At 42.9% G+C, this 52,032-nt stretch carries 46 protein-coding genes; 21 read left to right on the forward strand and 25 right to left on the reverse strand.

The window, feature by feature from the left end; translation table 11 throughout:
• Positions 1–191: 191 nt before the first annotated feature.
• Positions 192–1,424 (reverse strand): tyrosine--tRNA ligase, encoded by a 1,233-nt coding sequence (tyrS, locus tag ACNQO6_RS17605; RefSeq protein WP_009506246.1) that lies wholly within the window; start codon positions 1,422–1,424, stop codon positions 192–194.
• 61 nt (positions 1,425–1,485) lie between these two features.
• On the opposite strand from tyrS, the gene ACNQO6_RS17610 reads away from it, so the two are divergent.
• Entirely contained in the window at positions 1,486–2,619 is a 1,134-nt protein-coding gene (locus ACNQO6_RS17610; RefSeq protein ID WP_005228146.1) for an anhydro-N-acetylmuramic acid kinase, read from the forward strand.
• Between the two features lie 51 nt (positions 2,620–2,670).
• Here ACNQO6_RS17610 and erpA read toward each other — a convergent pair whose 3' ends face one another.
• From erpA to ACNQO6_RS17635, 5 genes are all read right to left on the reverse strand, one after another.
• On the reverse strand, positions 2,671–3,006 hold the full coding sequence (erpA, locus tag ACNQO6_RS17615) for an iron-sulfur cluster insertion protein ErpA (protein WP_005281616.1): 336 nt from the start codon (positions 3,004–3,006) through the stop codon (positions 2,671–2,673).
• A gap of 112 nt (positions 3,007–3,118) precedes the next feature.
• Positions 3,119–4,123: a putative solute-binding protein gene (locus tag ACNQO6_RS17620; RefSeq protein ID WP_440209803.1), complete on the reverse strand. Its 1,005-nt coding sequence runs from the start codon at positions 4,121–4,123 to the stop codon at positions 3,119–3,121.
• 284 nt (positions 4,124–4,407) lie between these two features.
• The gene (locus ACNQO6_RS17625; protein WP_440209804.1) at positions 4,408–5,415 is read right to left on the reverse strand and encodes a putative solute-binding protein; all 1,008 of its coding nucleotides are present in this window, start codon (positions 5,413–5,415) and stop codon (positions 4,408–4,410) included.
• A 216-nt stretch (positions 5,416–5,631) separates the two neighbouring features.
• On the reverse strand, positions 5,632–6,633 hold the full coding sequence (locus ACNQO6_RS17630) for a putative solute-binding protein (RefSeq protein ID WP_343581719.1): 1,002 nt from the start codon (positions 6,631–6,633) through the stop codon (positions 5,632–5,634).
• A 212-nt stretch (positions 6,634–6,845) separates the two neighbouring features.
• Positions 6,846–7,853 carry a putative solute-binding protein gene (locus ACNQO6_RS17635; protein ID WP_440209805.1) on the reverse strand — a complete coding sequence of 336 codons (1,008 nt, stop codon included), beginning with the start codon at positions 7,851–7,853 and terminating at the stop codon, positions 6,846–6,848.
• Between the two features lie 211 nt (positions 7,854–8,064).
• Here ACNQO6_RS17635 and ACNQO6_RS17640 point away from each other — a divergent pair, with 211 nt between their 5' ends.
• Together ACNQO6_RS17640 and ACNQO6_RS17645 are read left to right on the forward strand one after the other, a co-directional pair.
• A complete protein-coding gene (locus tag ACNQO6_RS17640) occupies positions 8,065–9,993 on the forward strand; it encodes an ATP-binding cassette domain-containing protein (protein WP_440209806.1) in 1,929 nt (642 codons plus the stop codon).
• A gap of 344 nt (positions 9,994–10,337) precedes the next feature.
• On the forward strand, positions 10,338–10,895 hold the full coding sequence (locus tag ACNQO6_RS17645; protein WP_343581740.1) for a VTT domain-containing protein: 558 nt from the start codon (positions 10,338–10,340) through the stop codon (positions 10,893–10,895).
• A gap of 379 nt (positions 10,896–11,274) precedes the next feature.
• Here ACNQO6_RS17645 and gyrB read toward each other — a convergent pair whose 3' ends face one another.
• From gyrB to dnaA, 4 genes are all read right to left on the reverse strand, one after another.
• Complete coding sequence (gene gyrB, locus ACNQO6_RS17650) at positions 11,275–13,743, reverse strand: DNA topoisomerase (ATP-hydrolyzing) subunit B (protein WP_440209807.1); 2,469 nt, start codon at positions 13,741–13,743, stop codon at positions 11,275–11,277.
• A gap of 49 nt (positions 13,744–13,792) precedes the next feature.
• Entirely contained in the window at positions 13,793–14,875 is a 1,083-nt protein-coding gene (gene recF, locus ACNQO6_RS17655) for a DNA replication/repair protein RecF (RefSeq protein WP_440209808.1), read from the reverse strand.
• A gap of 28 nt (positions 14,876–14,903) precedes the next feature.
• Positions 14,904–16,052: a DNA polymerase III subunit beta gene (dnaN, locus tag ACNQO6_RS17660; protein ID WP_005228168.1), complete on the reverse strand. Its 1,149-nt coding sequence runs from the start codon at positions 16,050–16,052 to the stop codon at positions 14,904–14,906.
• Positions 16,053–16,164: 112 nt separating this feature from the next.
• The gene (gene dnaA / locus ACNQO6_RS17665) at positions 16,165–17,568 is read right to left on the reverse strand and encodes a chromosomal replication initiator protein DnaA (RefSeq protein ID WP_032876611.1); all 1,404 of its coding nucleotides are present in this window, start codon (positions 17,566–17,568) and stop codon (positions 16,165–16,167) included.
• Between the two features lie 668 nt (positions 17,569–18,236).
• Between dnaA and rpmH the strand changes: the two genes are divergently transcribed.
• The 5 genes from rpmH (at position 18,237) to mnmE (ending at position 22,357) form a co-directional block, all read left to right on the forward strand.
• Positions 18,237–18,371, forward strand: coding sequence for a 50S ribosomal protein L34 (gene rpmH, locus ACNQO6_RS17670; protein WP_000831329.1), 135 nt, complete (start codon positions 18,237–18,239; stop codon positions 18,369–18,371).
• A 27-nt stretch (positions 18,372–18,398) separates the two neighbouring features.
• Positions 18,399–18,794: a ribonuclease P protein component gene (rnpA, locus tag ACNQO6_RS17675; protein ID WP_440209809.1), complete on the forward strand. Its 396-nt coding sequence runs from the start codon at positions 18,399–18,401 to the stop codon at positions 18,792–18,794.
• Between the two features lie 9 nt (positions 18,795–18,803).
• A complete protein-coding gene (gene yidD / locus ACNQO6_RS17680) occupies positions 18,804–19,124 on the forward strand; it encodes a membrane protein insertion efficiency factor YidD (protein WP_343581407.1) in 321 nt (106 codons plus the stop codon).
• Positions 19,125–19,129: 5 nt separating this feature from the next.
• Positions 19,130–20,887: a membrane protein insertase YidC gene (gene yidC / locus ACNQO6_RS17685; RefSeq protein ID WP_440209810.1), complete on the forward strand. Its 1,758-nt coding sequence runs from the start codon at positions 19,130–19,132 to the stop codon at positions 20,885–20,887.
• Between the two features lie 114 nt (positions 20,888–21,001).
• Entirely contained in the window at positions 21,002–22,357 is a 1,356-nt protein-coding gene (gene mnmE, locus ACNQO6_RS17690; RefSeq protein WP_440209811.1) for a tRNA uridine-5-carboxymethylaminomethyl(34) synthesis GTPase MnmE, read from the forward strand.
• Between the two features lie 50 nt (positions 22,358–22,407).
• On the opposite strand, the gene ACNQO6_RS17695 is transcribed toward mnmE, so the two are convergent.
• Positions 22,408–23,598 (reverse strand): PilT/PilU family type 4a pilus ATPase, encoded by a 1,191-nt coding sequence (locus tag ACNQO6_RS17695; protein ID WP_343581409.1) that lies wholly within the window; start codon positions 23,596–23,598, stop codon positions 22,408–22,410.
• A gap of 428 nt (positions 23,599–24,026) precedes the next feature.
• Here ACNQO6_RS17695 and ACNQO6_RS17700 point away from each other — a divergent pair, with 428 nt between their 5' ends.
• Positions 24,027–24,725 carry a DsbC family protein gene (locus ACNQO6_RS17700; protein WP_440209812.1) on the forward strand — a complete coding sequence of 233 codons (699 nt, stop codon included), beginning with the start codon at positions 24,027–24,029 and terminating at the stop codon, positions 24,723–24,725.
• A 56-nt stretch (positions 24,726–24,781) separates the two neighbouring features.
• On the opposite strand, the gene ACNQO6_RS17705 is transcribed toward ACNQO6_RS17700, so the two are convergent.
• The 5 genes from ACNQO6_RS17705 to ACNQO6_RS17725 all read right to left on the reverse strand — a co-directional run bounded on the left by ACNQO6_RS17705 (position 24,782) and on the right by ACNQO6_RS17725 (position 29,806).
• Complete coding sequence (locus ACNQO6_RS17705; protein ID WP_004660536.1) at positions 24,782–25,033, reverse strand: GlsB/YeaQ/YmgE family stress response membrane protein; 252 nt, start codon at positions 25,031–25,033, stop codon at positions 24,782–24,784.
• A 251-nt stretch (positions 25,034–25,284) separates the two neighbouring features.
• Positions 25,285–25,812: a hypoxanthine phosphoribosyltransferase gene (gene hpt, locus ACNQO6_RS17710; protein WP_004776485.1), complete on the reverse strand. Its 528-nt coding sequence runs from the start codon at positions 25,810–25,812 to the stop codon at positions 25,285–25,287.
• A 224-nt stretch (positions 25,813–26,036) separates the two neighbouring features.
• On the reverse strand, positions 26,037–27,353 hold the full coding sequence (gene guaD / locus ACNQO6_RS17715; protein WP_440209813.1) for a guanine deaminase: 1,317 nt from the start codon (positions 27,351–27,353) through the stop codon (positions 26,037–26,039).
• Positions 27,354–27,634: 281 nt separating this feature from the next.
• The gene (locus tag ACNQO6_RS17720; protein ID WP_440209814.1) at positions 27,635–28,594 is read right to left on the reverse strand and encodes a TerC family protein; all 960 of its coding nucleotides are present in this window, start codon (positions 28,592–28,594) and stop codon (positions 27,635–27,637) included.
• A 297-nt stretch (positions 28,595–28,891) separates the two neighbouring features.
• The gene (locus ACNQO6_RS17725; RefSeq protein ID WP_440209815.1) at positions 28,892–29,806 is read right to left on the reverse strand and encodes a LysR family transcriptional regulator; all 915 of its coding nucleotides are present in this window, start codon (positions 29,804–29,806) and stop codon (positions 28,892–28,894) included.
• 105 nt (positions 29,807–29,911) lie between these two features.
• On the opposite strand from ACNQO6_RS17725, the gene ACNQO6_RS17730 reads away from it, so the two are divergent.
• The 4 genes from ACNQO6_RS17730 to ACNQO6_RS17745 are packed head-to-tail and all read left to right on the forward strand — an operon-like array spanning position 29,912 to position 33,736.
• Positions 29,912–31,144, forward strand: coding sequence for an acyl-CoA dehydrogenase family protein (locus ACNQO6_RS17730; RefSeq protein WP_440209816.1), 1,233 nt, complete (start codon positions 29,912–29,914; stop codon positions 31,142–31,144).
• 12 nt (positions 31,145–31,156) lie between these two features.
• Positions 31,157–32,278, forward strand: coding sequence for a phosphotransferase family protein (locus ACNQO6_RS17735; protein WP_440209817.1), 1,122 nt, complete (start codon positions 31,157–31,159; stop codon positions 32,276–32,278).
• Complete coding sequence (locus ACNQO6_RS17740; RefSeq protein ID WP_440209818.1) at positions 32,275–32,973, forward strand: histidine phosphatase family protein; 699 nt, start codon at positions 32,275–32,277, stop codon at positions 32,971–32,973. Before ACNQO6_RS17735 ends, ACNQO6_RS17740 begins: the two co-directional genes overlap by 4 nt.
• A 19-nt stretch (positions 32,974–32,992) precedes the next feature.
• The gene (locus tag ACNQO6_RS17745) at positions 32,993–33,736 is read left to right on the forward strand and encodes an SDR family oxidoreductase (RefSeq protein ID WP_440209819.1); all 744 of its coding nucleotides are present in this window, start codon (positions 32,993–32,995) and stop codon (positions 33,734–33,736) included.
• 311 nt (positions 33,737–34,047) lie between these two features.
• On the opposite strand, the gene mpl is transcribed toward ACNQO6_RS17745, so the two are convergent.
• Positions 34,048–35,409 carry a UDP-N-acetylmuramate:L-alanyl-gamma-D-glutamyl-meso-diaminopimelate ligase gene (gene mpl / locus ACNQO6_RS17750; RefSeq protein ID WP_032876581.1) on the reverse strand — a complete coding sequence of 454 codons (1,362 nt, stop codon included), beginning with the start codon at positions 35,407–35,409 and terminating at the stop codon, positions 34,048–34,050.
• 222 nt (positions 35,410–35,631) lie between these two features.
• On the opposite strand from mpl, the gene ACNQO6_RS17755 reads away from it, so the two are divergent.
• The 4 genes from ACNQO6_RS17755 to ACNQO6_RS17770 all read left to right on the forward strand — a co-directional run bounded on the left by ACNQO6_RS17755 (position 35,632) and on the right by ACNQO6_RS17770 (position 39,657).
• On the forward strand, positions 35,632–35,985 hold the full coding sequence (locus tag ACNQO6_RS17755) for a DMT family protein (RefSeq protein ID WP_005186310.1): 354 nt from the start codon (positions 35,632–35,634) through the stop codon (positions 35,983–35,985).
• 134 nt (positions 35,986–36,119) lie between these two features.
• Positions 36,120–36,632 (forward strand): 5-(carboxyamino)imidazole ribonucleotide mutase, encoded by a 513-nt coding sequence (gene purE, locus ACNQO6_RS17760; RefSeq protein WP_004776464.1) that lies wholly within the window; start codon positions 36,120–36,122, stop codon positions 36,630–36,632.
• 11 nt (positions 36,633–36,643) lie between these two features.
• Positions 36,644–37,765: a 5-(carboxyamino)imidazole ribonucleotide synthase gene (locus tag ACNQO6_RS17765; protein WP_440209820.1), complete on the forward strand. Its 1,122-nt coding sequence runs from the start codon at positions 36,644–36,646 to the stop codon at positions 37,763–37,765.
• A 596-nt stretch (positions 37,766–38,361) separates the two neighbouring features.
• Positions 38,362–39,657: a lytic murein transglycosylase gene (locus ACNQO6_RS17770; RefSeq protein WP_440209821.1), complete on the forward strand. Its 1,296-nt coding sequence runs from the start codon at positions 38,362–38,364 to the stop codon at positions 39,655–39,657.
• A gap of 45 nt (positions 39,658–39,702) precedes the next feature.
• Here ACNQO6_RS17770 and ACNQO6_RS17775 read toward each other — a convergent pair whose 3' ends face one another.
• From ACNQO6_RS17775 to ACNQO6_RS17810, 8 genes are all read right to left on the reverse strand, one after another.
• Entirely contained in the window at positions 39,703–40,086 is a 384-nt protein-coding gene (locus ACNQO6_RS17775; RefSeq protein WP_165569325.1) for a hypothetical protein, read from the reverse strand.
• Between the two features lie 111 nt (positions 40,087–40,197).
• Positions 40,198–41,109, reverse strand: coding sequence for a matrixin family metalloprotease (locus tag ACNQO6_RS17780; protein ID WP_440209822.1), 912 nt, complete (start codon positions 41,107–41,109; stop codon positions 40,198–40,200).
• Between the two features lie 382 nt (positions 41,110–41,491).
• A complete protein-coding gene (locus ACNQO6_RS17785) occupies positions 41,492–42,403 on the reverse strand; it encodes a matrixin family metalloprotease (protein WP_440209823.1) in 912 nt (303 codons plus the stop codon).
• Between the two features lie 390 nt (positions 42,404–42,793).
• Positions 42,794–43,702 (reverse strand): matrixin family metalloprotease, encoded by a 909-nt coding sequence (locus tag ACNQO6_RS17790; RefSeq protein WP_440209824.1) that lies wholly within the window; start codon positions 43,700–43,702, stop codon positions 42,794–42,796.
• A complete protein-coding gene (locus ACNQO6_RS17795; protein WP_440209825.1) occupies positions 43,699–44,115 on the reverse strand; it encodes a hypothetical protein in 417 nt (138 codons plus the stop codon). The genes ACNQO6_RS17790 and ACNQO6_RS17795 overlap by 4 nt, the downstream gene beginning before the upstream one ends.
• Positions 44,116–44,308: 193 nt before the next feature.
• Entirely contained in the window at positions 44,309–46,255 is a 1,947-nt protein-coding gene (dnaK, locus tag ACNQO6_RS17800; RefSeq protein WP_009506244.1) for a molecular chaperone DnaK, read from the reverse strand.
• 152 nt (positions 46,256–46,407) lie between these two features.
• A complete protein-coding gene (gene grpE / locus ACNQO6_RS17805; protein ID WP_005228204.1) occupies positions 46,408–46,953 on the reverse strand; it encodes a nucleotide exchange factor GrpE in 546 nt (181 codons plus the stop codon).
• A gap of 159 nt (positions 46,954–47,112) precedes the next feature.
• Positions 47,113–48,006, reverse strand: a complete 894-nt coding sequence (locus tag ACNQO6_RS17810) for a LysR family transcriptional regulator (RefSeq protein WP_150957395.1) — start codon at positions 48,004–48,006, stop codon at positions 47,113–47,115.
• A 107-nt stretch (positions 48,007–48,113) separates the two neighbouring features.
• Between ACNQO6_RS17810 and ACNQO6_RS17815 the strand changes: the two genes are divergently transcribed.
• From ACNQO6_RS17815 to ACNQO6_RS17830, 4 genes are all read left to right on the forward strand, one after another.
• Entirely contained in the window at positions 48,114–48,968 is an 855-nt protein-coding gene (locus ACNQO6_RS17815) for an MBL fold metallo-hydrolase (protein WP_440209826.1), read from the forward strand.
• Positions 48,969–49,355: 387 nt separating this feature from the next.
• Positions 49,356–49,592, forward strand: a complete 237-nt coding sequence (locus ACNQO6_RS17820; protein WP_005281513.1) for a hypothetical protein — start codon at positions 49,356–49,358, stop codon at positions 49,590–49,592.
• Positions 49,593–49,950: 358 nt separating this feature from the next.
• Positions 49,951–51,021, forward strand: a complete 1,071-nt coding sequence (locus tag ACNQO6_RS17825) for an alpha/beta hydrolase (protein WP_032871448.1) — start codon at positions 49,951–49,953, stop codon at positions 51,019–51,021.
• A 142-nt stretch (positions 51,022–51,163) separates the two neighbouring features.
• Positions 51,164–51,721 (forward strand): peptidylprolyl isomerase, encoded by a 558-nt coding sequence (locus tag ACNQO6_RS17830; RefSeq protein WP_440209827.1) that lies wholly within the window; start codon positions 51,164–51,166, stop codon positions 51,719–51,721.
• The last annotated feature ends 311 nt before the right edge of the window (positions 51,722–52,032 follow it).

Here is a 52,032-nt window from a genome sequence, read left to right on the forward strand (position 1 = left end):
CAAGTTTTTATCTGCATCACCGCCGATGGATGTGCATTCTACAGTATTTCAGACCGGATGCAACCCTGTTTTTTATTATTTTCTTTTGCATGTTTCTTTTTTCTACAAAACTGATGTTTTCGTTGTTTTTATCATCTATTTACGTATAAAAAGCAGGCTCTGGGCCTGCTTTTTATAATTTTTATTTCGATTTAGTCGGTGAAAGTCACACGTGCAATCGCTTTTTTACCTGACTGAATGATTAAAGTGACATTTTCTTTGACAGAGTAGCTCATATCCACCACATTCCAGTCGACTTTAACCGCGCCACGACCCACCGCGTCTTTTGCAGCAGCAGCATTCGGGTTTAAACCTGCAACGCGCAGAATAGTTGCAATAAACAACTCGCCACCAAACTCGCCACGAGAAATCGTTACTTCAGGGGTATCTTCTGGCACTTCACCTTCAGTTACACGGTTACCTGCACTTTTATGTGCATTTTCTGCCGCTTCTGCATCATGGAAACGTTCCACCAGCTCAAGTGCCAAAATACGTTTGATCTCTTGTGGATTGCGTCCCGCAGCCATCTCATCAAGCAAGACTTTTATTTCATCCAGTGATTTAAAGCTGAGTAAATCAAAGTAGCGCTCAATCAGGCTATCTGGCATCGACAGGATTTTTTGGTACATCGCACCTGGTGTGTCAAATACGCCAATATAGTTGCCTAAAGATTTAGACATCTTATTAACGCCATCTAAGCCTTCAAGAATTGGCACAGTAATACACACTTGTGATTCCTGACCATAGCGACCTTGCAAGGTACGGCCCATCAACAAGTTAAACGTCTGGTCTGTTCCGCCTAATTCGACGTCTGCTTCAAGCGCAATCGAGTCATAGCCTTGTACCAATGGGTAGAGGAACTCATGAATCGCAATCGGCTGATGGTTGTTATAACGCTTGGTGAAATCATCACGTTCTAACATACGCGATACCGTTTGCTGGCTTGCCAACTGGATTAAATCAGCAGCGGTTTTTTGACTAAACCATTCTGAGTTAAAACGGACTTTGGTTTTATTTGGATCTAGGATTTTAAAAACTTGTTCTTGGTAGGTTTTTGCATTGGCAATGACCTGCTCTTGTGACAACGGCGGACGCGTTGCGCTCTTACCCGTTGGGTCACCGATCATGGCCGTATAGTCACCAATCAGGAAAGTCACTTCATGACCTAAATCCTGAAAGGTTTTTAATTTATTGATCAGAACAGTATGTCCCAAGTGTAAATCAGGAGCCGTAGGGTCAAAGCCTGCTTTTACACGGAGAGGACGATTCTCTTTCAGTTTTTTCAGTAAATCTTCTTCAGAGATAATCTCGTGCGTGCCTCGTTGAATGAGAGCAAGCTGTTCTTCGGCTGGCAAGAAATTTGACATCACAAAACCTAAACACATCAGTTATTCAATTTGTGCGATATACTAACATTTTTTCAGCATCTTGCAGGATAAGTTGTATATGAGCGCGATCTATATTGGTGTAATGACAGGCACGAGCATGGATGGTGTTGATATTGTTGCAACTTCATTCGATCCTTTAACACTGCATGCCACACTCACCGTGCCTTTTGAGCCAGAATTGCGTGATGAATTGATGGCATTAACGCTGCCTGACGACAATGAAATTGACCGTATGGGTAAAGCCGATGTCGCCTTGGCACAAATGATCGGGCACGGCATCAATCAACTGATTGAGAAAAATAATTTAGACCGCACGCAAATTAAAGCCATCGGCTCACATGGGCAAACTATTCGTCATCGTCCTGAGCATGGCTTTACCTTGCAAATCGGTGATCCCAATATCATCACTGAAATCACGCAACTGCCTGTGGTTTCGGATTTCCGCCGACGCGATATGGCTGCTGGCGGGCAAGGTGCACCTTTAGTTCCGGCGTTCCATCAGGCGTTGTTTCAGCATGACAGTATTCATCGTGTGATTCTAAACTTAGGCGGGATTGCCAATATCAGTATGTTGCCTGCCAACAATGCAGACGGCGTTTATGGCTTTGATACAGGCCCGGCCAATATCTTGATGGATGGCTGGTGCCATCGTCATACCGGTCATCCTTATGATGAAAATGGCGACTGGGCGGCCTATGGTAATCCGATTCGCTCGCTGTTAGATCGTTTGCAAAGCCATGAGTTTTTTGCCAAAGAACCGCCAAAAAGTACGGGTCGTGAAGACTTTAATCTGGAATGGTTAGATGAACAGCTCAGTGACTGGCGCAATGACCTGGGCTATGACGAACTGGAAGATACGCCAGAAAATGTTCAGGCCACCTTGATGAAACTGACCACACGCGCCATTAAGAAAGCCATTTATCGCAGCAAAGAGGCAATGCCGACAGGCGAAATCTACGTATGTGGTGGTGGGGCGTATAACTCGCATTTACTTGAACAGTTGCGCTGGCGCTTGCGTAAACATAACTGGTCGGTACAAACCACAGATGCGCTGGGTTTAGCGCCAACATGGGTAGAAGCAACAGCCTTTGCCTGGCTCGCGATGCGTTTTGTAGAACAGTTGAGCGGCAACCTGCCCGCAGTGACTGGTGCATCAGGTGATCGTATTTTAGGAACCATCACCGTGGTATAAGAATAAAAAAAGCTTCTCAACTGGAGAAGCTTTTTTTATCACAAGAATCTATTAAATCGAGAAAGATGAACCACAGCCACAGGTGGTGGTCGCATTCGGGTTTTGCACCACAAAACGTGAACCTTCCAGTCCTTCCAGATAATCAACCACTGAACCGACCAGATATTGATAGCTAAGTGAATCGACCAGCATTTTCACATCGCCATTCACAAATTCAGCATCATCTTCATTGACACTTTCAGCAAAGTTAAAGCCGTAAGAGAAACCTGAACATCCGCCACCCGTTACATAAACGCGTAACATAAGGTCGTTATTCCCTTCACTTTCGCGTAGTTGGCGAACTTTGTTGGCAGCATTATCTGACAATTCTAGAGCTTGGGCGTTCATGATGGATATTCCTCAGACTTCAATACGTCTTTCATAAATAAAAGACCCGATATGTAGTATAGCATACTCAATATCGGGTCTGTATTTGAAGTTTTAAAGTGCGTTTACAAGATTATTTATAGTTCTCCTCCTGTAAGCCACATTCAAAATTCTTGGCATCTTCACGGCAACGGAATTGCCATAATAGTTTCATCATACGCTTGTCATAAATCCCTTTAGCGGTCAGGTTGATACGCGCTTCACGCATCAGTTTTTGATAGCCAGGCTTGTCTGCGGCAGGCACTTCCATCCAGTATTTTTGAGGAATGTCTGCTTTCATTTTACCCAGAATACCAAACGCGCGTGGTAATTGCGCTTTCACCCACTCACGAGATTTTTGGCCAAAGCCTGTTGGAAATTTATCAGGATGAATAATCAGGTTGCCCGTCACCTGCAAGATTGGATAATTCACAATTGCACCTTTGGTCCCTAAACCCTTATAAAGTTCCAACGGTTTAAATGCAGCGGCAGGCGCACCAATGATATCGACCTGTCCGTTATTAAATTTAGCGCCAAAGTTAGTAATATCGGAGCTAACTGCTTGTGCACCGACCTGTGAAGCCATGATTTTTTGTGCTTCATCATAGTCCAGTACGGCGATTTTCTTACCCGCAGCTTTAGCTACGGTATTGATATTACGGTCATTTACCAATAAGTAGGCATCACCCACAGGAATCACCCCCACCACTTCATATTTGCCATTCACCATGGCTTTGGCAAAGGTTGGACTCGCAAGGCCCTGCATGACTTTCACGGCGAGTTTAAGATCGGTAATTGCTCCAATTGCATCCAATGACCCTGTAAACGGGTTAAACTGACGACCACGCATCCCTGTGATACTGACCCCATCACATTTACCTGCTTTGAAATCTTCAGCAATAACCGCTTCATTGGTGCCCACTTTAAGCTCAATATCTGCGCCCCAGTTTTTTGCAGCCAGTTGGTAATCTTTCATCAAGGCATAAACATCACCGCTTTTGCCGACGATATCGAATACACAAATTGTTTGTTTGGCCTGAGCTCCCGCAGATGCCGCCGCGATCCCTGTTGCAAGTAATAATGTTTTAAACCATTGCATTTTATTGTTCCTTTGCATCTATGCTGATTGTTGTTGCACTACACCCAAAATTTAAAATCCCGGTCCATCCTGTTCAGATTTCATATAAATCTATGTTGTTATGCAGTCGTGTTTCATCGTCCAGACCAAACCTATTTTTCGATCTTTCAAGATTCTATCTGGTCTTTATATCTTTCTATCATTACGATCTTTCAATCTAAACACAATGACTCAAATGACAGTGGTAAAAAAACAAAAAGCCTAGATGAATCTAGGCTTTAAGTACACTTTATGGCAATTAAGGATTATTCACCCGGTAATGCACATTCAAAGTTTGCTTTGTCTACTGAACAACGTGCTTTCTTCAATACAGACATCATGCCAGCATCGTAAATACCACGTTTAGTAAGATCCATACGACCGTCACGTAACAGTTTTTGGTATTTCAGATTGTCTTCAGCGCTTAAGTTCATTTTGTATTTTGCTGGAATTTCAGACTCGTAACGCTTGATCATTGCAAAAGCTTTTGGCAATTGTTTCACGAAGTAGTCACGAGATTTTTGACCAAAACCAGCAGGGAATTTTTCTGGACGAATCACAAGATCCGCAGTCACCTGTAACACAGGGAAGTTAAACATTGCACCATTCGCGCCTAAACCTTTGCTTAATTCTAATGGTTTGTAGGCATAAGCAGGTGCACCCACCATATCAACCTGACCATTGTTGAATTTCGCAGCGAAGTTTGAGATGTCAGAAAGAACCGCTTGCGCGCCTACGCGTTGTACCATGATTTTTTGCGCATCGTCATAACCCAATACCGCGAATTTTTTACCCGCTGCTTTTTCAATTGAGTTAATGCTCTTGTCACGTACGAAAATGTAAGCGGCACCTAGCGGAGAGATACCCGCAACTTCGTATTTGTTACCACCTAAATTGGTTGTCATTTTTGCAGCATTACGCGCATCAAGAACATAGGTAATGGCACGTTGTGCTACTGCATTACTTGGTGCGCCACCAAGCGAGTCCACAGAACCCGCAAATTTGTTATATGGACGAGCACGCATTGCTGTCATCGCTACAGCAGCACATTTACCCGCTTTAAAGTTATTGTCCGCAACCTGTTCATCCGTGATTGCAAGCAGGTTGACATCAGCGCCCCAGCCTTTTGCTGCGAGTGCCCAGTCCTGCATCATTTTGTATGATTCACCTGACTTTCCTAATAAGTCGAATACACACACATCAATTGCTGCTTGAGTAGAAGCAGATACACCAAAGATCGAAGTTGCTGCAAGAGCAAGTACCATTTTTTTCATATTTTTCATCCTTTCACAAACTTTATGTTTGTCTCCTTGTTCGAAGCAAATATTAATCATGTTTTTTGAAAAAAAATAGAGCTTCTACTCTATTTTTATGACTGGATTGTTTATTTTTCACCCTCTTTTATCTCTTTCTATTATTTTAATAGGCATTTTTGTTATATATGCCCAAGTTTGTGTATCAATTTATCTCTCAGTTGTTGTTCTCCTGTTTTATTCACCACTCAGGGTACACTCAAAATTGGTCCGCTCTACCGTACAACGGGCGCGTTTAAGTACATTCATCATACTCGCATCATAAACACCTTGCTTGGTTAAATTCATGCGCCCATCACGCAACATTTTTTGATAACGGGTTTTATCTTCATTGGTCAAGGTAATCTTTTTGGCATTCATGCCTGCCTCTAAACGTTGCACCATGGCAAAGTTACTCGGCAATTTATTGACAAACCATTTACGTGATTGCGGACCAAAACCAGCAGGAAATTTTTCCGGACGAATAATCAGGTCACCGGTAATATTCACCACGGGAAAATTAAACAATGCACCATTGGCCAGTCCCTTACTGATTTCCAGAGGCTTATAGGCATAAGCAGGGGCAGCAATCACATCGACCTGCCCACTATTGAATTTTTTTACAAAATCAGAGATATCCGATGGCACTGCCACCAGATCAATACTTTCAACAATTGCTTTTTGTGCCTGATCATAATGTAAATACGCAAATTTCTTACCTTTGGCCTTTTCTATAGTGTCGATCTTTTTATCACGAACAAAAATGTAGGCCAGCCCGACCTGAATAATGCCGGCAACTTCGAATTTTTCGCCATTCATTGTCGCAGTTAAACGATGCTGATTGCGTTTATCCAGCACATAGCTAATCGCCTTTTGTGCAATGGCATTACTGGTCACCGCCCCGACAGCATCGACAGAACCTGCAAATTTATTATATTTACGGGCCCGCATCGAGGTCATATACACCCCATCACACTTGCCGGCATCAAAATCTTTTTCTGCCTTTTCCTCGTCCTGATAAGGAATTAATTCAACGTCCCCTTGCCAGGTCTTGGCAGCAAGCTTCCATTCTTCGACCAGCTTATAAGACTCCCCAGCCTTACCCAATAAATCAAATACGCAAATGTCCTGTTTTGCCTGTGCAGGAGTTGCCATGACCAAGAGCGCCGTAGCACTCAATGCCCAAAGTCCTTTTTTCATCTTGTTTTCCCTTTCTACCCTATATTGCACAATTTTCCATCAGTGCCTGATCAATATAGTCAGCTTTTGCCTAAAAGCATAGCGCTTTTATATACATACGTCGGGTTTTCATCACTTTTAACCATATTGATCACAGTTTGACAATTTAAGTCCACTCCTTTTTGAGAAGGACCTCTTAACCCCCTTACTCCTCACTAAAGGGTGGATTTTGCTTATTCGCCCCCTAATGTACATTCAAAATTAGTCCGGTCGACGGTACAACGTGCCCGTTTGAGTACGTTCATCATGGTGGCATCGTAAATTCCACGTTTGGTCAGATCAATCCGTGCTTCACGCAAGATGCGCTGATAACGGGTTTTGTCTTCCTGATCCAGACTGATTTTATATTTGGCGGGTAATTCCGTTTCAATTCGCTGGATTAAGGCAAAATTGGTATTGAGCCGACTGAGAAACCACTGTCGTGAGTTTTGCCCAAAATTGGTCGTGAACTTTTTAGGACGAATAATCAGATCCATGGTCATGTTGACCGCAGGAAAAGTAATGATGGCACCGTCATTGCCCAAACCTTTATAAATTTCCAAGGGTTTATAGGCATAGGCTGGCGCTGCCATAATATCGGCCTGCCCTTGATTAAATTTCTTGGCAATATCCGAGATATCCGAAAGTACAGCTTGCCCGCCAAGACTCCTGACCACAATTTTTTGCGCTTCGTCATAGCCCAGGACTGCAAACTTCTTGCCCCGGATTTGTTCAATGCTGTTCATTCGTTTGTCTTTGACAAAGATATAGGCCAGACCAATTTGCGAGATACCGGCTACTTCATAGCTTTGATTCGCGACCTGACTGATTAAACGGCGCTGGTTACGCTTGTCCAAAGCAAAACTAATCGCTTTCTGTGCAATCGCATAGCTGGGTACCGCGCCAATCGCATCGACCGAGCCTGCAAACTTGTTATAGGCACGTGCACGCATTGAGGTCATATACACGCCCTCGCAACGACCTTGTTCAAAATCATGTTCAGCCATCGCCTCATTCTGATAACTGACCAGATTGATTTCACCCTGCCATGCGCTTGCGGCTAAGGCCCATTCTTGCATGGCCTTGTAGGCTTCGCCTGATTTCCCCATAAGATCAAATACACAAATTTTAGTTGCAGCACTGGTCTGTGTATTGATAGCCAGTATCAGCATGGCTCCCAATGTCAGAATTCCCTTCTTCATTGCCCCGTCCTAGTTAACTCTTTTTGATGTGATGTGTTGTTTTTCCTAGATTTTAAATCATAATTTGATTTTCACCACAGAAATAGAGCATTTACTCTATTTTATGATAAGCGGGTGAAATGATGATGTCTGCCTTAATCTGCAATATAAAATTTGCATTCATGAGTGATCACCTTAAAATGCAGCTATCTATTCGCTATTTTGCATGCTCATGATCCAATTTGACCAAGTTTCATTACGCCGTGGTGGGCGCGTCCTGTTCCAAAAAGCCTCAATGCAGCTTCATCCTGGCTGGAAAATTGGTCTGACTGGTGTCAATGGCGCAGGTAAATCAACTTTATTTGCAGCATTTTTAGGTGAATTGGGCGCAGATGAAGGTAATTTAAGCCGTCCGGCAGTGTGGACCGTGGCACACATGGCACAAGAAATTAAAGCGCTGGACATGCCTGCAATTGATTTTGTCCTTTCCGGCGATGAGGAATATTGGGAGATTCAAGAAAAATTAGCCCATCCTGATCAACTCAGTAATGATGAGCTTGCCCGTCTGCATGGCCGTTTTGATGAAATCCACGGCTATGCCGCCCCCGCCAAAGCAGCACAATTGATGGCTGGCTTAGGCTTTCTGGATCATCAAATCCGTTTAAATGTCGCCAGTTTCTCTGGGGGGTGGCGCATGCGTTTAAATCTGGCCCGAACCCTGATGAGTCGTTCAGACCTGTTATTGCTGGACGAACCGACCAACCATTTGGATTTAGATGCAATCCTGTGGTTAGAAGACTGGCTGAAAGCCTATGAAGGAACACTGGTTCTGATTTCGCATGACCGTGACTTCCTGGACGCAATTACTGATCATATTCTGCATATCGAAAATCAGGAACTGACGCTGTATACCGGCAATTACTCAACCTTTGAAACCACCCGCAGCGAACGTTTGGCACAACAACAACAAGCCTTTGAGAAGCAGCAAGAAACCCGTGCCCACTTACAAAAGTTTATTGATCGCTTTAAGGCCAAAGCCACCAAAGCCCGTCAGGCACAAAGCCGCATTAAACAGCTAGAGCGCATGCAACAGCTCGCCCCTGCGCATGTCGATACACCATTTACCTTTAGTTTCCGTGAACCCACCAAAATGAGTTCACCATTGCTCAGTTTAGATGCAGCAAGCATTGGTTACGGCGATAAAATCATTGCCGAAAAGATTCGCCTGCAAATCACCCCAAGCTCACGAATCGGTTTACTGGGGATGAACGGCGCGGGTAAATCAACACTGATCAAAACTTTGGTCGGGGATTTACCTTTACTTGCTGGTGAACGTAAAGCTTCTGAATTATTAAATATCGGATATTTTGCCCAGCACCAGATGGACGCACTAGATGCCAATGCCAGCCCAATGTTGCAACTGGCTCGTATTGCAGACAAGAAGATCAGTGAAGCTGCGTTACGCGCCTTCCTAGGCGGATTTGGCTTTAGCGGTGAACGTATGGACACCCCGTGTGAAAGCTTCTCTGGTGGCGAACGCGCACGTCTGGCACTGGCCTTAATCGTATGGCAGCGTCCAAACGTGCTGATTCTGGATGAACCGACTAACCATCTGGATCTAGACATGCGTCATGCCCTGACTATGGCGTTGCAGGATTTTGAAGGCGCTGTGGTGCTGGTGTCGCATGAACGTCAGTTGATTGCCAGCGTCTGTGATGATCTATTGCTGGTGCATGCAGGCAAATGCACCGAATTTGAAGGTGATTTGCAAGACTATGCCAAATGGTTACGAGAAGCACGCCAACAACAGATCAATGCACAAAGTACCGGGCAACAACAAAGCGTGGCCACTCAAGCTCCAGCCGTGAAGATCGATAAGGAGGCGCAACGTAAAGAAGCGGCACGCCGCCGTGAAATGACGCGCCCCATTCGTAAAAACATTGAAAAAGTCGAAGCTCAGATCGAAAAGGTACAGCCCCGCCTGGCAGACATCGAACAGGCGCTGGCAGATAGCGCTTTATACGACGCGAGTCGTAAAGAAAACTTAATGAAACTCATGAATGAACAAAATGAGCTAAAAGCGAAACTGGAGCAATTTGAGGAACAGCTTTTAGAATTAATGATGGAGCTAGAGGAACTGGAAAGTTCATTTGCTGAATAAAATCCAGAGATCCATAGCTGAGTTTAATACCTGTATGGATCTCTTTTTTTAAGTAAAGCCAGCTTACTCAAGATAAAAGATGATTTTTTGATAAACGTAAAAATAATGATCAGATACTTAAAAGCACTATGAATATCATGAAAAATGTCATGAATCTGTCGATAATTTAAGATAAGGTAAAACTGGAATTTTCGTAGAAAATTGAGCTTTAGGTTCAGGCTCGATATACTCAGCTCCCATTGTTGTAATGTTATAACTGACGAATGAATCCTGAGGGTTAAATTCATTTCACATTTTTTGTACTTTAATTTGGTGAGTACTCTATTTTGGATCATACAAACTGAATGAATTCTTTAGATTTTATTTTTAATTTTGAACATATTCTGCCTATTTTGGTGCAAGAATATGGTTTATGGATCTATTTTATCCTCTTCTTAATTATTTTTTCAGAAACAGCCTTTGTTTTCATGTTCTTCTTACCGGGTGACAGCTTGTTACTGACGGTTGGTGCACTATGTTCTGTGGTTGAAATTATGCATTTGGGTTATATGATCAGCCTGCTATTCTTTGCTGCAGCATTGGGCTATATGGTCAATTACCATATTGGGCGTCATTTTGGTGACCGCATTTTTAATGTGAAATCACGTTTTATCAAGCAGGAATATCTACAAAAGACCAATGTGTTTTTCCTGAAACATGGTGGAAAAACCATTTTACTGGCGCGCTTTATTCCTTTTGCACGGTCTTTCGCACCTTTAGCAGCAGGTTCTAGCAATATGAACTACACTCATTTTGTGTTGTATAACATTCTCGGGGCTTTACTCTGGATCAGTGTACTGGTAACGGCAGGTTATCTGTTTGGTCACGCCTTAATTCAAGTCAGTGATTTTGTAGAAAGTTAATCCCCTCTTAATACCGCATTGTATGATCTAGCAGGAAAGTTCGTCTTTCCTGCTTTTTTTTATCAATTCATTAATTGACAGGTTTCACGTGGAACCTAGAAAAAAAAGTAAAAGACAGGTTAAATATTTATGCCAAGAAAAATAAAAAAAAGGGAGAGTCGCTGTAAAAAAACAACAGTGCAGCAAAAAATAATATAAATATATCAAATAGTTATACAGTGTATGAAAAATAATAGACATACTGGTGAGGGATGGTACCGCACTTATTATTATTTTAATCATTACCCCGCTTCCAGTTTTGGTTACAGGGTGAAGCGCTTATTTTTTACAGCAACGCAAAAGATAAGCGCTTTTTACATGCAATTGATGCCTAAACGGATTAAGCATCAATATCTGCATTTAATGCATTTTCTTCAATGAAGGCACGACGCGGTTCTACATCATCACCCATTAAGCATGAGAACATACGATCTGCTTCGATGGCATCATCAATGGTCACCTGTAACATATTACGGTTTTCAGGGTCCATGGTCGTTTCCCAAAGCTGCTCCGCGTTCATCTCACCCAGACCTTTATAGCGCTGGATCATCATACCGCGGCGCGAGTCTTGTAAAATATGCTGCCACACTTGGTGGAAGCTGTTAACCTGAATACGGCGCTCACCTTTTTGCAGATAAGCCCCTTCTTCGAGCAATTTAAACCAGCTCTTCGAGTTCTTCAGTAAACGTGCGTATTCAGCAGAATTTAACAGACCGGCATCAAGTAGATAAGAATGCGGTAAGTTATGCACATAGACGGTCACACGAGGCCAGTAATGCGCTGATTTCTCACCTTGCGCATTTTCACGCTCAAATGCTTCCAAGCTAATTTCAGGACGTAAGCTTGGTTGTAACTTCTCAATCGCTACACGTAATTGCTCAGCCCATGCTTCAACATAATCGCGTTCATGGTTGTGATCCGATTTGAATGCATCCAGCTCAAGCAAGCCATCCAGTAAACTTGCCGGATAACGTTGCGTTAAGCGCTGCAAGCTCTTTTGCGATACCTGATAATCAGCAATGACACTGGCCAATGCAGCGCCATTAATCGCAGGTGCTTCAGCACTCACATGTAATGCAAGTTCATCAATCGCGTTTGAGATCAGGTAAGTTTCAAGTGCATCATTATCTTTGATGTACTGCTCTTGCTTGCCTTTCTTCAACTTATACAATGGTGGCTGGGCAATATAGATATAGCCACGCTCAACCAGTTCCGGCATTTGACGGAAGAAGAAGGTCAGCAACAAGGTACGAATATGTGAACCATCCACGTCCGCATCGGTCATGATAATGATTTTGTGATAACGTAATTTGTCCGGGTTGTATTCTTCACGTCCGATACCACAGCCCAAAGCGGTAATTAAAGTTCCCACTTCCTGACTGGAAATCATCTTGTCAAAGCGTGCACGTTCAACGTTCAGGATCTTACCTTTCAACGGCAAAATAGCCTGCATCTTACGGTTACGACCTTGCTTGGCACTACCGCCCGCAGAGTCACCCTCGACCAGATACAGTTCAGACAATGCTGGGTCTTTTTCCTGACAGTCTGCCAGTTTACCAGGCAAACCAGCGATGTCTAAAGCGCTCTTACGGCGTGTCATTTCACGGGCTTTACGGGCTGCATCACGCGCACGTGCTGCATCAATAATCTTGCCAGCAATCGATTTTGCCGCTTGCGGGTTTTCAAGCAAATAAGCCGAGAACTCTTTGTTCATCGCCTGCTCGACCGCAGGTTTCACTTCACTCGACACCAGTTTTTCTTTGGTTTGTGAAGAGAATTTTGGATCTGGTACTTTCACTGAAATGATGGCAGTTAAGCCTTCACGTGCATCGTCACCGGTCACGGCAACTTTTTCTTTTTTCAGTAAGCTTTCATTTTCCATGTAGCTGTTTAAGCCACGGGTCAATGCGGCACGGAAACCTGCAAGGTGGGTACCGCCATCTTTTTGCGGAATATTGTTGGTAAAGCAGCGCACATTCTCTTGATAGCTGTCATTCCACTGCAATGCCACTTCAACGCCAATGCCGTTATCTGCATCTGTAGTGAAGTGGAAGATCTCGTTGAGATGGGTTTTACCTTCGTTAATATATTTAACGAACTCGGATAAACCACCTTCATAATCGTAAACGTGCTCAAGATTAACGCGCTCGTCACGCAATACAATGCGTACACCCGCATTCAGGAATGAAAGCTCTCTTAAACGGCGTGCCAGGATATCCACACTGAAAATGGTTTGACTAAAGGTCAATTCACTTGGCCAGAAACGAACGGTTGTCCCCGATGTGTCGGTTTCACCCACGACTTTCAATGGATATTGCGGATCGCCATGCGCATATTCCTGCTCATGGATTTGGCCCGCACGGTGAATGGTCAAATGTAATTTTTTAGATAACGCATTTACCACCGAAACACCGACACCATGTAAACCGCCCGATACTTTATAGCTGTTGTCATCGAACTTACCGCCGGCGTGCAGAATGGTCAGAATGACTTCTGCGGCAGACACCCCTTCCTCAGGGTGAATATCGGTTGGAATACCACGACCATTATCCGAGACACTCACCGATTCATCTTCATGAATGGTCACTATAATCTCGTCACAATGGCCCGCTAAAGCTTCATCGATGGCATTATCCACCACCTCAAACACCATATGGTGCAAACCTGTACCGTCATCGGTGTCACCGATATACATGCCAGGACGTTTACGAACCGCGTCTAATCCACGTAATACTTTAATACTAGAGGAATCATAAGCCTTTTCATTTGTTTGTTCTGTTTGAGAGACTGATTGAGACTCTGAACTCATGGTTACTCCCTAGTAAATATCTAATCTATCCAAAGATGAGGAAATAAAATTATGGCGCAGCAAGACTGACTTGGCCTTGGACAACGTGAAACAACTGAAAGGAAATCGACAAATCATGTAAGTGTTTTAATACCGACGTATGGTCTAAGGTCGTCATAAAAACCTGACTTCCTAACTGACTCAATCGCTCAATTAAACGTTGTTGTGCAGCTAAATCTAACTCTGCTGTCAGATCATCTAATAATACCACAGTTTCCTTGTTACTCGCATGCAGCATTGCAATTTGTGACAGTTTTAATGCCATGATTAACAACTTTTTTTGCCCACGTGATAACACGTCATCGGCATTGCCATACGGGGTTTTCAGGCGCAAATCTGCACGATGTGGACCATACTCGGTATAACGCCGTTCCTGGTCCCTTTGGTGCTGCTGAATCAGGTCCTGCAACAGCCCCTGTTCGGTATGAAAACCGGCATGATATTCCAGCTCAATTTCAAGATTTGGCAATAATTGCTGCAAATCTTCCTGAAAGAACCGGTTCCATTGCTCTACGATCCCGACCCGTTGCGAGTGCAAAATTTCGCCATAATCACTCAGCATTTTGTTCCACGGCTCTAAATCCGCCAGACTGAGGTTACGCCGTGTTTTTAGCAAGCTATTACGCTGTTTTAAGGCACGAGAATAATACTGCCAGGCAAAATAGAACTCAGGTTCCACGTGGAACATCAACCAGTCCAGCAATTGCCGTCTGGGTTTGGCGCCATGATCAATAATATCGGTACTTTGCGGATCAATATGTTGTAAGGGCAAAAGTTTTGCCAGTTGCCCTTGAGTGGCAATGGTATCGCCATTGACCTTGATCAGTTGCTCACCCGAAGCCAGTTTTTGCATGCCAATCCGTTCACTGGCCGACTGTGCGAATACGATCGCATCATCGGCCTCGTACTGAATGTAATGCTTGGGAATATGGGTGCGAAATGAGCGACCTGTGGCCAATAAATGGATAGATTCCAGAATTGAGGTCTTTCCAGAACCATTCGACCCGTAAAAAATATTAAACGGTTGCAACTCATTGAGTGCAACCGCCTTTAAATTACGTACACGTTCGATATTTAAACGCGTGATTTGCATGCTTAAAAACTCAAATCATCAATGCCAATTACACACGCATCGGCATAACAACATAAGTCTGGTCTGGATGCGCTGGATCTTGAACAAGTACCGATTGATTTGCTTCAGTCATGCTCATTCTCACATCATCACCATCCAGCACACTCAATACATCCAGGATATATTGCGCATTGAATGACATTTCCAGTGGTGCATCCTGATATTGAATTGCAATATCTTCAACCGCTTCATCTTGCTCCGGGTTATTAGCACGGAGTTGCAACGAATCCTGATTAAAATTCAGGAACACGCCACGTAATTTTTCATTACTTAAAATCGCGACCCGTTGTAAAGACTGTTTAAATACATCATGCGCAATAAAGACATGCTTATCACCACCTTTCGGAATAACACGGCGATAATCAGGGAATTTACCATCGATCAATTTAGTGGTGAAACGAACGGTAATATCCCCCTGCTCTTTATCACGGCTTGGGGTATTAATCGTGACATTCAACAATTCACGACCAATGAGCAAGGTAAGTTGTTCATCTTCAATGCTCAACAAACGCTGCAATTCACCCACCGCCTTACGCGGTACAATGGCCTGAATCGGTGCAGCAGCAGTTGAGGATGCCAATACTTCGCATAATGCCAAACGGTGACCGTCTGTGGTTACGGTACGTAATTGATTTTGATCAATTTCCAGCAAAGTACCAGTCAGATAGAAACGTACATCCTGTACCGCCATTGCAAAGGCAGTTTTTTCAAATAAACGTTTTAATTCACGCTGAGTCACCTGAACTTGTGTGCCCTGGCTATTTTCAGTGGTGAGTAAAGGATAATCATCCGCTGGAAGCGTACCCAACACAAAGCGGCTGTTACCCGATTTTAAAATACAACGCTGATCTTCTGTAATTTGTAAGTCAATCAAGGCTGCTGTTGGAAGTGATTTACAAATTTCGACCAGTTTACGTGCAGGAACAGTGGTCTCCCCTGCTTCCAGACAAGCACCTTCAGCTAACGTTGTGCTTGCCACCAGTTCAACTTCTAAATCAGAACCGGTAATGGTTAAGGCCTGTTGCGTGGTTTGAATTTTGACATTTGAAAGAATATTCAAGGTATGACGACGCTCTACAGCCCCGACCACATGGGATAACACATTGAGTAAACTTTCTTTAGCGATTTTCAAACGCACGATTTTATTCCTCTTACAACAGAAGCCGATATGAATGTTAGCAGTGTACTATGCTGCACTTAAAAGCAGTTTGCAACCATGAAAATGGAGTCAGCCGAGATTATGCTCAGGCCTAACTTTGTAATAAACGAAGTAAGTTTTTATAATCTTCATTAAAAATTGGATCTTCCTCGCGCAAGCTGACCACTTTTTCGCAGGCGTGCATCACGGTACTGTGATCTCGCCCACCGAAGGCCATACCGATTTCCGGAAAACTGTCTCCAGTTAATTCACGCGCCAATCCCATCGCCAATTGACGAGGTCGGGCATAAATACGGGTACGTTTTGGCCCAATCAGTTCTTTTAGCGGAATGCGGAAGTATTCACTGACCACACGCTGGATGTTTTCTACACTAATGGTCCGGGCACGGATCGCCAGCACGTCTTTTAAGGATTCTCTCACAACATCGAGATCGATGGCGGTCCCTTTAAATCGTGAAATTGCCACAACTTTATTCAATGCACCTTCAAGTTCACGCACGTTTGCGACCACTTGTTGCGCAATAAACAAAGCACAGTTGCGCGGTAAATCGACGCCACTATTTTCAGCTTTTTTCAGCAAGATTTCGATACGGGTTTCAATATCCGGTGGTTCTACCCCCACCGACAGTCCCCAAGAGAATCGAGAAACCAGACGTGGATCTAGTTCGGTGAGTTCTTTTGGATAACGGTCTGAAGTGAGAATAATTTGCTTGGATTCATCCAGTAAAGCATTGAATGTATAAAAGAATTCAACAAGGCTGGCTTCTTTACCGGCAAGCAAATGAATATCATCGACCAGGAGTAAATCTAAGGAACGACAATTTTTCTTAAATTCTTCAACCTTGCCTTTCTGTAATGAACTGACAAAGTCTTGTACAAAACTTTCTGAAGTCATGTACATCACCCGTGCATTGGGTTTGGCTTGTAACAGCGCATTACCGACCGCTTGCATCAAGTGGGTTTTACCCAAACCTGTTGGGCCATACAAAAATAAAGGATTGTGCTGAGATGCACCTAATTGGGTTAACACCTTACGGCAAGTCTCAGCAGCCATCTGGTTAGAACGGCCTTCAACAAACAAAGAGAATGTAAATAACGGATTGAGTTGTCTTTTCTTCGGTATTTTCGTGACATTTTGGCCGGGTTGGACCAGATCAGATTCTTTCTTGGCTTTAACCGGTACGGCAGTGGCGGTTGGCGCACTACTTAAAGCTGCAGTGGTCGTGGCTGGTTGTTCATTCGAAGACAAAATTGTCCCTGGGCGAGAGTCGACCAAAATCTCAACCTGACGTACGCGACCTTCAGATAGTTGTTCAGCAAGAATTGAAATCAATTCTAAATGGTTATCTTGAATATAACGGGTCCAATAAGGGTTCGGTGCGTATAAACGCATCACACCATCAACCTCTTCGGCAACTAAAGGACGAATCCACATCGCAAAGACGTTATCAGAGAGCTCTTGTCGCAAGCGAGTTAAGCAGTCTGTCCAGAGCATGTGCATCCCCTATATATCCATTTTTAAATTCAAAAAATAAAAATCACCAACCCCATCTTTCGAAGGGGTCGCCATTCTAACCAAGTTATCCACATCTGTCAGGCCAATTTATGGAACTTTTGCTGAAAAAGAAAGCAGTCGTTTATAAATTTAAATTCAAAACCACTTGTGTATAACTTTTTGCACAAGCTGTGGATAATTTCAACCATCAAGTTATCCACAATCTATAAAATTGATAAAAACATGGTTATCCACAAAGTAACTATATGTTTATTTATAGAAAAACATCACTTTCCACAGAATAAATCCACCCTAATAAGAATAAATTTAAATTTTAAAATTTGAATTTACTTATAGGGGTTCGACTAGATTGTGGATAACCGAGCATATCGAAATTTAAATTCAAAATCCAAGAATTAAATTTAAATTAGAAAATGAATTGTTGATAACTCTGGTATTAAACTGTGAATATAGCTGAATGTTGATATAATATAAAGAGATAGCTTGTGTATATTTTTTGTTTTCAATAAAACCAGTTCTCTACGCGTAACGCTATTGCTTCAAAACAGAACAAAGAAAATGTAAAGTTTTTGATTTTTCATTGACAGCGTAAACATTGCACAATAAAATCGCGGACCTTTATAGAAAGATCATTTTGGAGTTTCGAAATGAAACGTACTTTCCAACCATCTGAATTAAAGCGTAAACGCGTTCATGGTTTCCGCGCTCGTATGGCTACTAAAGCAGGTCGTCAAGTTTTAGCTCGTCGTCGTGCAAAAGGTCGTCATAGCTTAACTGTTTAATACTGTTAAGCTGACCAGACTTGGGTGATGACACTTTACAGTTTCAGTACTGAATCTCGTATTCGTTGTGCTGCTGATTATAAAAGTGTATTTGATGGTGCGCTTTTTAAAGTGCATCAGCCCCATTTCCTTTTTTTAGCAAAATTAACCGAACAGCCGAAAAGCCGTTTGGGTGTTGTCGTTGCTAAAAAAAAGGTACGTCGTGCTCATGAACGAAATCGAATAAAACGTCTTGCTCGGGAGAGCTTTCGTTTACATCAAGCGCAATTTAATGCTGATATCGATATTGTGGTGATGCCTAAAGTAGGCATAGAAGCAATCTCAAATGAAGAATTACATCAACAATTAGATTTTGCTTGGCAAAAATTACAACGCTTAGCAAAGAAGCATTCCAAAGTCGTTGTGACATCCCTCCAGAATTAGAGATCTCCAATGGTACGTTTACTTCATTGGTTGATACGATGTTACCAGATTGCAATTAGTCCATTATTGGGTCCTCGTTGTCGCTATATTCCCACGTGTTCGCAATATGCAATTGAAGCTTTACAAACGCATGGTGCGGTTAAAGGGGTATGGCTATCGACTCAGCGGATTTGCCGTTGTCATCCTTGGGGTGGTTCAGGCTATGATCCAGTGCCCCGCAAAGCACTTCGTTTTATTTCGTTTCATCAAATAGATTCTCAAATGCATCACGTTGCTGTACCCTTTCGTGATCGTTTATTCAAGCAAAATCTCTCTAATCATTTGGGATAATAGATATGCAACAATGGGCCAGATTTGCAATTCTTGGAGCCATGTTTGTTACCGCATATTTGCTTATTTTGGCTTGGCAAAAAGACTATGGTCATGCTGCACCAGCACCGCAACAACAAGCGGCGGTGGTCACTGCACATGATGTATCTGCAGATTTGCCAAATGCTCAAAATGCAACAGCGGCTTCAGACTTGCCACAAGCAAATGTGACTGCATCACAAACCACAGAAACACCATCTGTGAGTCAGCAACTGATTTCAGTACAAACGGATCTTTATCATCTTTGGATCAATCCGAAAGGTGGTGATATCGTTCGTATTGAATTGTTAAGCCATGATGAAAGCAAAGACAGCGATAAGCCGTTTGTCATGCTGGAAAGTGATGCGAAACGGACTTACGTCGCTCAATCTGGTTTAATCGGTTTAAATGGACCGGATAGTAGCCGTAGCGGACGTCCAATGTATGATGTTGAAAAAACAGCATATACCTTGGCGGATGCAAAGAGCGTTGCATCAAAAGATGGTAAAACCCATCAAGTGTTGACTGTGCCATTGGTATTTAAAACACCTGAAGGTGTGGAAGTGATCAAATCGTTCACCTTCACCCAAGGTGATTATCCAATTACAGTGAAACATCAGGTTGTTAACCGTAGCCAGCAAAACTGGCAAGGCCAGATGTTTGGTCAGTTAAAGCGTGACAATTCTGATGATCCGGGTAAATCTTCTCAAGGTATCTTTACCCTTGGTACTTATCTGGGTGGCGCATGGGGTACACCAGACGCGCATTATAACAAGTTGAAATTCAGCAACTTTAATGATGAAAAATTGAATGTTGAAGCCAAAGGCGGCTGGGTTGCCATGGTTCAGCATTATTTCGTCAGTGCCTGGATTCCGGGTAATCTGAAACTTACCCAAGCAGATGGCCAGCCTTATGTAGCTAAACTGGAATCGCGCCAGTCTGCTGATCATATGAATATCATGGGCTTCACTTCTCCAGTGATCAATGTACCGGCGGGTACCTCAATGGAAGTGGATGCACAACTTTATTCTGGTCCAAAAATTCAGTCTGAACTCAAAGATTTAGCTGCAGGCTTAAACCAGACTGTAGATTACGGCTGGTTATGGCCAATTGCCAAACTCTTGTTCTTGGGCTTACAGTTTTTCCATAACATTATTGGTAACTGGGGTTGGTCAATTATCTTATTGACGATCTTAGTGAAATTGATTTTATGGCCACTTTCTTCAAAAAGTTATCGTTCAATGGCGAAAATGCGTGTGATTGCACCAGAAATGCAACGCATGAAAGAAGAGTTTGGTGAAGACCGTATGCGTTTCTCTCAAGAAATGATGGCCTTATACAAGCGTGAACAAGTTAACCCATTGTCTGGTTGCTTGCCGTTATTGTTACAAATGCCGATTTTCTTGGCCTTGTACTGGGTATTGATGGAATCGGTTGAACTTCGTCATGCGCCATGGTTAGGCTGGATTCAAGACTTATCAGCAATGGATCCATGGTTTATCTTGCCGTTGATCATGGGTGTGACCATGTTCGTACAGCAAATGTTGAATCCACAACCGACTGATCCTATGCAGGCAAAAGTGTTCCGTATTATGCCAATCATGTTTACGGTATTCATGTTGTTCTTCCCTGCTGGTTTGGTGCTTTACTGGATCGTCAACAACAGTATTACCATTTTGCAACAATGGTTTATTAACAAAGGTGTCGAAAAAGACCGTCTCAACAAGGTTGAATCGAGTTCTTAAGTTCGAACTTTTACTGAATAAATCCGCTTAAGATGGTAATCTTAAGCGGATTTTTCTTTGTCTGTATTGAGGGTTCCTGTTTCATAACCCTCGTATTTTTTAGGTGAATTTAACATGCAACATCAAACCACAATTGCTGCGATTGCTACCCCATTAGGTCGTGGTGGTGTGGGCGTGATTCGACTTTCTGGCCCTAAAGCTTATGTCATTGCTGAACAGTTGACCCAGAAAAGTCTTCCTGCTGCCCGCATGGCAGGCTTCCGTCAGTTCTGTGATGCAGATGGTTCAGTGATGGATGAAGGCATTGTACTGTGTTTTCCAAATCCACATTCGTTTACCGGTGAGGATGTGGTGGAATTACAGGGGCATGGTGGTCCAGTTATTCAGAATGCGTTATTAGCCCGTTTACTGGATCTGGGTGCGACGGCTGCCAAGGCGGGTGAGTTTTCCATGCGTGCCTTTGAAAATGGCAAGATGGATCTGGTGCAAGCCGAAGCGATCGCCGATTTGATTGATGCCACCTCACAGGCCGCCGCACGTTCAGCGGTTCGTTCCTTACAGGGCGCCTTTTCAACCAAAATTAATACTGTTTTAGAAAAGCTGATTCACTTGCGTTTGCATGTGGAAGCGGCCATTGATTTTCCAGAAGAAGAAATTGATTTCCTTGCCGATGGCAAGATTTTAGCTTTGCTGGATGATGTACAGGATTCGGTCAAGGCAGTACAGCAATCTGCACGCCAAGGACAGCTATTACGTGAAGGTTTGCAGGTGGTGATCGCCGGTAAGCCGAATGCGGGCAAATCGAGCTTGTTAAACGCGCTGGCGGGCCATGAACGGGCTATTGTGACCGATATTGCCGGAACGACCCGCGATGTATTGCATGAAAAGATCAGTTTGAATGGTTTGCCAATTACCTTAACCGATACTGCCGGTTTGCGTGAAACGGGCGATATCGTCGAGCAGGAAGGGATTCGTCGTGCGATTAAAGAAATTGAACAGGCCGATTTATTATTGTTGGTCTACGATTTAAACCAGGGCGATGAACCGTTACAGCTGGCGCGCGAATATTTTGCCGATCATCTTGAGCCGAAACGTTTACTGTTGATCGGTAATAAATGCGATTTAACCGGTCAGGAGGCGACTTTAAGTGATTATCAGGGCTTCCGACATATCAGCGTGTCTGCCAAACAGGATATGGGTGTTCAGGCGCTCATAGAAGCGATTACAGCGCATGCAGGCTTCCAGCCTGAGGAAGACACCTTTATTGCCAGAACACGTCATTTAGACGCAATGAAGCGCACTCAGCGCTATCTTGCCGAGGCACGTGAGCAACTTGTTGTGTTTAACGCAGGTGAACTGGTGGCTGAATCATTGCGTCTGGCACAAAATGCATTGGGTGAAATCACCGGTGATTTTAGTGCTGACGATCTTCTAGGGAAGATTTTTAGTTCGTTTTGTATTGGTAAGTAAGTAAAATCAAATACTTATGGCTTGAATTGTGTTGCAATCCAAGCCATTTTTTATTCCTTTACTTCAGCGGTCTGTTCTTCCTCAGCTTTTTGTTCTTGCACGACGTTTAAGGCGGTCATCATGGCAACAGGTGCGCCTTCCTGACGTGTGGCTTTGAGTTTGATCTGTAAACGTAATTCATTGACTGAATCGGCGTTACGCAAGGCTTCATCATAGCTAATCGCGCCTTCGTTATAGAGATCGAATAAAGCCTGATCGAAGGTTTGCATTCCTAGCTCACGAGATTTGCTCATAATCTCTTTCAGTGCATGAAACTGGCCTTTTAAAATATTATCTGCAATCAAGGGCGTATTCAGCAGAATTTCAATCGCTGCCCGACGACCTTTGCCATCCTGCGTGCGCACCAGACGTTGAGAAATAATAGCTTTCATATTAGATGAAAGATCCATCAGTAACTGGTTCCGTCGTTCTTCCGGAAAGAAGTTAATAATCCGGTCTAGCGCCTGATTGGCATTGTTGGCGTGTAAAGTACCTAGGCAAAGATGCCCTGTTTCGGCAAAGGCAATCGCATGTTCCATGGTTTCCGTATCACGGATTTCCCCAATCAGGATCACATCGGGTGCCTGACGTAAGGTGTTTTTCAGGGCATGCTGCCATGAATGACAATCAACGCCGACTTCACGATGGGTAATCATGGATTTTTTGTGTTTATGCACGTATTCAACCGGATCTTCAACGGTAATGATATGCCCCGCAGAGTTTTCATTGCGGTGGTCAATCATGGCGGCCAACGAGGTTGATTTGCCAGAGCCGGTACCGCCCACCACCAAGACCAGACCACGTTTTTCCATAATCACCTGTTTAAGCGATTCAGGCAGCTTTAGCTTCTGAAAGGTTGGAATTTCCGAGGTAATGGTACGTATCACCATGCCGATCTGTAGCTGCTGTTTAAACACGTTGACACGAAAACGTGAAACATGGGGAACATTGATGGCAAAATTACATTCCCATTCTTTTTCAAACTCTTGGCGCTGTTTTTCATTCATTAAACTATAAGCGAAGAGTTTGGTTTTATCGGCCGTTAGTTCCTGCTGACCTAGTGGACGCATCAATCCCTGTAATTTAATGCTGGGCGGAAAATCTGCGGTGATAAATAAATCTGAACCCCCATATTCCACTACTTTGGTCAGCATATGAAACATAAATGTTTTGGCTTCTTCGAGTAATTCTGCGCTATACATCAATCTACCTAGATCTGAATAATAAGATGATTTGTTGCCATTCGATTTGAAAATTGCAATGAAAAGAATGGTCTATATGATTTTTAAATATGAGTTGAAACTATCCAGCCTCAAAAAGACCCCAAATTTTTGCTGAATCATTTCCACAGCTCATCGTTTCCTGAGGAATTATTTCAAACATGGCTCGATTGATCTAGCAGGTTTTTAATTTAATGCTACCATTTCAATGTGATGTGAAAAAAAATGTCAATTTTTTACTAAAAATGCAGCACGCAAGCCATGTAAATCTAGTTTTTCTCTCATCAGGCATGTTCCACGTGAAACATCACAATCGTCGGTTGAATTTTGGTTGTTACTGCGTAAGCTGAGCTGTTTGGCTGTCCGATAATCATTACAATAGCGGCTGATTTTTGTATAGAGTGTCACTCATGTTAAAAAAAATTGGGATTTTCTCATTATTAAGTTGTGTTTCTGCACTGGGCTTTGCCAATGTCGAGACCTTAAAAAGTAATTTGAGTAAACAATATCCCAATATTCAGGTGACCAACATTCAACCGACTGCAATGAACGGTTTATACAGCGCCAGTCTGGATAATCAGATCATCTATCTGGATGAAAGGGCCCAACATATGTTTATCGGGTCAATGGTGCGTTTAAAAGACCAGAAAAATTTGACCAAGGATCTCGTGATCCAGCAAAACACGGTGGACTGGAAACAGCTGCCTTTCAAAGATGCGATTAAAACTGTCAAAGGCAATGGTAAGCGTGAGTTGGCGGTTTTCTCCGATCCGAACTGTCCATATTGCAAGAAACTGGAAGCCGAGCTGGACAAGCTGAATGATGTGACCATCTATACCTTTATCTATCCCTTAAAAGCACAATCGGTTGCTGTGTCTCAATCTGTATGGTGTGATGCTAACCCGGCCTATGCATGGAAAAACCTGTTGCAGAAGAATGTACAGCCGCAACAAAAAACCTGTGCGAATCCGTTAGAGCGTAATTTGCAGCTCGGTCGAAAATTAGCCGTAGATGGCACCCCGACCCTGATTTTTAGCAATGGATTTAAAATGGTCGGTGCACGAAGTGCTGCAGACATTCAGACGATCTGGAAAGAACTCGGCCTATAAATAAAAATGCCCAATCCATTGCGATGAATGGATTGGGCATTTTAATTGAATACGTTTTAGCTTTTTTTGGTGACCAGATTGTAGATAAACAAAATAATGATCGCACCAATCACAGAGGCAATGAAACCAGCCGCAGAATTTTCACCATATAAGCCGAGTAAGCGACCCCCATAGGTTGCCAAGAGTGAACCCGCAATACCCAGTAAAGTCGTTACGATGAAGCCTGCTTTGTCTTCACCAGGATGTAAAGCACGTGCGATTAAACCAGCAAAAAAACCAACGACGATTGCCACAATTAGAGACCACATTGTCTTTCTCCTTGTTTTAAAAGTGATATTTCTTTCTATCCTGCTTGATTCGAGCTGACTTTGTCTGTAGTGGATTACTGAGTTATGTCGTATTTTTGTGCAAGCTTTGGGAGGGTTTGATTAAAGTATCAATAAAAAAGCTGCTTTTCGCACTCGAGCCAAGATAAAGCACATGTATACTTTATCCGAGCGCAAGATAAACATGGATCTATGCTATTCACCTGTTTTGAATGGTGAACAGCAAGATTTGATTAGATCCCGATTTCACCAATAAATGGTAAGTGACGATATTTTTGATCAAAGTCGAGGCCATAGCCGACAATAAAGCGGTCTTCGACTTCAAAGCCCAGGAATTTTACATCTAAAGGAATTTCACGGCGTGACGGCTTGCTGACTAAAGTACATAATTCAATTGAATTTGGATTACGGGTTTTCAGCATTTCAACCACTTTGCTGAGGGTATTACCTGAGTCGATAATATCTTCGACCACAAGTACATCTTTACCGTGAATTTCGCCATCAAGATCTTTTAAAATTTTGACATCACGAGAGGAAACGGTTCCACCACCATAACTAGACACGGTCATAAAATCGAGTTCATGTGGTTTGTCGATGGCACGGCATAAATCTGCCATAAAAATGACTGAACCACGTAATAAGCCGATCAGTACCAGTTCTTTATCACTTTGAGCATAGTGTGCATTGATTTTGTCGCCAAGTTCTTTCACTTTGGCTTGAATCTCTTCACTTGAAATCATAATGCGCATTGCAATGGTCATCGGTAGATTCCTAAAACTTAAAAACGGGAAAATAAAAAAGGTGTTGACCTGCAACACCTCGAAATCTTGAGCTAATCTGGTAATTTTAAAACAAAATCACTTTTCATGCACCTTTTGATGACGAAGAAAGTGTTTCATTTTGAGCAGAAGCGCTGTCACGTTTCAGCAGAACAGCACATCCAATCGCGATACATAGCCACCCAAGTCTTTGTTTGTTTAAAAATTTAGTTTTGGCTATAGGCTTTTTGTCCATAGATATAGGTTGCCTCAATATTACGGTCATCGCCCATGGTGAATAAGGCAAATAAGCTATCTTCAACCGATTTTGAACGTGACTGACGCAATTGTTGTAATGCGGTTGGCTGAGTATTCAAGACCACAAAATCAGCTTCTTTACCGATGTTAAAGTTACCGAGTTTCTCATCCAGATCCAGTGCTTTCGCACCACCGAGTGTCGCGTGATACAGTGATTCAAAAGCAGAAAGTTTATCGCCTTGTAACTGTTGAACTTTGTACGCTTCATTCACGGTTTGCAACAGGCTAAATGAAGTCCCTGCCCCAACATCCGTGCCTAGGCCCACTTTTACTTGCTGTTCCCAGGTCTTTTGCAACGGGAATAATCCACTACCCAAGAACAGGTTTGAAGTCGGACAGAAGGCAATCGCAGAGTCGGTTTCATGCATGCATTTCCATTCTGCATCTTCCAGATGGACACAATGCGCAAATACAGAACGTTGACCAGTTAAGCCATAATGATGATAAACATCCAGATAACCGTCCTGCTCAGGGTATAGGTCTTTTACCCATGCGATTTCATCTTTGTTTTCACTTAAATGGGTATGTACATAAACATCAGGATATTGCGCTTTGAGCTGCCCTGCTTTTTCCAGTTGTTCGGGAGTAGACGTTGGCGCAAAACGTGGGGTAATTGCGTATAAAGCACGCCCCTGTCCATGCCACTTCTCAATCAGGGCTTTAGAATCATCATAGGCGCTCTCTGCGGTATCACACAGCGCTTCTGGTGCATGACGATCCATCATCACCTTACCGGCGATTAAACGCATCTGGTGCTGTGCTGCGGCTTCAAATAAAGCGTCTACAGATTCAGGATGTACCGTACAGAACACCAATGCGGTGGTGGTCCCGTTTTTAAGCAATTCATTGACAAAAAACTTGGCTATGTCTTGGGCATAAGCTTTGTCTTTAAACTGAATTTCAGTCGGGAACGTATAGGTATTGAGCCAGCTTAATAATTGTTCGCCGTAAGCACCGACCATTTCCGTTTGTGGGAAATGGATATGTGTATCAATCATGCCCGGGATGATCAATTGTTCTGGATAATGCTGGATTTCAACATTTGCAGGAAGATCGGCTTGAGCGTCGTTCCACGTGCCAAACCAGCGAATTTTACCTTGTTCAGTGATCATTACGCCGTCTTCAATATAACGGACTTGATCGGCAATTTCAGTGGCTTGAGAAACGGTCTTTTGAATATCTAAGAAGCGACCACGAATTACCGTGGTTGGAGTAGCCAAAGTCATAACAACCTACAATTTTACTTTTTTCGGTTGATTGTACCTGATTTTGCCAAATTTACTGGATTATTCGGCTAATTAACGTGCTTAAAAGGTATATAAATGTGACTTATATACCGCACGTTCTTATTTTAGAGGGTGGGTTTATGGCATAGGTGAAGTGTAAAAAAATAAGAGATTGGAACAGTGATTAAACAGGACAATCAATGACTCCCCTTGCCTGCATGATTGATTTATTTTCTTCATAAAAAAGGCCTTCAATGGAAGACCTTTTTTTCAGGTTCGGCTTATGATTGTGCTTGTCGCTTATTGTGTCGTAACGACAGATAAGCGGTGATACTTAATACCAGAACAATAAAGCCTAACGAGATCCAGATTGGCATGTGGAATACATCGAGCAATAACATTTTTGCACCAATGAACAGTAAGATGATGCCCAAACCATACGGCAAGTAATGCATTTTCGACGCCGCACCTGCCAGTAAGAAGAACATCGCACGTAAACCCAGAATCGCCATTAAGTTTGCGGTTAAAACAATGAACGGGTCACTGGTCACGGCGAAAATTGCAGGAATGGAATCCACCGCAAAGATCACGTCAGAGGCTTCAACCAAAATCAAAACTAAAAATAAAGGGGTTGCCCATAACACACCATTCTGGCGAACGAAGAAATTGTTGCCTTCAAGCTGTGGTGTGATACGCATATGTTTGCGTAACCATTTCAGTAACTTGATATCTTCAATATTGGTATCTTCTTCATCCTGACCTTTCAGGAATTTAAAGCCGGTGTAGACCAGAAAGGCACCGAAGATATACAGCACCCAAGAGAATTCTTGCACAAACCACGCACCAATAAAGATAAAAATGGTTCTAAGCACGATTGCGCCGAGTACGCCGTAAAGCAGGATTTTACGTTGATATGCAGGTGGAATCGCAAAAGCCGCGAAAATCATCAGCCAGACAAAGACATTATCAATTGCCAGCGATTTTTCCAGTAGATAACCTGCGAAGTATTCCATGGTTTTCTGGTTTGCAATGGTTGCACCTACGGTTTGTTGTAGATAAAACCATAATCCGCCACCAAAAATCACTGCAACACTGACCCAGGCAATACTCCAGTAGGCTGCCTGTCTGATCGGCACGTCCTGATTTTGTTTTTGCTTAAAGCCTAAAAAGTCGACCAGTAGCATCACGGTAACAAGACCGAAGAATGCGACATAGAGCCATAAATTACCGATAGTTTCCATCACAACTCCCTATCTGGCAAATGGACATAAAAAAACCTCGACCAGTTGCCAGATGAATTAATACATCTGTTTCAACATGATCAAGGTCTTGCCTACATCACGATGGATTGTGATGCTCAGAGTCCGACTTTTTGCAAAGTGTAATGACGAAGCTCTGACACCCAAGGCATTCAGCGCTTAGGTCTGGAGGAGGCTACTCCCCTTGTCAACTTATTCTGTATGGATATTCATATCCAAATATGCGTATAGAATTACATACTTTTAAACAATGTGCAAATATTCATCAGCAAGGTTGAACTAAAAAATTTTCAGGATTTCCATGCGTAAAAATTGATGGCGTGGGTTATGTTTCACGTTTTCATGCCAATACATACCCATATTGATTTGAGGCAGCTCGATTGGTAAAGGATGGATCTGTAAGGCTTTGGAATAATGCAAATGCTTGAGGATGCTTTGCGGAATGGTCAGAATCGCGTCGGGATAATGATTCAGTATCTGTAACGCCGTTGCATAGTGCTGGCAGCGAAGGAAAATCTGGCGGGATAATTGCTGCCGATTAAGATAAATATCCTCGAGCAGAATCCCGGTACGCCGTGAAGACACACCAATATGCGGTGAAGACAAATATAGCGATAAATCCATATTGGGCTGCTGGGTACACACCACAAAATGGTCTTCAATCAGATTTTCAAACTGTAAACTGGCCTGATACGGTTGCACCAGATCAATGACAAAATCAATCTGTTGGGCAGAAAGATCCGCCAGCATGTTTTTACGATCCAGTTTGGAGCTCAGGAACTGGATGTCCAGATTCAGTTGCGCAAAATGATGTACCAGCTGCGGAAAAATAATTGGCTCAATTTCGTCATGAATGGCGATCTTTAAACTGTGCAACATGTCAGGCACAAAGTCCTGTTGCGGTACGGCAATACTCTGAATCGTCAATAACGCGGTTTGAATGGGCTGATAAATTTGCTCGGCATACGGAGTAGGCAGCATTTTTTGACCGCTGCGCACGAATAACTCATCACCAAGCTGGCTACGCAAGCGTTGCAAGGCATGACTCACCGCAGACTGGCTGATACACAGCAATTGTGCCGCTTTAGAAATGCTCTTCTGTTCAAAAATCGCAATAAAAAGCGGATATAAATTAATATCGATACGATGAAAGTGCCCGACTTCCAGTAGGTTACCATTATGAATCTGATTCATAGTTTTGAATAAAATAAAATCATTTCATTCATAATAAATTTTCGCTTATGGTGATGTAAAGCAGCGAATCAGCTTTCGCCAAATTTTAGATTGAGGGAGAACAGGATGTTTGCATTATCAGCGCGTGCGCAGGATTTTATTGCACGTACGCAAGCGTTTATCCAGCAGGAAATTGAACCCGTTGAACAAGCATTCTGGGATGAGGTACATCGCCTCAATGTCGATGGTGACTGGACCCAATGGCAATGGCCTGAACAATTACAACAATTGAAAGACAAAGCCAAAGCGGCAGGCTTATGGAACATGTTCTTACCTGATGCCGAGCTTGGTGCAGGCTTATCGGTTCAGGAATATGCACACATTGCTGAACTGACGGGACGTAGCCTGCTTGCGCCGACGGTATTTAACTGTAATGCGCCCGATAGCGGCAATATGGAAGTATTGTGGCGCTATGGTAGCGATGCGCAAAAACAGCAATGGCTACAACCGCTGCTCAAGGGTGAAATCCGTTCCGTATTTTGTATGACTGAACCCGCTGTGGCGTCCAGTGATGCCACCAATATGCAGGCCACTGCGGTGGTAGAGGGCGATGAGATCGTCTTGAATGGACGCAAATGGTGGTCATCCGGTTTAGGCGATCCCAATGCCAAAATCATTATTTTTATGGCCTATACGCCCGATCCAAGTAAAGACCGCCATCACCAGCATTCTATGGTACTGGTACCGGTCAATACCGCAGGTGTGACCATTGAGCGTATGCTGCCCGTGTTTGGCGATTACGATGCACCCCATGGGCACGGACAGGTCAGCTTCGATAATGTGCGCGTGCCTGTTAGCAACTTCATTGGTGGTGCAGGACAAGGCTTTGAAATTGCGCAAGGCCGTTTAGGCCCTGGACGTATTCATCATTGTATGCGCTGTGTTGGCGCGGCAGAGAAAGCACTTGAACTGATGATTGACCGTGGCATGTCGCGCAAGGCTTTTGGCAAAGAACTGCTCAAGCTGGGTGGCAATCTGGAACGTGTTGCAGATGCACGTGTGCAAATCGATCAGGCGCGTTTATTGACCTTATACGCTGCCTATAAGATGGATACGCAAGGCAATATGGCGGCATTAACTGAAATTTCAGCCATTAAAGTGGTCGCGCCAACCGTCTTGCAAAATGTGGTAGATATGGCGATTCAGATCCACGGTGGCGAAGGTGTTTCCCGTGATACACCGTTAACGGCTTTCTTTACTCAGGCGCGAAGTTTACGTTTGGCCGATGGACCTGACGAAGTCCATAAAGGCATGATTGCCAAATTAGAACTCAAAAAACGTGGCTATGGTCGTGGATAAGGATAAAAGCAAATGACAGTAATTGATATGGGCGGTCAGGTTCGTCATGGTGAGGAACTGGATATTGCAGCGGTTGAAACATGGTTAAAAAATCAGGGTGTGAATGTGCAAGGACAGGCAAAAGTCACCCAATATTCAGGTGGCGCATCTAACTGGACTTACCGCTTAGAGTATGACAATGCTGATCTGATCCTACGCCGTCCACCGAAAGGCACCAAGGCTAAATCAGCGCATGATATGGCCCGTGAATACAATGTGCAGCAGTATCTGGCACCCTTCTATCCTGTGCTGCCTGAAATGATCGCGCTGTGTCAGGATGAGAGCGTGATTGGCTGTGATTTCTATGTGATGAAGCGGATTGAAGGCATTATTCCACGTGCCAATTTACCCAAAGAATTACAGCTGGATGAACAGCAAGTCCAGCAACTGTGCCTGAATGTGCTGGATAAATTGATTGAACTACATCAAGTGCCTTATCAAGGTACAGAACTGGAAAAACTGGGCAAAGGTGAAGGCTATTGCCGCCGTCAGGTTGAAGGTTGGGATGCGCGCTATAGCAAGGCCCTGACACCGAATGTACCTGATTTCGCTTTCGTGCGGGACTGGTTGCAACAACATATTCCGGCCGATTCCAAAACCTGTGTGATTCATAATGACTGGCGTTTTGATAATGTCATTTTAGATCCGCAGCAACCGACTCAGGTGATTGGGGTACTGGACTGGGAAATGGCAACCTTAGGTGATCCGTTAATGGATTTGGGCAGTGCCCTCGCCTATTGGATTCAGGAAGATGACGATGCCTTGATGAAATCCAGTCGCCGTCAGCCGACCAATCTGAAAGGCATGCTGACACGTCAGCAAGTGGTGGATTACTATCTGGAAAAAACAGGGTTGAAGCCTGATAACTGGGCATTTTATGAAGTATTTGGTTTATTCCGCCTAGCCGTGATCGCGCAGCAGATCTATTACCGTTATTACCATCAGCAAACGGATAATCCAGCTTTTAAAGACTTCTGGATCCTGATTCATGCCCTGCATATTCGTGCGCTAAAATTGATTGCACAGGACAATACACAAGCCCAGCAATTAATTCCTGAATATGGCGCAAAACTGAAGGAAATTTTAAAAGGATGAGCACAATTTATCTGGTGCGACATGGGCAGGCCTCTTTTGGAGCAGCTAGCTATGACCTGCTCTCTGCAAAAGGTGAGCAACAGGCACAAGCGGCGGGTGAGTTTCTCAATAAAACTTTGAAATCTTCGCCTTTGGTGGTAGCTGGGTCAATGCAGCGTCACCAACAAACGGCGCAACTCGCTTTAGCGCGAGGTTTTGCAGAAGTACCGATTCACACTGAATCCAGCTGGAATGAGTTTGATCATCAACATGTGTTTTCTCGGTACGAACCCCGCTTTAATCAGCCTGAATTACTCAAACAGGATGTCGCGCAAGTTGCGAACCCACGTGCCTATCTGGCGAAAATCTTTGATGGGGCGATTGAACGCTGGATTGGAGAGCAATATGACCATGAATATCATGAGACCTGGTTAGGTTTCCAAAGCCGTGTAGAGAGCGCGTTGCATGGCCTATGTCAGCAGCTTGATGCCACACAGCAGCGTCAGGCGGTGGTGTTCAGCTCTGGTGGTGTCATTTCAGTGGTGGTGGGTCAGGTGCTGGGCTTGGATGCGAAACAGATCTTTGCACTGAACTGGTCGATTGCCAATGCCAGTATTACGACGCTGCGTTGGGTGGATGGACGCTTGCAATTACTGAGTTTTAATGAACATCATTATTTAAAAGCACACGATGCAGAACTTCTTACATGGATTTAAACAAGAATAGGTGGCAGAAATGGCAAAGACAATTTTAATTACAGGTGCAAGTTCGGGTTTAGGCGCAGGTATGGCGCGTGAATTTGCTGCCAAAGGCTACAATCTGGCGCTTTGCGCACGACGTTTAGAGCGTCTGGAAACGTTACAACAGGAGTTGCAAAGCCAGTTTTCCGTTCAGGTCAAGATCAAGACGCTGGATGTGACCCATTACGATGATGTGTTTACGGTGTTTAAAGCTTTTCAGCAAGAATTCGGCAGGATTGACCGCATTATTGTCAATGCAGGTGTGGGTGATGGTCGCCGTATTGGTAAAGGGCATTTTGAGGTGAATCGTGCTACTGCTGAAACCAATTTTATTTCTGCTCTGGCGCAATGCGAAGCGGCAGTTGAAATTTTTAGAGCGCAAAACCAAGGCCATTTGGTGGTGATTTCCTCCATGAGTGCCATGCGTGGTTTACCGAAACATTTATCGACCTATGCAGCCAGTAAAGCGGCGGTGGCACATTTGGCCGAGGGCATCCGTGCGGAATTGCTGGGTACACCTATTAAAGTATCGACGATTTTCCCAGGTTATATTCGCACTGAATTGAATGAGGGTGCCAAGAAACTGCCGTTTGAAGTGGATGAGAAGACAGGAAGCAAGGCTTTGGTGAAAGCCATTGAGAAGGAACCTGTGAAGGCGTATGTGCCACAGTGGCCATGGTTGCCAATGGGCATAGCAATGAAGATTTTGCCGTTAAAACTGGTGAATAAACTGAGTTGATGGCAATTTAAAATGCATGGACACAGATGTTTATTCGACAGGGATGTTGCTTGTCAAGATCTGAATGAACATAATTTTGAAGAAATACGATACGCGGAAACGTCATCTGCAACCTGCGTGGTTTAAATGAGAGGCTGTTTCTGCGATATATGTTGATAAATGCAAGAAGAGGACAGGTTTTGCAGATGACAATGGTTTTGCCTACTTTTCCCGAAAGAAAAGTAGGGCGAGCCGCAGGCTGATCCAGAAATTAGATAAGAACTTGCAAGACTCCGTTAAGACAATAGTTTTTCAGAAAGTGCTGACTTTGATTATGACAAAGCCGTAATCAACTTTTGGTGTAAACCACCAAAACCGCCATTCGACATGATCACCACAGCATCGCCCTCACCTGCTTCATTCACCACACGGGCAATGATCTCATCCAATGAACGGCTGACTTCTGCCTTGTTTGCTGATGCCGCAATCACAGGTTGCAAATCCCAATCCAGACCTTCAGGTTGATACCAGATCACTTCATCCGCTAAACGTGCTGAATGTGCCAAACCATCTTTATGGCTGCCCATACGCATGGTATTTGAACGTGGTTCAATGATCGCCCATAGCTTACGTTCACCTAGACGTTTACGTGCGCCGTCGAGTGTGGTTTCAATCGCAGTTGGGTGGTGGGCAAAGTCATCATAGACTTCGATGCCACGCACCGTACCTAACAGCTCCATACGGCGTTTTACCCCACCGAAGTTGGATAAGGCTTCACATGCCTGTTCAAGGCGAACACCCACATGTTGTGCAGCAGCAATGGTCGCTAAGGCATTGGCAACGCTATGTTGCCCGGTCATGTTCCATTTCACTTCACCGACCACGTTGCCCTGTTCAAGCACTTTAAAGTGACTACCATCCGCACTGATCAATTCGGCAGATAACGCGGCTTGTGCATTTGGCTCTAGACTGGTACGAATCACTGGTGTCCAGCAACCCTGCTCTAAGACTTCATCAATGTTGGTTTCAGTAATGGGCGCAATAATACGACCTTCACTCGGAATGGTACGGACTAAATGATGGAACTGTTTTTGAATCGCAGCAAGATCATCGAAAATGTCGGCGTGATCAAATTCAAGATTGTTTAAAATCGCGGTTTTAGGATGATAGTGAACAAACTTAGAACGCTTGTCGAAGAATGCAGAATCATATTCATCCGCTTCAACACAGAAATATTGACCACCCCCTAAACGTGCACTTTCACTAAAACCAAGCGGTACGCCGCCGATCAAGAAACCTGGATTTAAACCCGCCTGATCCAGTACCCAAGCCAGCATCGTCGTGGTAGTGGTTTTACCATGTGTACCTGCGACACCGAGTACGTGTTTGCCTTGCAGCACATGGTCTGCCAGAAATTGTGGGCCAGAAATATAAGGAAGGCCTTCATTCAGCATATATTCAATCGCATCAATGCCGCGTTTCATGGCATTACCGACGATCACAAGATCAGGATGCGGCTGTAAATGGCTACGGTCATAGCCCTGCATCAGTTCAATACCCGCATTTTCGAGTTGAGTTGACATAGGTGGATAAACATTGGCATCTGAACCTGTGACTTTATGTCCTAAATCTCGTGCTAATAGAGCCAAAGACCCCATAAATGTGCCACAAATACCCAAAATATGCAGATGCATAACGCGCCTTCTCCACTGCTCTTCATACAGCACTGATATCGTATGTATGATTGTCGTTATCAATAAAAATCAAACGCAACGATAGCAAGGCTTGCATGGAAAAGATAGTCAAAATTCGTTGTTGTTGTTTAGTTCTAATTCTGCAGATGAATGCTAAAATTTCAGGGTTTTTACAAGCATATCTTCTCTGCGATTCACCCTTGATCTGGATACAAGCACATTATGTTGAGCCCTACCCTTTTAGCGTTATGTTTGTTGATTATTTCCAACTGTTTTATGACGTTGGCATGGTATGGGCATCTGAAAATCCTGCATGATGCGCCGATCTGGCAAGCGATCCTGTTTAGCTGGTGTATTGCCCTGCTGGAATACAGTTTTATGATTCCTGCCACCAAGTTGCTCAACCAGCATGGCTGGAGTCTGGGGGAAATGAAGATTACCCAGGAAGTGGTGACCTTAATGGTGTTTGTGCCCTTTATGATTTTTGTCTTTAAACAGCCGTTTAAGCTGGACTATATCTGGGCAATGCTGTGTTTAATGGGGTGCGTCTATTTTGTATTTCGAAACCAGAGCTAATTTTCGTGAAGCAGTTCACGCGTTCTTTTGTTGGGGATGCTTGAAAAAACCGCTATAATATTTGCCAATTTATTCCTTCGTGCTTGGCGTAAGTCGAGATACTTCTCTATTTTTATCATGTTTTGGAAAAGCCAATGAATGCGGTCGCAACAGATAGCCAACCTTTAGTCGGAATTATCATGGGTTCTCAATCAGATTGGGCAACACTTGAACATACCGCTAACATGCTCAAACAGTTGGGTGTTCCTTTTGAAGCTGAAGTGGTTTCTGCGCACCGTACCCCGGATCGTTTGTTTGAATATGCTGAAACAGCTCGTGATCGTGGTATTCAGGTGATTATTGCAGGCGCTGGTGGTGCGGCACATTTACCGGGGATGTGTGCGGCTAAAACTGATTTACCTGTACTGGGCGTACCGGTTAAATCATCGATTTTAAATGGTGTAGATTCATTGCTTTCAATCGTGCAAATGCCAGCAGGTATTGCGGTCGGTACTTTGGCGATTGGTCAGGCTGGTGCGACTAATGCAGCGATTATGGCAGCACAGATTTTAGGCTTAACCCGTCCAGACATTGCTAAAAATGTAGCGGATTTCCGTACTGCACAAACAGAAAAAGTATCGAGCAATAACATTCCTGGTCAAGTATAACGGAGCTGGTCATGCATAAAACCATCGGTATTTTTGGTGGCGGACAGCTTGGACGTATGATGGCGCAAGCGGCATTGCCACTGAATATTCAATGCACCTTCTTTGAGGCAGAAACGGATTGCCCTGCTGCAATTTTAGGTCCGGTATTTTCTAGCCAAAATCCGCAAGGCTTGCAAGATTTCATTGCCAGTGCGGATGTATTTAGTCTTGAATTTGAAAATACGCCTGTTGCGGATGTAGATGTTTTAACACAAAGCAAAACCCTGCACCCGCCTCGCCTTGCGTTAGCGACTGCACAAAACCGCTTGGCGGAGAAAAGTTTGTTTGATGAGTTAAACATTCCTGTTGCGCCGTATCGTGCTGTGAATAGCTTAGAGAGCTTAAAACAGGCGGTTGCTGATCTTGGCTTACCGATAGTCTTAAAAACCGTGACAGGTGGCTATGATGGTAAAGGCCAGTTCGTATTACGTACTGAAGATCAGATCGACACGGCTTGGGCTGAACTTGGCCCTGCAAAAAGCCTGATCGCTGAAAGCTTTGTTAAATTCAGCCGTGAAGTCTCGATTATTGCGGTGCGTGGACAAAACGGCGATGTGAAAACCTGGGCACTGGCAGAAAACCATCATCATAATGGCATCTTGTCCCATTCGATTGTACCTGCGCCAAATAGCGGCGATTTACAGCCCGTGGCACAAGATTATATCACCCGTTTGTTAAACCACTTGAATTATGTCGGCGTGCTTACACTTGAATTGTTTGTAACCGAGCAAGGTCTCTATGCCAATGAAATGGCATGTCGTGTACATAATTCAGGTCACTGGTCGATTGAAGGTGCGATTTGCTCGCAATTTGAGAACCATATTCGTGCGGTTGCCGGTTTACCTTTGGGCTCAACTGAAGTGATTCGTCCAACGGTGATGATCAATATTATTGGCCAGCATCCAAAATCTGAAGATGTTTTGGCGCTGAACGGTGCACATTTACATCTCTATAATAAGTCTGAGCGTACAGGTCGTAAGCTGGGACATATTACCTTGATGCCGAATAATTCAGATGATTTAACTGCTTTATGCCGTCAATTGGCGCAAATTTTACCTGTACCATTGGCATTAACTGCAGATATGACCCTCTAAACTTATCCACAATAGCTCAAAAAAGCGATCTTCGGATCGCTTTTTTCATTCTGCGCTGTTTTTAAATTTAAAATAATAAAGTTGAGCTGTTGTGGATAACTTGTTTTCGGTATTTTGAATTTAAAATTATGAGGGTGATTTGAATTTAAAGATAAGTGGATAAGCTGTTCTGTGTTTTAAATTCAAAAAAGAGCGCCTGTTTTAAATTTAAAAGTTAAGACAATATTGAGTTTTTAAATTTAAATCATGGGGTGTGGATATCTATTTTACCTAGAATAACAGGCTGAAAATATAAGCTTGGTGTCTTTTAGGGGTTCTGTTCGAATCGCGTGCTGTTTAAATCGAAGAAATGAATTTAAAAGTGGATAAGTTTTTTAAATTTAAATGCTCAAGTTATCCGGTATGGTATTTTTGAATTTAAATTGGACTTGTTGATAACTTTTAAATTTAAAATAAAGCCCGAATTATGAATTTAAAAGCAGGGTTTTAAATTTAAAACCGATAAATGAATTCAAAGTTACGTTTCCAAACTATACATCTTCATAGAGCGTGTTAAGGTGGAGAGGAAATTTAAATTCAAAAGTTTTGGTTCAGTCATGAAACGTCATTTTTCTTTTTTTCTAGGCACTGCCTTATTTACTTTTTTCAATCAGGCGCATGCCGAGCTGGTAATTAATGGTGCAGCTGTTTCTACACCAGCCACGACCGCACCGGTCGCCAGCAGTTATACGCCCAATTCTAATTTTCAGGGCTGTATTGCCAATTTGCGTTCGCAGGCCATCGCATCGGGTGTTTCTGGTTCGACCTATGATCGCTATACCCAAAATTTAACCCCGGATTATTCCGTGATTGATAAATTAAATTATCAGCCTGAATTTTCGACACCGATCTGGGATTATTTGTCTGGCCTTGTGGATAACGAGCGCGTTCAGGCAGGGCAGCAAAAATTAAATCAGCACCGTGCAGTATTGAACCGTGTCGAACAGGCCTATGGTGTTCCTGCTGAAACGGTTGTGGCCGTGTGGGGAGTTGAAAGTAATTATGGTGATATTTCCGGTAAATATCCTTTATTACAGGCTTTAGGAACATTGAGTTGTGAAGGTCGCCGTCAAAGTTATTTCCGTGGCGAGTTTTTTGCCACCATGCGTATTTTACAGCGCGGTGATTTAACTCAGGATCAGTTGTACGGTTCATGGGCTGGGGCCTTTGGTCATACCCAGTTTATGCCATCGACTTATGAACGTTTAGCGGTTGATTTTGATGGTGATGGCCGTCGTGATCTGGTTTCTAGTACCACGGATGCTTTGGCTTCAACAGCAAATTTCTTAAAACGGGCAGGGTGGCAAACAGGCATGCCGTGGGGCTTTGAAGTCAAAATCCCGCAAGGCATGTCGATTTCAGGTGAAAGCCGTCGTAATAAAAAGCCATTAAATAGCTGGATTGCGCAAGGCGTGACCCGGGCTGATGGTACCGCATTGATTCAAGGTAATTTATCCGGCAGTACCCCGGCAGGACTGATTTCTCCAGCGGGTGCCAATGGTCCAGTGTTCTTGGTATTTAAGAACTTTGACGCGATTTATAGCTATAACGCGGCTGAAAGCTATGGTTTAGCGATTGCACATTTATCGGATCGTTTACGTGGTGGTACACCATTCTTAACTTCATGGCCAACAGATGATCCGGGTACTTCACGTGCGGAACGTCGTGAAATTCAACAGTTTCTAGTACAACGCGGTTATGATATTGGGACTGTGGATGGATTGATTGGTGATAAAAGCCGTCAGGCTATTCGCCAGGAGCAAACCCGTTTAGGCTTAAATCCGACCGGACGTGCAGGACAGCAGATTTTACGCGCTTTCCGTCAGGAACAAGCCAAAAAAATGATGCAATAAATGATCTATTAAAAAAAGGTCTGCCATATGCAGACCTTTTTTATATTAAGGGGCTGGATCGAGTTTAACGGCTTCTAAAATATCAAAAATCACTGCAGTTACATCCTGACTCAAATCACGGTCATTAAAAATTTCATAAGCAGTAATGGTGACATCCGTATCGCTCGGGAGTTGCTTTTGTTCTTCTTCAACCAGATGTTCGATGGGCAATAAGGTCTGTTTGACTTCCAGATGTAAAATCTCGTCATAGGCGACATTTTCATCTTCCAGCTCAACTTCTTGTTCATTGAAATAGGGAATCAAAATGGAATGGAGAAAGGGGCTAATATCTTCAATATTCAAGAATTCGATATCACGAGTCTGCTCAATCGTACTGATGTGGTCGTTCACTTCAATTAAGATATGATAATAACTCATGCCGATCTCCATTAAGATAAATAGGATGTTTTCATCCACAATAACATGAATAAATCCAAAGAATCGACCCATTCTTGTTACTAAGCAAGCGATAATGGATAAAACACCTATATTTTATAGGGATTAAGGCGCTCGAGAAAAACCCAATAATTCCAGATCGGTATCCGTCAGCTGAAAATCTTTTGCATTCTGCTCCTTAATGCGTGGATACATTAAGGATTTCGGATCTTGAGTATGCTTTAGGCCTAAAGCATGCCCAAATTCATGCGCGAGTGTTAGGCGTAAGTCGTCCATAGATGAAAATTCATAAATAAAAATCTGTTGACCGTGAAACTGACCTTTATGCAGGACCTGAGGTTTAAAGGTCTGGTTAAATGCCGCTACGGATTCAGTCAATTGTTGGTAGAGCTGTTTCGACTGTTCTGTTTGCGCATTGAATTGTTGGACCAGCTGATTGTGTTCAGCAACTTTGGTCTGTAAATCGCTCGCTTGCTGTTGCAGGGTGTGTTGTTGTTGCTGCAGTCGTGCAACTTGCTTTGGGTTTTGAGTGGAAGTTTTCAGATTTTGCAGGGCCTGCTGATACTTTTGCTGATTATTTTGATATTCAATCGTTTGTAATTCGAGTTGAGTCCTGGAGTCAGCGACGCTTTGTTTTAGACGCTGTAATTGCTGATTTTGTGCTAACCAATGCTGTTGTTCCTGCTCAAGCTGGTTCAGATTTTCCGAGCGTTTCATGCTGCGTACTTGACGCTGATCAAATACCAAATGAATGGCAAACTCGGCTTCTGGATCATAGACAAAATACTGTTGTCCGGTATCTTTTGCCCAGATGGCAGCCGCCTGTTGGCTTAACTCAATCATTTGTTGTTGCGTGATATTGAGACGTGGATCCAGATCGGCAATCCGGTAGCGTAGAGGATGCTCGCTGCTATAACGGATTTGTGTTTGAGGGACGTTTGACGAAATTTTGGCAAAAGCTGGCGCTGGGACCAGCATGAACACACATGCAGCCAATAAATGAGAAAAACAACGCATAAAGGGAGATAAAGCTTGAAAAAGGTCGCATTTTAATCAGTTTAAACAGGGAGTCAAATGGATCAACTCAGTGTGAGGTGAGAATTTGGGGAGATATTTCTAGAAAATGAATAAAAATACATATGTAGAAAAAAGCAAGTAAAATATAGCGGAATAAAGCGAGTTTGCAGCTAAAGTGAATAAAAAATAAAATCAGAACAGGTGTTTAATTTTTATTCTTTTTTCATGTATGCGAGTCTAAAAAGCTTGTCTAAACTTGGCAAGGCATAAAATAAAGGATGAAAAATTATTTTATTTTTCATATAAAAGCCAAAATTTAACTGATTGAAAAGTAGACAATGAGTCTAGTGGTTCCTCAATCTTTCTTAAATTGGGTGAATCATTAATACATGGCTTTCACCAGATCTTTATCAGAATCGGTTAATGCGAACTTTTGCAGGTTCTGTTGTTGAATAATCGGATACATCAAAGAGCTTGGATCATCGGTATGCGCAAAACCTAAGGCATGCCCAAACTCATGCGCCAGCGTTAAGCGTAGGTCATGTGTGGATGAAAATTCATAAATCATGATGTGTTTGCCATCAAAATGGCCTTTGTGGAACAGACGGGGTTGAAAGATTTGATTAAACTGATTGGCAGAAGCCACCAGTTGCTGATTCCCTTGATTTAAAGCCTGAAGGTCCTGATTAAGTTGTCGGCTACGTTGATTATGTCGCTGAATGTCCTGTTGCAAAGCCAAAGCTTGCTGCTGTAAGGCAGTTTGGCGTTGAGCCAGTTGATCCGCCAGAACTTTTGAAGAAGAGCGCTGCTGGTTAAAGCGCTGCACATCCAGATTATATTGCTGAAATTGTGCGTTAAGTTGTGCCTGTTTATGGGCAATCAAGGCCGAATTTTGCTGAATATCCGCCTTGAGCTGCTGTAATTGTTGGTTCTGTTTATGCCATTGTTGCTGGTCTTGCTGCAGTTGTTGCAGGCTCTGCACGCGATCTGTACTGCGTTGTTGGCGTTCATCAAAAACTAGATTGATACTAAATTCCGCCTCTGGATCATAGATAAAATTTTGCTGGCCTGTTTCATGTTCCCAGATTTTGGCTGCTTGCTGCGTCAGTTCTAGCACTTGTTGCTGACTTAAATGAAAGCGTGGATCAATATCGGCAATACGATAATGCAGTGTTTTTTTGATGGTTTGATGCTGATGCGGATTAACCGGATTGATATTGGTCTGGGCATAGCTAAGGTGAGGGGAGAGCGTACAGAAATATACTGCAAGCATCGCCATATTCATAATACGCATAAGCCAAACTCCCCTAAATAAGGCTTATTTTTGAGCAGTATTTGATTCAGGTCAAAACGCTATCTATTTAATAAATAAAACTAAAAAGTGTGATTTTTTTCTAATAAATAAAAAAATAACTCGAATAATTTACACAATCTTAAAATCAGCAGCTTGTCGGTTTTTTGTTCATAATACCAAGAGAATCAAAAGATTAAATTTATTAAGCACGGAACAGCTGTATAAATAGCGATAAAAGTCTTGATTGTTAACTTTTGTAAAATATTGATAAATTGGCAATTTTTCCTAATTTTTGATAAAAAATTGCTGCTTTGTGACATTTAATGTCGAGGTGTATTTTGCGCAGAATGTGAATGATCGCTCATTCTGGAAGGTTTTTATTTTCTCTACTTATCTGGCCTTTAACAGACTTAAATCTGCTTCAGTAAGGCGAAAATGCGCTCTATCCTGATCTCTCATAATCGGATGCATCAATGCATGTGGATCATCAGTATGTTGTAGGCCTAAGGCATGGCCGAATTCATGTGCCAGGGTTAAACGTAGATCATCCTCAGATTCAAATTCATAAATCAGAATCTGTTTGCCATTAAATAGGCCTTTATGGAATAAATGTGGTTTAAAACGTTGTTTATATTGGTCAACGGATACATTCAATTGCTGGTCAAGTGCATTAAGCTCATCTACTTGCTGATTGAGCTGCTGAATCTTCTGATTATACTGGTCAATTTCCTGTTTAAGCGACTGTACATTTTGCTGCAAAGCCTGTTGTCGCTGTTGAAGATCATCAGGATTGGCGAATACCGCCGGATTTTGCCGAGCCTGTTGCTGTTTTTGCTGATAGGTCTGGATTTGCTGATTTAATTGTTGCTGTTTTAAGCCTAAAAATTGCCGGCTTTGAAGAATTTCCTGTTCAGTCTGATCTAAGGATTTCTTTTTCTCTCGCCAGCGTTGCTGATTGGATTCAAGCTGGCTTAAATGTTCCCGACGTTGTTCACTCTCGATTTGACGTTCATCATAAATGAGATGTATTGCCAGCTCGGCCTTTGGATCATAAACCAGATAATCCTGTCCTGTACCGTCTTTCCAGATCTGTGCGGCTTGCTCACTGATCGCCTGCACTTGCTCAAGGCTGAGCTTAAAACGTGGATCCACCTCAGCAATACGATAGCGAAGCCGTGTATCAAAGGGTTTGCTGATACGATCGGTCAGTGAGTTAAATTTAAGCTGCGGGTGTTGGTAGGTTTGATAACCCGACCAGAACAGAAACATTGCCAATGTAACAACGAGGAGATGCTTCATTGTTCAGGTGTGCAGAATAAAGATTGATACAGGCTCGGGAGCAGGAGAATTCCCCAGATCAGTGTCGCGAAAATATTGCCCATTTCATAAAAAATAGCACCCAGACCCGATATGAATGTCCAGGAAAAACCTGGCAATAGATAAAGCAGTAGAAAGGGGAAATAGCTATACAGATATAAAGTTCTTGCCCATGGCTTAAAGAAAAATAAACCCGCTAACATGATCACAGCAATGATTGAGGCTAGGCCTGAAAGCAGAATTTCCCAGTTTTGGGGTTCGGTTGCCAGTAATTCCGCTACGGCAACAGAGCGTTGATCATAGGCATCCAGGATTGTGCCTAAACCAATACAAAGCAGTGAAGCACTTAATAACAGTCTAAATTTGGATTTGCTAAGGATAGGATCATTTTTCATTTTTAGTGCTGAAGGATTTTTTAATTGCCTGAATTATACATAAAAAGAATTCAGTTCCTTAAATTGTTGTACGTATTTGCGGAAGGGAGAAATAAGCGGTTGATAGCACATGCATGCCTATGATTTGGCTCAAAAAGTAGATATTTAAAATAAAAAACCGCGCTTACGCGCGGTTTTTTTTTAAAGAGACAAATTATTTTTTGTCATCTTTTACTTCTGTGAACTCAGCATCTACAACGCCATCGTCCGCTTTTTGTTGTTGACCCGCATCGCCACCTTGGAATGCATTTGGATCAAAACCTTCCGCGCCGCCAGCTGCACCTTGTGCTTGTTCATAAGCACGTTGTGTAATTGGCATCAAGATGTTTTGCAAAGCTTCAGTTTTCGCTTTGATGTCTTCAACATCATTTTCTTTAGTTGCTGCTTCAAGTTCAGAAACGGCAGTGCTTACAGCTGTTTTTTCATCTTCAGTGACTTTATCACCAAGATCTTTCACGGCTTTGTTCGAGCTTGAAATTAATGCATCAGCTTCGTTACGCGCTTTTGCAAGTTCTTCAAACTTACGGTCTTCTTCTGCATTCGCTTCAGCATCTTTGATCATTGCTTCGATTTCAGCATCAGACAAACCTGAGTTTGCTTTAATCTGGATTGATTGCTCTTTACCTGTGCTCTTATCTTTCGCTGATACTTTCAAGATACCGTCAGCGTTGATGTCGAACGATACTTCAATTTGCGGTACGCCACGTGGAGCAGGTGGGATATCGCCTAACTGGAAGTTACCCAACAATTTGTTTTGTTGAGCCATTTTACGTTCACCTTGGTAAACCGAAATGTCTACTGCAGGCTGGTTGTCAGCAGCGGTAGAGAACACTTGTGATTTCTTCGCAGGAATCGTGGTGTTTTTCTCAATGATCGGAGTCAATACGCCGCCCATTGTTTCGATACCTAAAGTTAACGGTGTTACGTCTAATAAAAGCACGTCAGTTTTGTCACCAGACAACACTGCACCTTGAATTGCTGCACCGATTGCAACTGCTTCGTCAGGGTTCACGTCTTTACGTGGCTCTTTACCGAAGAATTCTTGTACTTTTTGTTGTACAAGTGGCATACGAGACTGACCACCAACCAAGATTACGTCAGAGATGTCAGAAGTCGAAAGACCCGCATCTTTAAGTGCAATACGGCAAGGCTCAATCGTACGAGCAACTAGGTCAGCAACCAAACCTTCAAGTTTTGCACGCGTTACGTTGATCACTAAGTGTTTAGGACCAGTTGCATCAGCCGTGATATATGGAAGGTTGATTTCAGTTGCATTCGATGAAGAAAGCTCGATTTTTGCTTTTTCAGCAGCTTCTTTCAAACGTTGTAACGCAAGTGGATCATTTTTCAGGTTCACACTTTGTTCTTTCTTGAATTCTTCAACCAGGAATTCAATTAACGCGTTATCAAAGTCTTCACCACCAAGGAAAGTATCACCATTGGTTGATAACACTTCAATTTGCTGGTCGCCATCAAGGTCTGCGATTTCAATGATTGATACGTCAAAAGTACCACCACCTAAGTCGTAAACTGCAACTTTACGGTCGCCTTCTTTTTTGTCCATACCGAACGCAAGTGCCGCAGCAGTTGGTTCGTTAATGATACGTTTAACGTCTAAACCAGCGATTTTACCCGCATCTTTAGTTGCTTGACGTTGCGCATCGTTAAAGTAAGCAGGAACAGTAATCACTGCTTCAGTAACTGTTTCACCTAAATAGTCTTCTGCAGTTTTTTTCATCTTTTTCAAGATTTCAGCAGAGATCTGTTGAGGTGCCAATTTTTTATCGTTAACTTCAACCCAAGCATCGCCATTGTCTGCTTTGATGATTTTGTAAGGTACAAGACCGATGTCTTTTTGTACTGCCTGATCTTCATAACGACGACCAATTAAACGCTTGATCGCGAATAATGTATTTTTCGGGTTGGTTACCGCTTGGCGTTTCGCGCTTTGACCCACCAGGATCTCGCCATCTTTATAAGCGATGATCGATGGAGTGGTACGTGCGCCTTCAGCGTTTTCGATTACTTTTACTTTATCGCCTTCAAGTACAGCAACACATGAGTTGGTAGTACCTAAGTCAATACCAATAATTTTTGCCATTGATTGTGTTCCTCTAAAATTTTGTTGCAATGTTTTTGCTTGTTATTCGATATGAGAGTCAATCGGTTTTTTTCAAGCATTTTTATGAAAAAAAATCAAAAAACTCTCAAATTTCTGCATTTTTGAGCAAATAAATGCTCTGCCCATCGGGATTATTGGCCCACCATCACCATTGCAGGGCGGAGTAGGCGACCATTTAAGGTATAGCCTTTCTGTAAAACAGTGCCGATTTGGTTGGCTTGGGCATTTGGATCAATCCCTACCGCCTGGTGTAAATCTGCATTGAAACCATTTTGGGTGTCTGCTTCGACTACGCCAAACTTCTCAAGCGTGGTCAATAATGATTTCAAAGTCAGCTTAACGCCTTCAAGTACCGGTGTTTCTTCTTCGCCAGCTGCCTGAATTGCACGCTCGAGGTTATCGACAGAATCGAGCAATTCTTTTGCGAACTTCTCAAGCACGGTATCTTTATGCTTTTCAGATTCACGTTGAATACGCTCTACACTTTTCTGCGCTTCATAAACCGCATTGGCAGTACGTGCTTTTTCCAGTTTCAGGCTTTCTTCAAGTTTAGTGATTTGCGCTTGTAAATCTTCAACGCTAAGCTCGTTTGCCTGCTCTACACCTTCAGCTTGAGTTTGTTCAGTCTGTTGCTCATTTTGAATGTCTTGAGCTTGCTCATTGTGCTCATTAGCCATTGATGATCTCCGTTGAAAAAAGTTCTTAAACATGTACAGTCCTTTTGGCGTGAATGCTCTTAGGGTTAAACCCGAACTGCCACATCTTGGTCATTCATTGATAGGGATGAAGTATGGGCAAGCCGACAAAATTCAAGCGCTCAGGTCAATTTAAATCTTTTAATTTTGCTGATTTAAGTAAAAATTCAGGTTTTCAATCACAAAAGCAATAAATTCTTGGGTGATTTTGGGTAAATGTTGCCTTGACGCATAGACCAGCGACAAGGTCAGGTCAGGTGCAGAAAAATCTGTAAATACCTGTTGCAAACGCTGCTGGGCGATGTCCTTGCGTACCAGTAAGGTCGGGAGCATGGCAATGCCCTCAGCTTTAAGACACATCTGATAAAGCGCAATCACATCATTGCTTTTAAACGTAACATTTAATGGATAGTTCTGGGGTTGCTGATCTGTATCAAACAAGGTCCAGTACTGGTTATGAGTATGATGCGCAATACAGTCATGCTGAATCAGCTGACTGGGATGCGACAGGGGCGTGTGGTCTTGTAAATAATGAGGATGTGCGCAAAAGGTTGATTCAATCTGGCAGACCGGCCGTGCAATTAATCCATCAGCCACTTTTTGGGTAATACGCAAAGCCAGATCGACATGTGCATCGATGAGGTCAACGGTATTCTCTGTTAAATACACATCAAAATGGATCTGGGGATAGCGCTTTTTAAATTGTTTAATACATTCATTGACACCAAGCTGAAACAGAAACAGACCACAGGTAAAACGGATGGTGCCGTTATGTTGTTCGGGCGCAGCCAAACCTTCCAGTAACTGTTGTTGCTGTAAAATATTCTCACAATACACCAGCGCTTTTTCACCAGCGGGGGTGAGCGACACCTTACGGGTATTACGTTGAAATAACCGGGTTGAAAATGTCTGCTCAAGATGTTCCAGATAACGGGACACCATGGCTTTGGAATAATCCAGATGCTCGGCTGCTTTACTCAGATTGCCTTGCTGCGCAATACAGACAAAGACTTGAATGGCTTTTAAGGTATCCATGTTTATTATCATTGTTGCAAGATATGCAACATTTTATCTTAGTTTAGAGTGTTTCTTCAGCAATAATTGCAATTTAAAGTGTTCTTTATCAGATTGGAGACGATAAGATGAATACCAAACCTTACATCCTTGCTTTATCAGCTTTAGCAGCAACATCTGCTGCATTTGCACAAGATTTAAAAATCCAGAATTTTCTGGCTCAACCTGACCATTTTGGCGTAACTTCAACTCTAATTGAAGGGGATAAAGAAGTTTTACTGGTCAATGCGCAATTTTCTAAATCAGAAGCATTGCGTATTGCTGCCGACATCTTGGATAGCGGTAAGACCTTAAAAACTATTTTTGTCAGCTATGGCGATCCAGATTTCTATTTTGGCTTAGACGTATTTAAACAGTACTTCCCGAATGTTCAGATCATTGCGACACCAGAAACGGTGAAACATATTCAGGATACACAAGCCTTGAAAGTTGCATATTGGGGACCAAAAATGGGCGCCAATGCACCAAGTCAAATTATTGTGCCACAAGCGTATAGCGCGAAGACTTTAAAACTCGAAAATCAGGATATCGAGATTAAAGGTAAAAAAGAACTGACTTATTTATGGATTCCGAGTGCGAAAGCTGTCGTTGGTGGTATTCCGGTATCTTCGGGTATTCATTTGTGGACAGCCGATACCCCGACAGTCAAAGATCGTGCTGAAGTGGTTCAGGCTTTAGAAAGTATTAAGGCACTCAACCCGAAAGTAGTGGTACCTGCCCATATGAAAGCAGGAGCGGCACAAGGTCTAGAGGCGGTGAATTTCTCGATTGATTATTTGAAGCAATATGAGAAAGCTGTGAAAAGTACAAAGAACTCGGCTGAGCTGGTGAAAAAGATGCAAACGCAATATCCAGCGTTAGGTGAGTCGAGTAGTCTGGAACTTGGCGCCAAAGTCGTGAAAGGCGAGATGAAATGGCCTTAATTATGGGCTAATCAATGAAAACCGTGATGAAAATGCACGGTTTTTTTATATCTGCTACATTTATTTTTAATCATAATTACTTAATTGTAATCTTTTAGGACGGTTGTGCTGTGTTTCTATGAATTATAAAAAAATAAGATAACGGCTTTTTTCATTTTCTATGACAGTAAAAATCCCTGAAAGTGCTGTATTGATAAATGCTTAGCGTTTGCCGAAGGTTGAGAGAATACGTGAATTAAGCAATGAGTTGCTTTAAGAAAAATTGCAAAACAATGCGGCTTACATAACAAACTGCAACTAATCCTCATCACGTCCGTGAAAAAAATTGTGAATGATAGGCATCGCAAAGACAACTTTGCTTTTTGTCATAATGAAAGGAAATACGAAATGAAAAAGTTAGCATTGATTTCTGCAGTTGTAGCTGGTGTTGCATTAACAGCTGTAGGTTGCTCGTCTCAAGCTGGTTTGGATGCTTCTGGTTCAGCTCAAACAAGTGCAAGCCCAGCAGGCGTTCAAGGTGGCGTTGGTGTAGAAGCGGGTTCATCAGTCGATGTTCAACCAGGTGGTGCTTCTGCTGACGTTTCAGGCTCTGTATCAGGTTCAGCAGGTGCCGGCGCGCAATAATTTTTTATTGTTAAGTTCGCTTCGCATAAGATTGAACAACAGATGCCGCATTTAATCTTATTCATGTACTGCTATACATAACGCGAAGCTAACTTACTCATAAAAATGACACTTTTAAAGTGATATAAAACTAGAGCTAACCGGTTAGCTCTAGTTTTATAGTTTGACAATAAAAGCTTAAAACAGCATTGAATTGACATAAAAAGTAGCTGTGAATAAGCACTATGGTTAATGACTTTTTAGCAATAGCCCTTTAGCGTACGACTTATTTCAAATCTTGAACTTGATCTAAGACTTTATAAAAGCATATAGTCGAAGACAACAACAATGATGGACAGAGCGAGAAAAGGGGACAGAAGTGACAGCATTACCTCCAAAAATACAAACACTGTTAGATAAAGGACAAGGCCCTGCTGCACGAGCGCTCGATAAGCTGCCCAAAATTGTACAAGAATCTCTGGCCAAGCTTTTAGGCTATCCTCATCAATATCCAGATTTAGATGCATTTACCAAGTGTTTGATGGCTGTTCAGATCAAGCAAGGCCGTATCGGTTTTATCGGTGACGATCCGATTGACTCCCGTCGTCAGTTTGATGCGCAAATGTTGGCGATTCTCAATAAACCCACTTCGATTGAATCGGTTGAAGATATTCGTTTACCGCTCCAAAGCGGCACGGTCTTCGCTCGCCATTATCATCCGGCACCCAATAAAAAATTGCCGATGCTGGTGTTTTATCACGGAGGAGGCTTCGTTGTTGGCGGTCTGGATACGCACGATGAAGCCTGTCGTCTGATTGCCAAGCATGCCAAAGTACAGGTTTTAAGTATTGATTATCCGCTGGCACCTGAAGCTTCACCGCAGTTATTGATAAAATCATGTGAAGATGCGTTGGCATGGGTTTATCAAAACCGCCGTCAATTGAAAATCTATAAAAACCGTATTGCCGTTGCCGGAGACAGTGCCGGTGGAAATATCAGTACGGTAGTGGCTCAACACGCCGTCGGCAAATCTTATGCGCCACAGGCACAGTTACTGATTTATCCTGTGGTTGATTTTAAAAGCAGACATCCTTCCTTCTATGCGTATGGTGAAGGTCTGGTCCTCACCAGTAAAGATGTGGATTATGTAACAGACTATTATGCAACCCAGCAAAATGTAGCTCTGGATGATCCATTAATTTCACCAACGTATGGCAGTCTTAAAAAGCTTGCCCCCGCGTATGTGATCACGGCTGGTCATGACCTGCTGCATGATGAAGGTGCCATCTATAGTCATAAACTCAGACAAAATGGTGTTAAAGTCCAATATGTCGATTATCCAGATCAAACCCATGGTTTTATCAATTTGACCCCCGTCTCAAGTAAGGCAAAACGTAATACCATTGAGGTGGCGAAGAACTTTAGAAAGTTCTGGGATAAACACAGTTGATTATCGAGTTAATTACCAAGCGCCGATGTTTCACGTGAAACATCGGCGCTTTGTTTCAGGTAACAAATAGAAATAGCAAAAACAGTTTTGCAAAATTAAGATGAAGATCCACAACACGTCTATTTCCAAGCTGAGAAAAGCAATGATGAAAAAGTTGTTCATGACAACAAGTTTAATTTTGGCAAGCGGTCATTTATTTGCAAATACCATGGTTGATATGAAAACCAGTATGGGGAATATTGAAATTGAGCTATTTGATGATAAAGCACCAATTTCAGCAAAGAACTTTGAAAGCTACGTAAAAAGTAACTTCTATACAGGCACAATCTTTCATCGCGTGATTCCTGGTTTCATGGTGCAAGGTGGTGGACTAGAAGCCAACATGGTTGAGAAAAGTACGAAAGCGCCGATTGTGAATGAAGCAAGTAATGGATTAAAGAATTCCCGGGGTACTTTAGCCATGGCGCGTACCAGTGATCCGAACTCTGCAAGCAGTCAGTTCTTCATTAATGTGGCGGATAATAACTTTTTAAACAAATCAGCGATGGATGCAGGCTACGCCGTTTTTGGTAAGGTCACTAAGGGCATGGATATTGTTGACAAGATCGTGAGTGTTCCGACTGGTAACTATGGAATGCATCAAAATGTGCCTAAACAGCCCGTTAAAATTATCAGTGTTCAGATAAAGAACAAGAAGTAAAAAGCAAAGCAGAAATATGAATAAAATATTTCTGCTTTAAATTTATGTGGTTACAAGAAATTTGCTTAAAATACATGCATGTTTGTGTGTAAAAAAAGAACACTCAATAAAACAAGGGTTTAAAAAAGCTTGCACACTAAAAAAAATCTCCTATAATGCACACATCCCGACGCAATGAAGCAAAAATAACTTAGCTTTAACGGTTAAGTTGTTAAATATTTATTGCGTTTTATTTATCGCTGACGAGGCGATAAAGAGATCATTAAGAGAATAGAAGAACAACTTGTGTGGATTTTTACTGGTTGATCGAT

This window comes from Acinetobacter calcoaceticus (assembly GCF_051947995.1).
Taxonomy (GTDB): domain Bacteria; phylum Pseudomonadota; class Gammaproteobacteria; order Pseudomonadales; family Moraxellaceae; genus Acinetobacter.

Bases quoted from the DNA above. Each gene is read 5' to 3' on its own strand.
- tyrS (WP_009506246.1), bottom strand. From the start codon at position 1,424: ATGTGTTTAGGTTTTGTGATGTCAAATTTCTTGCCAGCCGAAGAACAG.
- ACNQO6_RS17610 (WP_005228146.1), top strand. From the start codon at position 1,486: ATGAGCGCGATCTATATTGGTGTAATGACAGGCACGAGCATGGATGGT.
- erpA (WP_005281616.1), bottom strand. From the start codon at position 3,006: ATGAACGCCCAAGCTCTAGAATTGTCAGATAATGCTGCCAACAAAGTT.
- ACNQO6_RS17620 (WP_440209803.1), bottom strand. From the start codon at position 4,123: ATGCAATGGTTTAAAACATTATTACTTGCAACAGGGATCGCGGCGGCA.
- ACNQO6_RS17625 (WP_440209804.1), bottom strand. From the start codon at position 5,415: ATGAAAAAAATGGTACTTGCTCTTGCAGCAACTTCGATCTTTGGTGTA.
- ACNQO6_RS17630 (WP_343581719.1), bottom strand. From the start codon at position 6,633: ATGAAAAAAGGACTTTGGGCATTGAGTGCTACGGCGCTCTTGGTCATG.
- ACNQO6_RS17635 (WP_440209805.1), bottom strand. From the start codon at position 7,853: ATGAAGAAGGGAATTCTGACATTGGGAGCCATGCTGATACTGGCTATC.
- ACNQO6_RS17640 (WP_440209806.1), top strand. From the start codon at position 8,065: ATGATCCAATTTGACCAAGTTTCATTACGCCGTGGTGGGCGCGTCCTG.
- ACNQO6_RS17645 (WP_343581740.1), top strand. From the start codon at position 10,338: ATGAATTCTTTAGATTTTATTTTTAATTTTGAACATATTCTGCCTATT.
- gyrB (WP_440209807.1), bottom strand. From the start codon at position 13,743: ATGAGTTCAGAGTCTCAATCAGTCTCTCAAACAGAACAAACAAATGAA.
- recF (WP_440209808.1), bottom strand. From the start codon at position 14,875: ATGCAAATCACGCGTTTAAATATCGAACGTGTACGTAATTTAAAGGCG.
- dnaA (WP_032876611.1), bottom strand. From the start codon at position 17,568: ATGCTCTGGACAGACTGCTTAACTCGCTTGCGACAAGAGCTCTCTGAT.
- rpmH (WP_000831329.1), top strand. From the start codon at position 18,237: ATGAAACGTACTTTCCAACCATCTGAATTAAAGCGTAAACGCGTTCAT.
- rnpA (WP_440209809.1), top strand. From the start codon at position 18,399: ATGACACTTTACAGTTTCAGTACTGAATCTCGTATTCGTTGTGCTGCT.
- yidD (WP_343581407.1), top strand. From the start codon at position 18,804: ATGGTACGTTTACTTCATTGGTTGATACGATGTTACCAGATTGCAATT.
- yidC (WP_440209810.1), top strand. From the start codon at position 19,130: ATGCAACAATGGGCCAGATTTGCAATTCTTGGAGCCATGTTTGTTACC.
- mnmE (WP_440209811.1), top strand. From the start codon at position 21,002: ATGCAACATCAAACCACAATTGCTGCGATTGCTACCCCATTAGGTCGT.
- ACNQO6_RS17695 (WP_343581409.1), bottom strand. From the start codon at position 23,598: ATGTATAGCGCAGAATTACTCGAAGAAGCCAAAACATTTATGTTTCAT.
- ACNQO6_RS17700 (WP_440209812.1), top strand. From the start codon at position 24,027: ATGTTAAAAAAAATTGGGATTTTCTCATTATTAAGTTGTGTTTCTGCA.
- ACNQO6_RS17705 (WP_004660536.1), bottom strand. From the start codon at position 25,033: ATGTGGTCTCTAATTGTGGCAATCGTCGTTGGTTTTTTTGCTGGTTTA.
- hpt (WP_004776485.1), bottom strand. From the start codon at position 25,812: ATGACCATTGCAATGCGCATTATGATTTCAAGTGAAGAGATTCAAGCC.
- guaD (WP_440209813.1), bottom strand. From the start codon at position 27,353: ATGACTTTGGCTACTCCAACCACGGTAATTCGTGGTCGCTTCTTAGAT.
- ACNQO6_RS17720 (WP_440209814.1), bottom strand. From the start codon at position 28,594: ATGGAAACTATCGGTAATTTATGGCTCTATGTCGCATTCTTCGGTCTT.
- ACNQO6_RS17725 (WP_440209815.1), bottom strand. From the start codon at position 29,806: ATGAATCAGATTCATAATGGTAACCTACTGGAAGTCGGGCACTTTCAT.
- ACNQO6_RS17730 (WP_440209816.1), top strand. From the start codon at position 29,912: ATGTTTGCATTATCAGCGCGTGCGCAGGATTTTATTGCACGTACGCAA.
- ACNQO6_RS17735 (WP_440209817.1), top strand. From the start codon at position 31,157: ATGACAGTAATTGATATGGGCGGTCAGGTTCGTCATGGTGAGGAACTG.
- ACNQO6_RS17740 (WP_440209818.1), top strand. From the start codon at position 32,275: ATGAGCACAATTTATCTGGTGCGACATGGGCAGGCCTCTTTTGGAGCA.
- ACNQO6_RS17745 (WP_440209819.1), top strand. From the start codon at position 32,993: ATGGCAAAGACAATTTTAATTACAGGTGCAAGTTCGGGTTTAGGCGCA.
- mpl (WP_032876581.1), bottom strand. From the start codon at position 35,409: ATGCATCTGCATATTTTGGGTATTTGTGGCACATTTATGGGGTCTTTG.
- ACNQO6_RS17755 (WP_005186310.1), top strand. From the start codon at position 35,632: ATGTTGAGCCCTACCCTTTTAGCGTTATGTTTGTTGATTATTTCCAAC.
- purE (WP_004776464.1), top strand. From the start codon at position 36,120: ATGAATGCGGTCGCAACAGATAGCCAACCTTTAGTCGGAATTATCATG.
- ACNQO6_RS17765 (WP_440209820.1), top strand. From the start codon at position 36,644: ATGCATAAAACCATCGGTATTTTTGGTGGCGGACAGCTTGGACGTATG.
- ACNQO6_RS17770 (WP_440209821.1), top strand. From the start codon at position 38,362: ATGAAACGTCATTTTTCTTTTTTTCTAGGCACTGCCTTATTTACTTTT.
- ACNQO6_RS17775 (WP_165569325.1), bottom strand. From the start codon at position 40,086: ATGGAGATCGGCATGAGTTATTATCATATCTTAATTGAAGTGAACGAC.
- ACNQO6_RS17780 (WP_440209822.1), bottom strand. From the start codon at position 41,109: ATGCGTTGTTTTTCTCATTTATTGGCTGCATGTGTGTTCATGCTGGTC.
- ACNQO6_RS17785 (WP_440209823.1), bottom strand. From the start codon at position 42,403: ATGCGTATTATGAATATGGCGATGCTTGCAGTATATTTCTGTACGCTC.
- ACNQO6_RS17790 (WP_440209824.1), bottom strand. From the start codon at position 43,702: ATGAAGCATCTCCTCGTTGTTACATTGGCAATGTTTCTGTTCTGGTCG.
- ACNQO6_RS17795 (WP_440209825.1), bottom strand. From the start codon at position 44,115: ATGAAAAATGATCCTATCCTTAGCAAATCCAAATTTAGACTGTTATTA.
- dnaK (WP_009506244.1), bottom strand. From the start codon at position 46,255: ATGGCAAAAATTATTGGTATTGACTTAGGTACTACCAACTCATGTGTT.
- grpE (WP_005228204.1), bottom strand. From the start codon at position 46,953: ATGGCTAATGAGCACAATGAGCAAGCTCAAGACATTCAAAATGAGCAA.
- ACNQO6_RS17810 (WP_150957395.1), bottom strand. From the start codon at position 48,006: ATGGATACCTTAAAAGCCATTCAAGTCTTTGTCTGTATTGCGCAGCAA.
- ACNQO6_RS17815 (WP_440209826.1), top strand. From the start codon at position 48,114: ATGAATACCAAACCTTACATCCTTGCTTTATCAGCTTTAGCAGCAACA.
- ACNQO6_RS17820 (WP_005281513.1), top strand. From the start codon at position 49,356: ATGAAAAAGTTAGCATTGATTTCTGCAGTTGTAGCTGGTGTTGCATTA.
- ACNQO6_RS17830 (WP_440209827.1), top strand. From the start codon at position 51,164: ATGATGAAAAAGTTGTTCATGACAACAAGTTTAATTTTGGCAAGCGGT.